The sequence below is a fragment of the Thiohalomonas denitrificans genome (assembly GCF_900102855.1).
Classification (GTDB): domain Bacteria; phylum Pseudomonadota; class Gammaproteobacteria; order Thiohalomonadales; family Thiohalomonadaceae; genus Thiohalomonas; species Thiohalomonas denitrificans.
In genome coordinates this window covers 72,367-130,037 of sequence record NZ_FMWD01000004.1, presented here as the reverse complement: position 1 = coordinate 130,037, position 57,671 = coordinate 72,367, and the positions used below count along the sequence as shown (strand labels likewise).

Genomic DNA, 57,671 nt, shown 5'->3' with positions numbered 1-57,671 from the left:
GCGCCGGGGGAGAGGTGTCCAGCCGGATGGCGGCGGTAGGCGATGCCCACCAGAGCGACCCAGGCCAGCCCCAATGTGAGGCCCCCGAGTACATCGGTGAGCCAGTGCACGCCCAGGTAGAGCCTGGAAAAGGCGATGGGGATGACCAGAAGTGCCGCCACCGCATAAGCCAGCCATCGGCTCCGTTCCGGCAGTTCGCGTCCGATTAATACGGAAAGAAAACCGAGCAGGGCCGTGCTGCTGAGCGCATGGCCGCTTGGAAAGCTGTAACCGAAGACGCCCTGGTAGATTTCGGTCGGTCTTTGCAGCGCCGTAAACGCCTTGAGGCCGTAATTGGCTACCAGCGTAAAGGTTCCGACGGCAGCCCAGTGGGCGGCGGCACTGATCCGGCCTCGCAGCAGCAGCCAAGCCAGAACGACCATGAAAAGTGGCACCAGAACCCGGCCATCGCCCAGCTCGGTCGTCGCCACCATCAGCCGGTCCATCACCGGTGTGCGCAACTCCTGCAGTGAGTGGAAAACATAGGAGTCGAGGTTCGGAAACCATCCCTCCTCGCCGCTGAATGGAAAGAGCGTCACGAACCCCGCCACCGCCCCCAGAAGCAGAAAGGCCAGCAGCGTCAGCGCCTTGCCTTCCGGGTGATGGGGGTCGAGCAGGGCTGTGGGCAGACGTCCGGCGTAGGGATGGCGCTGACTCCAGCCGAGCAGGGCGGCGATCATCGCGTGCGCTTTCGGGTGAAGCCAACGGAAGGTGTGCTTGGCTACCCAGAAGGTGAACAGGAGCAGAGTCAGCAGCAAGACGATCAGGGCCGCGAGGCGCATGGCCACTTCGGCAGCCAGTCCCAGGGTGGCGGCGAACACCACTCCGGGAAGCACATAGGCGGGCGCCCACAGGATTCCGGAGACTACATTAACGGCAAAAAAACGGCCGACGGGCATGTCCATCATGCCTGCCACCGCAGGAATGATGGGTCGGATGGGGCCGATAAAACGGCCCAAGAGGATGCTCTTTCCGCCGTGGCGCTGAAAGAAACCGGTGGCGTTCTCAATGAATTCGGGATGGGTCCGGAATGGCCATTGTGTTTTCAGCCCCTCGTGGAAGTACCGCCCCAGCCAGAAGCTGACACCATCGCCGGCAATGGCGCCCGCCGCCGCCCAGGCAAGGGTTGGCCAGAACTCGAGACTTCCGCTACCGACCAAAGCACCGATCCCGAACATCAGCATCGCACCCGGCAGAAACAGCCCGACGACCGCAAGCGATTCCGAGAAGGCGATCAGAAAGACCAGTACTCCCGCCCAGGTGGAGTGGGTTTCTATCCAGGCCAGCAGTGGCGCGATCAGTTCCATAGCCGAATTCTACCCTGCAGCCGATCCGCGTGCAGGTTGCAGCAACATGCAATGTTCCATTTATGTGACTAGTCTGCAAATAGAATCATGGGCAAACTCAAGGAGGAGCACTCATGGCGAAAATGGCGAAATTCAATACTTGGGACTGGGTCGCACTGGTGCTGTTGATCGTCGGTGGCCTCAACTGGGGTCTTATCGGCATCTTCGGCTTCGACCTGGTGGCGGCTATCTTTGGTGAGATGAGCTTCCTTTCGCGGCTGGTGTATACGCTGGTGGGTCTCTCGGCGGTCTATATCGCTATCGAAGCGATACGCTGGGGAAGGACCAAGGAGGCTGTCGAAGCTTAGCCGGCTGGATCCTCAAATAGATAGACCACCGGGGAATGGTGCTTACGGGGACAGCCGGTGAAAGCCGGCTGCCCTCGTGTTCCCGCACTCCCTGTGGCCAAGCGGCAGTACCGGCCGGGTTTCATGGATATGCCGGATATTCACGTCCACACTTTCTTGACTGGCTGCCGCAAGATGGAAAGACATGCCCCGGACAGAAATCGACCTCCAACAGACCATCTCTTACCTGTCCATCCTCGATGAGGAGGGTAATGCGGATGAAGAGCTGGTCCCCGATCTCGACGACGATACCTTGCACCGGCTTTTCCGGGTGATGCTTCTGTCGCGCCGTTTTGACGAGCGCCTCCTGCAGCTTCAGCGCCAGGGCCGGCTCGGTACGTTTGCGCCGGTCAAAGGGCAGGAGGCGGCGCAGATTGGGGCGATGGCGCCACTGCGAAGAACCGACTGGTTCGTGCCCTCTTTCCGGGAGACCGCCGCGGCCCTCTGGCGTGACACGCCGCTCAGTGGCCTGCTTCTCTACAACGCCGGTTTCAATGAAGGAGGCCTCCCGCCGGAGGGCAACAATGATCTTCCCATTGCGATTCCCGTTGCCACCCAGGTGCCCCATGCCGTAGGGCTGGGTTATGCCGCCCGAGCCCAAGGCAAGGATGATGTCGCGATCGTCTTTTTCGGTGACGGCGCCACCTCCGAGGGTGACTTCCACGAGGCGATCAATTTTTCCGGCGTCTTCAGCACACCGACCATTTTTCTTTGCCAGAACAATCAGTGGGCCATTTCGGTGCCCCGTGAGAAACAGACCCACTCCAGGACACTGGCGCAGAAGGCGATCGCCTACGGCATCCCGGGTATCCAGGTGGACGGTAACGATGTGCTGGCTGTTTACGCAGCCACTGTCGAGGCGGTTGAGCGGGCCCGGGCCGGCGAGGGACCGACATTTATCGAATGCATTACCTACCGCCTCTCCCTGCATACCACCGCCGACGATCCGAGCCGCTACCGATCCGAAGAGGAGGTGCAGACCTGGGAGCGGAAAGAGCCGCTCATCCGTTTTCGCCGTTACCTCGAGAGTCGGGGCCTGCTTTCGGATCAGGAGGTGGAACGCCTCGAACAGGAAATCAAAGAAGAGATCGAACAGGCCTGGCAGGAGGCGCAGGTGCAGATGGAGAACCCCGACCCATCGGTGATGTTCGAGCATATCTATGCCGATCCTCCGGATTACCTGCAGGCGCAGCGGGCGGCATTTCAGAAGGAAATCGGCGGTGGCTAAGCTGACCATGGCCAAGGCACTGAACCTGGCGCTTGCCCAGGAGATGGAGCGTGACGAAAGCGTCTGTGTCATGGGTGAGGACGTGGGACGTGACGGCGGTGTGTTTCGTATCACGGAAGGATTGATTGACCGCTTCGGTGACGTCCGGGTCATGGACACGCCGCTGGCGGAGTCGGCGATCGTCGGGGTCGGTATCGGTATGGCCGTGGCGGGACTGAAACCGATTTGCGAGATTCAGTTTTCCGGTTTCAGCTATATGGGCATCGACCAGCTCGAGTCCCACGCCGCACGCATGCGCTGGCGCTCCCGGGGAAGGTGGAGCGTACCGATGGTGGTACGGGCGCCCTATGGCGGCGGGGTGCGTGCTCTCGAACACCACTCGGAGAGCAAGGAGGTCTATTACGCCCACACCCCCGGCTTGAAAATGGTTATCCCCTCCGGACCACGCAACGCCCGCGCCCTGCTGGTCAGCGCGATCCGCGACCCGGATCCGGTGGTGTTCTTTGAGCCCAAGGCGGTTTACCGCGCTTTCCGCGAAGAGGTACCGGATGAAGAGGAGACGCTGCCCCTGGGCAAGGCCCGAATCGTCCGCGAGGGCGGCGATATCACGCTAGTGGCGTATGGTTCCATGCTACGGCCGACGCTGGAAGCCGCCGAGCAGCTGGCCGGTGAGGGCGTCGAGCCGGAGGTCATCGATCTGCTCACGATCTCCCCCCTGGATGATGAAATGATCGCGGCATCCGTGCGTAAAAACGGACGGGTGGTGGTGGTCCACGAGGCTCAGCGCAGCTTCGGGGCGGGGGCGGAGATTTTTGCGCGATTGATCGAGAAGGCCTTCTGGTACCTGGAGGCGCCGATGGAACGGGTGACCGGATACGACGTCATCGTGCCGTTCTTCGCCCGTGAAAAGGCGTACCTGCCTGATGCCGGGCGCATCGTGCGCGCCGCGCATCGGGCGCTACTGTAGGTCGGGCTCCAGCCCGTCAATTGCGGCATGGTCGTTGTATGGCCGCACCCGTAATTCTTCGTGTTCCCGGTGGTTGAGAAAATATGGCCGAATATCGAATGCAAGATCCCGGCGAGGGGATCCACGAGGCGGAAATCCTCGACCTGAAAGTCTCTCCCGGTGACCGGATACAGGAAGGGGATACCCTTTTTGCGGTGGAGACCGATAAGGCCGTCCAGGATGTACCCTCTCCCTTTACCGGAGAGATCACCGACGTCCGGATCAACGAGGGTGATACGGTCCGGGTTGGCGACGTGTTGCTGACCTATGCGGCCGAGGGTGAAGAGGCGAAAGGCGAAGAGGCCGGAGGCGAGAAGGGCAAGGCCGAAGGCGAAAAAGCGGCGAAACCGCCGCCCGAGAAAGAGGCGAAGGAGCGGCGGCCGTCCCGGCCCGAGCGGGAGCAGCCGGCGCGGGAGGGTGCACCGGTACCCGCTTCACCCGCAACCCGTCGGCGGGCCCGGGAGCTCGGTGTCGATCTGCGACAGGTCGAACCCGGCGGCCCACACGGGCGGGTGACCAATGAGGATGTCCAACGCGCCGCTCAAAAAGCGGAGCGCGAGCCCGCTCTCGGGATGCCTGAAGCACAGCCCGAAGAGCCGTCGGAACCGCGCCCGCTCGAGCTACCCGATTTCAGCCGCTGGGGAGCCGTGGAGACGCAGCCCCTGCGCGGCATCCGGCGCGCCACGGCTCGACAGATGGAGCGCTCCCGCACTGTCCCCCAGGTCACCCATCAGGACCTGGCGGACATCACCGCACTCGAGTCGTTTCGACGCGAACACGCCGATTCGGTCAAGGCGCGCGGCGGCAAGCTGACCATGACCGTTATCGTCATGAAAGCCGCCGCCGCCGTTCTGCGCCGGTTTCCACGTTTCAATGCCACTCTGGATGCGGAAAACGAGACCATTATCCTGAAGCACTACTGCCACATCGGTATGGCCGTCGCCACGAAACAGGGGCTGCTGGTGCCGGTAGTGCGGGATGTCGATCGCAAAAGCCTGACCGAACTGGCCATGGAGACCACCGCCCTGGCGGAAAAGGCCCGTGCCGGAAAGATCGAGCTCGATGAGTTGCAGGGCGCCAGCTTCTCGCTGACCAATCCCGGTGGTATCGGCGGCACCTGGTTTACGCCGCTGATCAACCCGCCGGAGGCGGCCATACTCGGCATGACCCGCGCCGACTGGCGGCCGGTGCTCGAGGGGGATCCCGAGCGGGGACGTTTCAAGGCGAGGCTGATGCTTCCTCTCAGCCTCACTTTCGACCACCGTCTCAACGACGGCGCCGACGCCGCCTACTTTGTGCGAAGCATCACCGAGATGCTGGCCGATCCCGAGTCGCTGCTGTTATCGATTTGAGGGGCTATAACAGACGCAATGGGAGTGCAGCGATGCAGAAAGCCCGTTTGCATACGGACACGGATGAATCCGGAGGGCTACCCGGAAATTCAATTCTCTGCGTACTCTGCGGTGAATCACCCGGTCAGGAGGGCCGTCAATAAAATATGGTAATGGGCGAACTCCCGGTCAAGACCGACCTGCTGGTGATCGGCGGTGGTCCCGGCGGCTATGCGGCGGCCTTTCGTGCAGCCGATTTGGGGCTGGACGTCACCCTGGTGAGCGACGAACCGCCAGGCGGTGTTTGCCTGCTGCGCGGCTGTATCCCCTCCAAGACGCTGCTCTACCTGGCCGAACTGCTGGAGGCCTCACGCGCTGCAGAATCGATGGGGCTGCGGTTCGGTGAGCCGCAGATCGACCTGGAGGGTATCGGCCGCTGGCGCGACAAAGTCATCGGCCAGCTGACCCGGGGTCTCGAGGGGCTTTGCCGTAAGCGTGGCGTGCAACTCATTCGTGGCCGGGCCCATTTTGAAGGCCCTGAGCGGGTGCGGCTGGAACACTCCGATGTTGCAGCCATCGATTTCCGGCACGCCATCATCGCCACCGGCTCCCGGCCCCGGATGCCTCCCGGAGTCGAGGCGGGCGGCCGGATTATGGATTCCACCGCCGCGCTGACGTTGCCGGATATCCCGGAGCGCCTGTTGGCCGTGGGGGGCGGCTATGTGGGTCTGGAAATGGGTACCGTCTACGCCGCTCTGGGCAGTCGGGTCACGGTGGTACAGAGCCAGGATCGGTTGCTGCCTCCCGTCGATGATGATCTCGTAAAGCCACTGGTCCGTAAGCTCGAAAAGCAATTTGAAGCGATTCACTACAATACCAGGGCGACGGGTCTGGAGATTGGTGACGAGACCGTCCAGGTCACGCTCTCCGGGGATGTCGAGAGCACCGAACGGTTCGATCGTGTTCTGGTGGCGATTGGCCGGGTACCGAACATCGAGGGGCTCAATCTGGAGGCGACTGGCGTCGAGACTGACCGGCGTGGTGCTATCCAGACCGATGAGCAGCGGCGGACGGCCGAGCCCAATATTTTTGCCATTGGCGATGTGGCCGGTGGCGCGCTGCTCGCCCACAAGGCGATGCACGAGGGAAAAGTCGCCGCCGAGGCCATTGCCGGACAACCCGCAGCCTTCGATGCGCGCGCCATTCCTGCCGTGGTCTACACGGACCCGCAGATCGCCTGGTGCGGCCTCACCGAGGGAGAAGCCCAATCAGCAGGGACCCGGGTCCGGGTCGACCGCTTTCCGTGGAACGCCTCCGGCCGTGCCCTGTCCATGGGAGCCGGGGAGGGCATGACCAAGGTGATCAGCGATCCCGAAAACGGCCGTGTCCTGGGCGTTGGTATCGTCGGACGGGATGCCGAGGCCCTGATCGCCGAGGGAGTACTTGCCATCGAGATGGGAGCTGTCGCCGAAGACCTCGCCCGCTGCATCCATCCCCACCCCACCCTTTCGGAAACCCTCGGCGAGGCGGCAGAACTGACTCTGGGCGGATCAACCCACTTCAAGTAACTGCGGCTTCTCCGTCGGAACCGGAGTCCGTACAGCTGGTCCCAAATGCAGGCGCAGGTGAATGTGCACTCCGTGTGTGCTCCAGCCAATGGCGCTACAGGCCCTTATAGCGATATCATTAGGGAATCTGATCTTTCCACTCGACCTTCAGTCGTCCAAAATCGACTCGGAGCCCATCTTGAACGACTCGAATGACAGCGGCTGGCACGTCGACCGGTCCAAAAACATCGTTAGCCATATCGACGGGTTTTCGGCCGAAATGGCCCAAGGCCAGGTCCGTAATATCGTCCGACTCCCCCCGGAAACCGCTGCGCGTGATATTTCCCGCTACCTTTCCGGAGCTGAAAAGGCCTGGGCTGACGCCTTGCCCGCCGAAGAGGAAGACACGGGCCCCTCTGCCATTGCCCGGCTCATCGGCAACGGCCCCAAGCTGCGTCCCAATGTGGCGCCCCCTCCGAAAAAACGGACGTGGGAAGAAACCTATCCGCCAGCACCGATTCCGGAAGAGCCCAAACCCAAGTCCAGGCCCGCGCCAATCATAAAGGTGAAACGCCGTAAACGGATGCTGAAACCGGGTAGCGAAGACCAATAACGATAGGGCAGGCACTGTCCCAACGCTGATAACAATAACTTGGGGGAGACCGACGTGAAACTTGAGACGATTGCCATCCATGGTGGCTATGAAGCGGAACCGACCACCAAATCGGCGGCGGTACCTATCTATCAGACCACCTCGTACGTCTTTGATGATACCCAGCACGGAGCGGATCTATTCGACCTCAAGGTGCCGGGCAATATCTATACCCGCATGATGAACCCCACCAATGCCGTGCTGGAGCAGCGGGTGGCGGCAATGGAGGGCGGTATTGGCGCTCTGGCGCTGGCCTCGGGGATGGCGGCCATTACCACTACTATCCAGACGCTGGCGGAGGCGGGTGACAATATCGTCTCCATCAGTCGGCTCTACGGCGGGACCTACAATCTTTTCGCCCATACCCTTCCGCGTCAGGGGATCGAGGTGCGCTTCGCCGCCTACGACGACCTGGAGCAGATTGACAGCCTGATCGATGACCGAACCAAACTGGTGTTTTGTGAGTCCATCGGCAATCCCTCGGTGAACGTGACGGATATCGGGGCGCTGGCAACCATGGCCCATGCCAGGGGCGTACCGGTGGCAGTGGACAACACCGTGGCTTCGCCGGCCCTGTGGCGGCCCATCGAAGATGGTGCCGATATCGTCATTCACTCCCTGACCAAATATATGGGCGGGCATGGCACCACCCTGGGCGGAGTCGTGGTGGATTCCGGCAAGTTCCCGTGGGCTGAACACGCCGATCGATTCCCGATGCTCAATGAGCCGGATCCCTCCTATCATGGGGTGGTCTATACCGAGGCGCTGGGTGAGGCCGCCTTTATCGGCCGCTGCCGGGTGGTACCGCTTCGAAACATGGGCGCGGCGCTATCGCCCTTCAACGCCTTTCAGCTCATGCAGGGCATCGAGACGCTCTCGCTGCGCATGGAGCGCCACTGCCACAATGCGCAGCAGGTAGCTGAATATCTGCAGCAGCATCCGCAGGTGGAATGGGTGAAGTATCCGGGGCTGGCCGATCATCCGGAACATGCCCTCGCGCAGAAGTACATGGGCGGTCTCGGCTCCGGCATCCTCGCGTTCGGCATCAAGGGCGGCCGCGAGGCGGGTGCCAAATTCATTGATGCGCTGAACCTGGTGCTGCGTCTGGTGAATATCGGCGATGCCAAGTCCCTGGCCTGCCATCCGGCCACCACCACCCACCGCCAACTTAACGGTGAAGAGCTGGCAAAGGCGGGTGTTAGCGCGGATATGGTGCGTCTCTCGATCGGCATTGAGCACATCGACGATATTATCGCCGACATCGAACAGGCACTCGCGGGAGCCAGGTAGACCACCGCCCCGGCTCTTCGCCGGGGCACCTCCTTCACCAGTAGGTCGGGCTTCAGCCCGTCGGAACAGATGACAGCCTGAAGGCCGACCTACAGGAGACAGCGGTCCGGTCATCGGCACTGTAGGTCGGGCTTTAGCCCGTCGGAACTGGTGACGGCCTGAACCTACAGGAGATGGTGGTCCGGTCATTTGGTAATGTAGGTCGGGCTTTTGGCCCGTCGCTGTTTGGGATGCAACGCCCGAATCAGCCTTTCTGATAGGCGGCGATGGGGCTGCCTTGCACCGGTCCCACCGCGATATCGGCGGGCTCGATGGCGTGTCGCATAGCCGATGTGTAGATACGCAGGAGATCTTCCTCGCTTACATCAATGAACGAGTCCAACTCCGACAGCGCGTACACCAGATCACTATGGGCGATCATGCATTTCTCCCCCGAGCAGACGGGCAGCGGCAGCAGGGACCGGCGACCGCGATTCAGGATCGCGGGGTAGCGACGCCAGGCAAACGGATAATTCACCAGCACAGCGACTGTCAATATGACGACGACATTGACCAGTACCGGCTCCAGCAGGTAACCATACCCCAGGGCATGGACCTGCGGACCACCTACCACCGCCACCAGTGCCGTTGCCCCGCCCGGGGGATGAATGCAGCGCAGGTAGTACATCACCACAATGGCGATGGCCACCGCCAGCGGGCCGGCGAGTAGCGGGTTTGCTATCCAGGCGGCGCAGGTGACTCCCACTGCTGCCGACAGCAGATTCCCGCCAATCAGCGGCCAGGGCTGCGAAAGGGTGCCGTGGGGCACAGCAAATAACAGCACTGCCGAAGCACCCATGGATGCCACCATCAGTGCGGCACCGTGTAGATCCAGGATGCGGCTGCTCACCCAGAACACCATCAGAATACCAACAAAACCACCTACTGCCGATATCGCCTTTTCACGATGAGTGGTGGGATGCGTGTCGGTGCTGTTGAGGCAGTCCCGGAGGACGGCGTAGGCTCGCTGTACTACTGACATTCAGCCAGTGCTCCAGGCGCGCGGACGTTTCATCCCGGCCAGTTTGCAGGCCTGCTTGACATACCCGTAGGGGAATAGCTTGAACAGGTAATTGCGTGCCTTGCGGCCGTAACCGAGCTCTTCCGCGAGAAATTTGATGGTGAAGCGGGCATCGGGAGCGATTTGATGTTCGTCGTAATAGCTCCGCATGAACCGAAGCACCTCCCAGTGTTCCTCGGTGAGGTTCAGTCTCTCCTGGGCGGCGAGTTGCTCGGCCACGGCTTGATCCCAATAGCCCGGTTCGATGAGATAGCCTTCTTCGTCGGTGGCGACACGATTTCCTGAACTGTCGGCAATCATCGGTCACTCTCTCCTCATTTACTAACCAATCGCTGAATCGGTGTTCCTCTGCTGTTGCTAAGAGTAGAGATGGCATCTAAATCGGACAAACGATATTTTCTGCATCATAATATCGGGATATTCGATAGTAAAAGGGAGAGGAACCGTGGAGATCGAGTTTGCCCGCACCTTCCTTGCCGTGGCCGCGGCCGGCAATTTCGTAGGCGCCGCAGCCCGGCTACATGTGACTCAATCCACCGTGAGTTCGCGTATTCAGTCGCTGGAACGGGAATTGGGCGCACAACTGTTTCGTCGCGGCCGTGGCGGTGCCGACCTGACGGCTGCAGGGGCACGCTTTCTGCGCCATGCCAAAATGCTCGTACTGACCGTGGAGCAGGCACGGCATGAGGTCGGCCTGCCCGTCGGCTTCAGCGGCAGTATCACCCTGGGTGCCCGCATCGCCCTGTGGGATGGGTATTTGCCGCGCTGGGTCGATTGGATGAGAGATGCGGCGCCGGACATCTCGTTGCGCATGGAGGTGGGCCTCGAAGATGAAATGATCCAGCAGCTGGTGCAGGGCATCATCGATATCGGCGTGATGTATACACCGGAGCGTCGCCCCGGCCTCGGTATCGAACGTCTGTTCGATGAATCTCTGCTGCTGGTGACCACCAATCCGGACCGCGACTGGTCGGACAAGAACTATGTGCATATCGACTGGGGTCAGGAATTCCAGGCACAGTTCAGCACTATGTATGCAGAAGCCCCACCGCCGGCCCTGAATACGAACATTGGTTGGCTCGCCATGCAGTATCTGCTGCGTAACGGCGGCTCTGCCCACTTTCCCGCCCGCACGGTGCGATCCCTGATCGCCCGGGAATGGCTCTGGGTAGTGGAAGACAGCCCGGTGTTTACCATGCCCGCCTATATGGTTTATCCCCTCGATCGCAAGGAGGAGTGCCTCACACTGGCGCTGGAGGGATTGCGCGAGCTGGCAGAAAAGGAGCAGAGCGCAGCCTTGCGCTGAGAAGCCATTGCCGGCGCGGGATCTCGCCCAAAAGTCCGGCCAGCTCCTCCCCTCGATAGATTCCCTGCAAATCCGACCGAGTACCGATGGGTAATCGCCTGTTGAAAAAATGGGTGTATCACGTGTTGATATGTATCAATGTTTCATGTCAATGTATTCGGGCAGGTGACGCTCGCAAGCGAATGCCACGCCACTTGCGTGTATATAAAAACGAGGGGAGAGGTCATGTTGAAAATAAGATCCATCGCGCTCGCCGCTTCGGTGTGCGCGCTTGTTGCCACACCGGTCTGGGCCCAGGCCGGTAACCAGCCCCAGTCCAATGCCAAAGGTCCGGCCGCGCCGCCGATGACCGAGGCGGAGTTCGATCAGGCACGTCAAATCTATTTTGAGCGCTGCGCCGGCTGTCATGGCGTGTTGCGAAAAGGTGCGACGGGTAAACCGCTGACGCCGGATATTACCCGGCCGAAAGGAGAGGCCTATCTGAAGGCCTTTATCAACTTCGGCTCTCCGGGGGGCATGCCCAACTGGGGCACATCCGGGCAGTTGAGCGAAAAACAGGTCGATCTGATGGCCAACTTTCTACTGCATGAGCCGCCCACTCCGCCCGAGTACGGTATGCCGGAGATGAAGGCTAGCTGGAAGGTGTTGGTGCCGCCGGAGAAGCGGCCGAAAAAGAAGCAGAATGACCTGGACCTGGAAAACCTTTTTTCCGTCACCCTGCGTGATGATGGCAAGATTGCCCTGATAGAAGGGGACACCAAGGAAATCGCCCACGTTATCCCCACCGGCTATGCGGTACACATTTCCCGCATGTCCGCCTCCGGTCGTTACCTGTATGTGATTGGACGGGATGCAAAGATCAATCTCATCGACCTGTGGATGAAGAATCCGGAAACTGTGGCCGAGATCAAGGTGGGACTGGAGGCCCGTTCGGTAGAGACTTCGAAGTTCAAGGGTTGGGAGGACAAATACGCCATTGCAGGTACGTACTGGCCGCCGCAGTTCGTGATCATGGACGGTGACACCCTGGAGCCGAAGACGATTGTTGGCACCCGCGGCATGACCGTCGACACGCAGGAGTATCATCCTGAGCCGCGTGTCGCCGCTATTGTCGCCTCGCAGCAGCATCCGGAATTCATCGTTAACGTGAAAGAGACCGGCAAGGTAATGATCGTCAACTACGAGGATATCGATAACCTCGAGTTGAACATCGTCGGAGCCTCCCGTTTCCTACACGATGGCGGTTGGGATTCCACCGAGCGTTACTTCATGGCCGCGGCCAATCAGTCGAATCAGATCGCCGTTATCGACTCCCGGGAGAACCGCCTCGTCAAACTGGTGGATGTCGGCAAGATCCCGCATCCGGGTCGTGGTGCGAACATGGACGATCCCGAGTTCGGGCCTGTGTGGGCGACCGGCCATCTGGGTGATGAGACGATCTCCCTGATCGGCACCGACCCGGAAAAGCACCCGGAAAATGCCTGGAAAGTGGTGCGCACTCTCAAGGGCCAAGGCGGGGGATCGCTCTTCCTCAAGACCCACCCGAACTCCAGCAATCTTTGGGTCGATACCACGCTCAATCCCGATGAAAACATCAGTCAGAGCGTAGCCGTATTCGATGTCGACCATCTGGAGGAGGGCTATCAGGCCGTGCTGCCCATCGGCGAATGGGCCGACCTCGGAGAGGGACCGAAGCGGGTTGTTCAGCCCGAATACAACAAGGCAGGCGATGAAGTCTGGTTTTCGGTCTGGAATGGCCAGGACGAAACCTCTGCCATTGTTGTCGTCGATGACAAGACCCGCACGCTAAAGAAGGTTATCAAAGACGAGCGTCTGATAACGCCCACGGGCAAATTCAACCTCTACAACACCCTGCACGATGTCTACTAAGGCGGGCAACCCGTAACCGCAGGGATGCCGCTATCCAAGGGCCGGCCGGGGCGGGTTTTCCCGTCCCGGCCTTTTGCCTTTCTCAAACGCATCAGCAAACCGTTCGAACAGCTTTTTCCCCTGAATGGCGGAGAACTCGGTTCATCCGCGTATTCCCTGACTCTGCAGACTCAGCGTATAAAAGGATTCGACCGCCGTTCGGCGCCGAAAGTGGACATCGGGCCGTGGCCGGGGACGAATTCGATGTCGTCCCCAAGGGGCAGGAGACGGTCGTGAATGGCTGCAAGCAGTGCGGCATGATCGCTGCGCGGGAAGTCGGTGCGGCCGATGGAACCCTGAAATAGCACATCGCCGACAAAGGCCAGCCGGGTTTGCGGATGATAGAAGACGATATGCCCCGGCGTATGCCCCGGGCAGTGAATCACTTCCAGCTGCTCTTCGCCAACGCTCACCTTATCACCATGCTCCAGCCACTGATCCGGTTCGAACGACTCGATGTGCGGGAATCCGAACATCTCTGCCTGCTGCGGCAGTATCTGCAACCAGAAGGCATCTTCCCGCTGCGGGCCGATCACCGGCACACCGGCGGCATCGGCCAGTGAACGGGCCACTCCCACGTGGTCCATATGACCGTGGGTCAGCAGCACCTTCTCAAGCGTCAGCCCTTCCTGCCGAATCGCCGACATCAGCCGTTCCTGTTCACCACCCGGATCAATGAGTGCCGCACGCTTCGTGCGCTCGCACCAGATGAGCGAACAGTTCTGCTGGAAAGAGGTAACGGGAATGATGCGGTATTTCATAGGCAGGTTTGAGCCACAGAGAACACGGAGTAAAAACTAGTCGTGGGAGCGGCATCCTGCCGCGATGACTGGCTCAAAAAGGCATGGCGCCGATTCAGGCCAAACTTGCTCCTCTGTGTCCTCTGTGTCCTCTGTGTCCTCTGTGTCCTCTGTGGTTCTCCGTTGTTCACAGCGTGGAAAGGACTCGCCCGGCGGCCTCGATGGTGGCGTCGATATCCGCCTCGCTATGCGCGGCGGAGACAAAGCCGGCCTCGAAGGCCGACGGAGCCAGATAGACGCCTTCGTTCAGCATGCCGTGGAAGAATAGCCTGAAGCGATCCACGTTGCATTCCGTCGCCTGGGCGAAGTTGGTGACGTTCGGTTCGTCGGTGAAGAAGAGCCCGAACATGCCGCCCACGGCGTTGGCACTCATGGGGATTTCGTGGGTTTTGGCCTTCTCCAGAACACCCTTGACCAGTCGGTCGGTCTTCTTGCCGATGTCATGATGGAAACCCGGCTGCATGGCCAGCTTCAGGGTCGCCAGGCCGGCGGCCATCGCTACCGGATTTCCGGAGAGCGTGCCCGCCTGGTAGACCGGACCCAGCGGCGAGATGTGCTCCATGATCTTCCGTTTGCCACCGAAGGCGCCCACTGGCATGCCGCCACCGACCACCTTGCCGAGCGTGGTGAGATCGGGGGTGACCCCGTAGTGGGCCTGGGCGCCGCCGAGAGCCACACGGAAGCCGGTCATTACCTCGTCGAAGATGAGTACGGAGCCGTAGTCATCGCAGATCTCACGCAGCCCCTCCAGGAAACCGGCAACCGGCGGGATGCAGTTCATATTGCCGGCAATCGGCTCAACGATAACGCCCGCCACCTGGCCACCGATGTGACTGAAGGCCTCCTTGACGGCCTCGATATCGTTGAAGGGCAGGGTGATGGTGTGTTCTGCCAGCGCCGCCGGCACTCCCGGCGAGTTGGGTACGCCGAGCGTGAGGGCGCCGGAGCCGGCCTTGACCAGCAGGGAGTCGGAATGGCCGTGATAGCAGCCCTCGAACTTGACGATCTTGTCCCGTCCGGTCACCCCGCGTGCGAGGCGAATGGCGGTCATGGTCGCCTCGGTGCCGGAGTTGACCATGCGCACCATATCCATGGAAGGCACCAGCTCGCAGAGCAGGTCTGCCATTTCAGTCTCGATCGCCGTTGGTGCGCCGAAAGAGAGGCCGTTGGCCGCGCTCTCCTGGACGGCCCTGATGACATCGGGATGAGCATGGCCGGCCACCATCGGCCCCCAGGAAGCGACATAATCGATGTACTTTTTGTCACTCTCGGACCAGAGGTACGGCCCCTCGCCACGCTTGAAGAAAATCGGCTCGCCGCCCACGCCGCGGAAGGCGCGCACCGGGGAATTCACGCCACCGGGGATGTGTTTCTGCGCAGCGGTAAAGAGTTCGTGTGAATGCGGCATCTGTCGTTCCTTTTATTTGGTTTCTTAACCACGGGGATCACGGGGGAAATACTCGAAAAAACCACAGAGCACACAGAGAAAGATCACGCTCTGTAAACTCTGTGTGCTCTGTGGTTAATAGCCGTTCCCCGTGTTCCCCGTGGTTAATCATACAATTTTGAAATCGCTCGGGCGGCGGCGCGGATATCGTCGACGCCGAAAATGGCGCTGACCACGGCGAGCATGTCGGCGCCGGCCGCCACCAGGGTGCCGCCATTGTCGGCGGTGATGCCGCCGATGGCAACCACAGGCACGGTCAGGCGCGTCTTGGCATCGCGCAGCAGATCGGGGGTGGCGCGCACCGCGTCGGGTTTGACGGAAGAGGGGAAGAAGCTGCCGAAGGCGACGTAGTCGGCACCGGCATTTTCGGCCTCCAGAGCCAGTTCCAGACGGTCATAGCAGGAGACGCCGATGATGGCCTCCTGGCCCAGGACCTCCCGGGCCGCCGCGATATCGCTGTCGTTTTTGCCGAGATGGACGCCTGCAGCACGCGCCTGGAGAGCGATTTCCACATCGTCATTGACGATAAGCGGGATGCCGAGGGGGCGACAGAGTGTGACCAGGTCCTGCGCCTCCCAAAGGCGACGCGCCCGATCCGGATGCTTGCTTCGGTACTGGATCATACGCGCCCCGCCATCGATCGCCAGCGCGGTCGCCGGGACCAGCCGCTCGTCGGAAATGAGGCTTTCGTCGGTAATCGCGTAAAGTCCGCGAAGTATGTCGAATGTATTCATAGAGCGCTCATATAGTTCACCACAGAGGGCACCGAGGGGGGGCCGCATTGCGAACCGTACCCCCTGCTGCATAGGCTCGAATCAATGAAGAACGTTTAGCTGTCATTGCGAGGAGCCTCGGCGACGCGGCAATCCGGGGGTTGGCGTAGAGATTACTTCGTCGCTTAGGGCTCGGCTTTGGCATCCTGCGTCGCTCTACCACCTACATCCATGTAGGCGTCCTCGTAATGACAGCGGGGGCAAGTAGTTCAGGAGAGCACCACTTGCCGCTGTTCTCGGTGACCTCTGTGGTTAAACAGGATTCAGGCCTCTTCCTCACCGCGGGCCCAGAACAGGCGGTTCGGGTGGTGCTGTCCCATTCCCAGTCGGTAGCCGTGCTTGAGGCTCTCCCAGGTGTACTCCTGGGCCTCGTGTACGGCGACGAACGGCTCGACCCCTTGTGCGAGCAGGCCGGCGATCGAGGAGGCGAGGGTGCAGCCGCTGCCATGATAGCTGTGCGGCAGGCGCTCCCAAGTGAAGGTCTCCAGGTGGCGCATGCTGCCGTAGAAGCGGTTTTCGACATGGGGGCTGTTTTCGTGGGCTCCGGTGATGAGCACAAAATCACAACCCATGGAGAGTAGCTCCTGACCACAGGCATCCAGGGTGTCGGCTTCGCTGGCGAAACGGCGCGCCTCCTGGCTGTTGGGGGTAAGGATGGTGGTGAGCGGAAACAGCAACGAGACCATGGCCTCGCGCATGGCGGTATCCGACAGGCCGGTTCCGCCGCCTGCGGCGATAATCGGATCGAGGACCACCGGCACCTGCGGATAGTCGGTCAGCAGCGTATGAATCGCCTCGATATTCTCGATGCTGCCGAGCATCCCCAGCTTGAAGGCGGCCACGGGCATGTCTTCGAGTACCGCCCGGGCCTGCTCGATGACCAGGGTGGCGGCGACTTCGTCGAAGCTGATGACGTTGCGGGTATCCTGTACCGTCAGCGCGGTGACGACCGGAGCCGCATGACAGCCCATGCTGGCAATGGTTTCGATGTCCGCCTGAATGCCGGCACCGCCGGTGGGGTCGTTGCCGGCGAAGGTCATGACGACGGGAATTCTCTGTTGAGCCATGGTTTTCCTCCGGTTACAGCGTGCCTGCCTGCCCAGCAATAAAGGCGGTCTTCGCCGAAAGCTCCAGGGAACAGGTCCACTTGTAGGCCAAGTTCATGGTCTCCGCCTGAGCATAGACCCCATGCCCGCGAACCACCGCAATACGGTGTTCGGCAAGAGACTCGGCCACTCTGCCGGGCGCTTCCTCCAGGTAGTTTTCGTACGGGATGGTGATGACCGGGACGCTGCCGAAGTAGTAGTTCCCTTCGAAGTCGGGCGGCACGAAATCGTTGCCGTTCATGGTGAGCGCCACCGTATAGGCGCCGTGGCTGTGCAGCAGTGCTCCTGTCGATGAGTTGGCCTGATACACCAGTTGATGGAGTCTGGCGTCCAGAGAGGCGCCCTCTCCGAGAGGCCCCTGCCTTGCACAGCGAATCAGCTCCTGCGACTCCAGCGTATCGGCACACGCTCCGGTCGGCGTGACCCAGAAGTGTTCACCATCGGCAATGGAGGCATTGCCGCTGTGGGAATCGTTATAACCGTACTGGCGCAGCCACTGGTAATAACGGATCAGCTCATCACGTGGATCCAAGGCGTCCTCTCCGGTTGGCATTCGTGACGATTATACGGGATGAGGCTTCCGGCTGGACACGGTCGGTTGAAGATCACCACCGGGAAGCCCCCGGTGGTGATCGGCCCATGCTACTGGATCAGAAGTCGAACTTTACGCCGGCCATCACGCTGAAGGGCTTGTTGGGGCGTGCCCCGTCGGGAGCGCGGGAGACGATCTTCTGTTCGTCGAATACGTTCTCCACCTTCAGGAACAGCTCGGTGTTTTTCTGGAGCTGGTAGCGGCTGATGTAGTCGACCACGAACAGTGACTCGGTCTCCTGGCGCGGCGCACTGCTGTTGTTGCAGCCGACCTCGACACAGGTTTCGTCGATGTACTTGGCCACCGCGTAGTTGTTCCAGCCGTTCGGATGCTCGAGACCGACCCTGGCGCTGAAGATATTCTCGGGGACATCCTTCAGCCGATCTCCTTTTTGCTGGCCGCTGACGCTGTTGTCGGCACTGATCTCGGCCTTGGTGTGGGTGTAGGCCAGATTGACCGGAACGGTGAAGCTCCCTGCATTGAACTCGGTGCCCAACTGAGCCTCGAGGCCGGCAATCACCGCCTCGCCGTTCACGAAGCTGCCGGAGGTGGAGCCATCGCTGCAGGGTGTGCCCACCGAGCAGTTTTCGGTTTTGTTGGAGAAGTCGCTATAGAACCCGATGGTCTCGAAAAAGAGTTTTCCGGTGTTGTAGCGTCCGCCCAACTCCCAGTTGGTGCTGGTCTCCGGCTCCTGATTCTCCTTTGCACCACCGCCCAGTGGCGAGAAGCCCTTGTGGACCCCGGCCAGCAGCTGCCAGGAGGGAGTGACGTCGTAGGTCAGCGAGGCGCCCGGGAGCCACTCGTCGCTGCTATTGGAGACGGTCTTGTCGACGGTGGTACGGGCGACGTCGGCATACTGCACCCTTTTGCTCTCTACATCCTCGTAGCGCAAGGCAAGATTGACGTTGAGCGCCTCGTTCACCTGCCAGTCATCCGTGATCCAGAGGGAGGTGGCATCGGCCTCTTCGAGACGGTTATTGCTGCCGGTCGGGGCCTTGGTCGACTGGAAGACCAGCGAGCCGTTGACCTGGTCATAGGTGTCGACCGGCTGGAAACGGTCCATTTCGTCTTCGTGGAGCCGCCCGCCGACGGCGAGCCGGTGGAGTCCCATATCGATGTCAAAATTCAGTTCGACCCCCCGGGATTCGTACTCACGATTGTTATTTTTGTAATCGAGCCCGGCGACATCGACACTGCCGTCGAGAATTCCCTGTGCATTGGCATCGCCGGTATTCGCATCATCGACGAAACTGCCGCCTCCGAAGAGCTTGAACCAGTTGCGCGCAAATTCATTGTGATAGAGGGTCGCGCTGGCGGTTGTGCTGTCGCTCAGGGCGCGGCTGTAGGAGAGGCTGACGCCCGTGTGGTCATTGACCATCTGGTCGATGCTCGACAGACCATAGCGGCGGTTCGGATCGGCGTCGAAATCATCGTCGGTGAGGCCGAGATAGCTCTTGTTGGAGGTCTCCTCGGAGCGCTGCAGCTTCAGTAGAGCGCTCTGCTTCGGCCCGGTGGCCGACTCCCAGCCCAGTTTGGCCACGTAATCGGAGATGTGGTGTCCGCTGTCGCGGTTGCTGCGGTCGATGGACTTGAATCCGCCGCTGTTGCGCTCCGCCGTCTCGACCAGCCAGCCCCACTGCCCCGAACGGCCGCCGTAGTGGAGGTGTACGTCACTGGTGTCGTGGGAGCCCACACCGATACTCGCCGAGCCGCCATTCTCTTCACGGATCGGGGTCGAAATCATGTTCACCACGCCGCCCGTGGTCTGCGGGCCGTAGCGCAGCAGCGGCGCGCCCTTGAGCACCTCGATGGAAGACATGCGCATCGTGGTGGGGAAGTAGTAGGCGGCGGGGTTCGCATAGGGCCCGGGAGCGATCAGCACGCCATCCTCCATCAGCGTGATCTTTCCGCTGCGTGCGCCGGTGGCGCCGCGGATGCCGATGTTGGGGCGCAGGCCGTCGCCTTCCTCTTCGCGGATGTAGACACCGGGAACAGTCTTCATTACCTGGTTGATGTCGGTGGTGACCTCGGTCTTGAGCTGTTCACTATCGACCACGGCGCCCGAGCCGGGCAGACGCTTGGCCTCTTCGCTGGTACCGATGATGACCATTTGCTCAAGAGTGGTCTCAGCGGCCATCAGCCCGCCCGAAGTGAGGGCCAGGGTAACGGCGGTCGCGATCAGGCTGCGGCGCAGTGGCTGACGCCCGGTACTCGTGGTCAATGGATGCAGGGTGCTTTTCATGCCAGTCTCCCATGGAGTGGTTTAGGGATTTACGAGGCTGGCTGGCTGCACGTGCAGATTCGTGTGGCTGGCTGGCGCAACACAGGTTTTGGATAACCTGGTTAAAATTTATTTGGTCAGGATGAGCTTGTTATTGCTGGTGCGGCGCAGGATGTAGAGTTCTCCTTCGTGCTCGATGTGTAGTGGTTGACCGCGCGGCAGGAGATCGTTGCTGCTGACACGCAGAGGTGCCGATCGTGTTGCTGCGGTTACCCCCTCTCCGGTCTTCGGTCGAGGTTTGCTTCCAATATCTTTCATGGTCCATACACTGTCGGTTGGGTGACGAAGCCCATGCGCACGACACCGGCACGCCGCGCGGCGGCCATCACCTGTGCGATCACGTCGTAGGTCGCGGCGCGGTCGGTGTGCAGGTGCAGTTCCCGTTGCGGATCCTGTCGTATCGCCTCGGCAAGTGTCGCCTCGACCCGATCAAGCGCCAGGGGCTCGTCGCTGTTGAGAATGCGACCCTCGGCATCGATGGCAAGGACAATGGTGCGTTCGTCCGGTTCGGCGGCTTCGCTCGACGCCTTGGGAAGCTCCACCTTGACGGCATGGGTGATCACCGGTGCGGTGATGATGAAGATCACCAGCAGCACCAGCATAATGTCCACCAAGGGGATGACGTTCATTTCCGCCATGGGTTCGTCCCGTGACGTTCCAAAGCCACCGAAAGCCATCAAGCGACCTCCTTCTGCTTGCTGGCGGCGGTTGCATTGCTGCTATCGGTGTCGACAGCTGCGCCGGTGGTAAGAAAGGCGTGCAGGTCGTGGGCAAAACCATCCAGCTCTTCGGTCAGGGTGCGGTTGGCCCGCTGAAAGGCGTTGTAGGCCAGGACCGCGGGAATGGCCGCCGCAAGGCCCGCGGCGGTGGCCACCAGAGCCTCGCCCAGCGGTCCGGCGACCATCTCCATGCTGGCGTTGCCGGCGCGCGATATCTCGATGAGGGCGTTATAGATGCCCCACACGGTGCCAAACAGGCCGACGAAAGGTGCGGTGCTGCCGACCGATGCCAGCAGGGTCATCCCCGACGCCGTCTGGCCGGTTTCACGATTGATACCGTTGCGCAGCGTGCGTACCAGAAACTCGTCCAGCCCGCAGGCATCGCCCAGGCGTGGACGGGCCGGATGGGTAAAGTGGTCCAGGGCGACAAAGGCACTTTGCGAGAGACGAGCCAATGGCGACTTGGCCATATTGGTGGCTCGCTGGCGGGCCACCGGCAGCGTTTCGGCATCCCAGAATGCCTGCAGGAACTGGCGGTTGGCGCGGCGCACCAGGTGGAGCCATGCCGATTTGGCCAGGATGAGATACCAGGTCAAGGCCGACATGGTTATCAAGGTGACGAACACACCTATCAGTATCCAGTCACCCTGGTGAAATACGACTGCCAGATCCATTTAACCTCCCAAATGAAATGCGATTGGTACGATGACCCAGGCCGTTACGGCCCGGCTGCCGCGCTTTGCGGGAACAAACTGCCATTTCTCGACCACGTTCAGTGCCGCTTTATCCAGTCGCTCGTGACCGCTGGAGCGGTGCAGCTCGATCTGAACCGGCTCCCCCCCGGCATTTACCCGCACCCTGAGTTCTACCTCACCCTGCTCGCTCAGCCGTCGCGACATCCGCGGATAGCGCGGCGGCGGGTTGCGCAGGTAGTCGGCGTCATAGGCGGGTTCGCTCAGTGACTCCGTCTCCCCGGCAGGGGCTTGCGTGTCCGCCTGTGCCTGGGAAGTAGCTCTCTCACTCGTGTCCGGTTTCGGCTCCGGCTCCGGCTTGGGCTCCGGTTTCGGTTCGGGGTCCGGTACAGGCTCCGGTTTGGGCTTGGGCTCCGGTTTCGGTTCAGGCTCGGGTTCAGGTTCAGGTTCAGGTTCAGGTTCAGGTTCAGGTTCAGGTTCAGGTTCAGGTTCAGGTTCAGGTTCGGGCTCCGGTTCCGGAGGAGAAGCCGTTTCCGGGCTGCTGGTCTTTGCGTCGACACGGGTCGGTGCCTGTTGCAGCGAAATACTCACCATTCGCGATGAGGGTGCCGAGACCGGTTCAGGAGTCGATGCCATCGAGACTCCCACCACTACAGCAGCGTGCACAAACAAGCTCGATAGCCCCGCAGCTACGTGGATCCGGTTACTCCATGTGCGTTGTACTGCTGCTCGGCTCATGGAGTAAAATGCTAAAAGAGAACGATAATGATTGTCAATTACTTGACGAGGCACGAGTGAAACCTTATGGTTCGGCCGTGTTTACAGAGAGCTTTTATCAGGAAGGTAACGCAGAGGTTAGGGGTGGATTTTTCTTTTATTGGCATGTCAGTCTAACGGCATCCACGGGCAGTCCGCTTCTGCGAACCGGTCCCCGGCGGTATTCACGCCTGAATCCGAGGGAACATAATCCTGTCGTTTTCGTTGAAACCTAACAGGCAATCAAGGTTAATTAAGATGAGTCGGCATGTTTTTGAAAAGGTCGCGCTGGTCGCGGCGGTAAGTGCCACATGGGGTATGGCACAGGCACAGGAGTCGGAACTTCGGGACACAGTGCGCTACCTGGAGGGGCGCGTTCAGGTCCTGGAAGAGGAGAAGGTGGTTCGCGAAGAGGCCGTCAAGGCGGCCAGCCCGATAAACTTCGGCGCCCTGATCGAGGTGGAAGGCGCCGGCGGCGAGGATCACGAAGGCGCGGACAGTAGCGATGTGGTTTTGGCCACCGTCGAGCTGGTCGCGGAAGCTCAAATCAACGACTGGACCCACGCCCAGGTGGCCTACCTCTTTGAGGAGGATGACACCGAGCCCGGCGAGATCGACCAGGCCATACTGACTTTCGGTAATCCCGAACGTTCGCCATTCTATCTCTCCGGCGGGCGTATGTACGTGCCGTTCGGCGTCTTCGAGAGCGGGATGGTCTCCGATCCCCTGACACTGGAACTCGGTGAGACCCGGGAGTCGGCGCTGCAGGTCGGCTTTGAAACCGGCGGTCTCTACGGTGCGGCTTATGCCTTCAACGGCGATTCGCAAGAGGTCGGTGATGATACCGATTCCATCGATCAGTTCGGCGCTAACCTGGGTTGGGCTATGGAGCGCGACGGCTACATCCTCGATGTCGGCCTGGGCTACATCAGCTCAGTCGCCGACTCGGATGGCGTGAGCGGTGCCATGGGTGAGATCGATCGTGACGAGGATGGCGTAGCCGATGTCGATATAGACAGCCTGCAGGATGCGGTGCCCGGTATCAGTGCTCATGCCATCGTGAACACCGGTTCCTGGACTTTTATCGGCGAATACACGGGGGCCAGTGACGACTTCCAGGCGGCCGATATGGGGTTCAGGGGTAACGGCGCGCAGCCGACCGCCTGGAACCTGGAGGCGAATTACGGCTTCATGGTGATGGGTCGGGACGTGAGCGTCGGCGTCGCTCGCCAGGAGAGTGCCGAGGCGGTGGAACTCGGTCTGCCGGAGAGCAAGACACTGGCGGCGCTTTCGATGGGGATAATGGATAACACTGCACTGAGTCTTGAGTATGCGCTCGCCGAGGACTACAGCATGGCCGATGGCGGCTCCGGAGAGGATGGCGGAATCTTCACCCTCCAGATGGCGGCGGAATTCTAGCGGGGATTGATTGGCACCGCAGAGACGCGGAGCGCGCAAAACACTGAGGACACGGAGAGAGGAATTCCATCAAGAAGCGTGCTGTGTTCTCAGTGGGCATCGATTTGTTTCCCCGTGTTCCTCCCGTGATCAAACGGTCAGTCGCGACTGTCGTCGCTCCTGCATCGCGTCGGAACACGCCTCAGGCGTTATTCGTTCGGCTGTACGGGGTCTCGTTGTCAGGAAGTGGTGTGCGGGAAAAGTACTCATGCTTGATGCGGGCAGCCACGCCGGCGAGCAGGATCAGCGCCAGCAGGTTGGGCAGCGCCATCAGGATGTTCATGATGTCGGCCACATTCCATACCAGTTGCAGCGGGACGGCCGCGCCGATCACCACCAGCAGGGTGAAAATGACCCTGTAGGGCATCACTGCGCGTTCGCCGAACAGGAAGTGTGCCGACCGGTCGCCATAGTAGGACCAGGCGATCATGGTCGAGAAGGCGAACAGCGCCAGGCCGAAGCCGACCACCATGGCACCGCTGTCACCCAGGGTTTCGCTGAAGGCGTGCGCGGTCAGGGCGGCGCCCACCAGCGCCTCGTTGTCGGTTTGCCAGGCACCGGTAACGATGATCACCAGACCGGTCATGGTGCAGATCACCAGTGTGTCGATGAACGGTTCCATCATTGCCACCAGTCCCTCCCGCGCCGGTTCATTGGTCCTGGCCGCGGCATGGGCCATGGGGGAGGAGCCGAGGCCCGCCTCATTCGAGAAGAGCCCGCGGGCCACACCCCAGCGGATGGCCTCGCCCACGGCGGCGCCGCCCACCGCCCAGGGATTGAGGGCGTAGTTGAGGACCAGGGCGATGGCCGCCGGGATCTGGTCGAGATGATTGAACAGCACCAGCAGGGCGGCAGCGACATAGAGCAGCGCCATGAACGGTACAATTGTGCTGGCTACCCTGGCGATGCGTTTGACCCCTCCGAGGATGACCAATCCCACCAGCACCGCAAGCAGGACGCCGACCATCCAGGCGGCCTCGCTCACCTCCGGCCAGATATAGGTGAGGCCGTCCACCACCGAATTCGCCTGTACCATGTTGCCGATGCCGAAAGAGGCAATCAGTGCAAATGTGGCGAAGGCTGCGGCGGTCCGCTTCATTTTGAGACCGTGCATCAGCGTGTACATGGGTCCGCCGGCCACCTTGCCGTCCGGATCAACCTCCCGGAACTTCAAGGCCAGCGAACACTCGGCAAACTTCGTTGCCATGCCGAAAAAGGCCGTCACCCACATCCAGAACAGGGCGCCCGGGCCACCCAGGGAGATGGCGGTGGCCACCCCGGCGATATTGCCGGTACCGATCGTCGCCGATAGAGCTGTCGAGAGCGCCTGAAAGTGAGAGACCTCGCCCACGTGTTTCGGGTCGGAGTACTTGCCGGTGATCAATGCGGCGCCGTGCCGAAAACCGCGGAGTTGAACCAGTCGCAGCCGGATGGTCAGGTAAATGCCGGTGCCCACCAGTGCGATCAGCGTCAGGTAGCTTCCCCAGAGCAGGCCCGAAAGCTGTCCGGTCCACTCTGTCAGCGTCTCTAACCACTCCTGCATGTCGTGTCTCCTGTTTGTTAGTCGGGCGCGGCCGCGGGATATTGTAACCTTGCGCAGCAAAATCACTAGCGAACAGGATCAGCAAAGGGGATGCGGCAATGCGCGTGGGTAACTCGACGACTGGCATTACCGACCGCGGTGGCTATCGTGTAATGTGGTTCGAAAAACCAAGCCTCAGGACGAAGATTCCGTGAAGCAGTATCTGACTGCGCTGCTACGCCCGCTGTTGGACAGCCTGCGCGATCTGGCCCCCATCGTTCTGGTGATCGCCTTCTTTCAGCTGGTGGTATTGCGGCAGCCTATTCCCGAACTCGAGACGCTGCTCGCCGGTACCCTGATGGTCGCGGTCGGACTGGCTCTGTTCGTGCGCGGCCTCGAAATGAGTCTGTTCCCCATCGGGGAATCGATGGCCTATGCCTTTGCCCGCAAGGGCAGCGTGGCCTGGCTCCTTGCTTTCGCCTTTGCCCTCGGGTTTGGGACCACCATCGCCGAGCCTGCACTCATTGCCGTGGCCAACGAGGCCGCTGCCGCGGCCGCTAGCGGCGGAATGATCGAGGATACGGCGGAGGCGCGGGCCGGCTACTCGAACGGGCTGCGATTCACGGTGGCGGTATCGGTCGGGTTTGCCATTCTTGTTGGCGTTCTGCGTATCCTCAGGGGATGGCCGATTCAGTATCTGATAATCGGTGGTTATCTCGGTGTGGTCGGGATGACTTTTTTTGCGCCGCGCGAGATTATCGGTATTGCCTACGACTCCGGCGGTGTGACGACCTCCACCATCACGGTACCGTTGGTTACGGCGCTGGGGGTGGGGCTCGCCTCCTCGATCAAGGGGCGTAGCCCGATGGTGGACGGGTTCGGTCTGATCGCCTTCGCTTCACTGACACCGATCATCTTCGTCATGGGATACGGGATGGTGGTGGTATGAACGAAACCCTGCAGCTGATCGTCGATACCGCGTTGAGCACGATAGGGGATGTATTCCCGATCGCGGCCATTATCTTCGGTTTTCAGTTGCTGGTGATCCGGCGTCCGGTGCCGAACCTCAAAAAGGTGCTCATCGGTTTCGCCCATGTACTACTGGGACTCTCGCTGTTCCTGATCGGACTGGAACAGGCGTTATTCCCCATCGGCAAGCTGATGGCCGAGCAGCTGACCGATCCGGCCTTTATCGCTCAGGGTGCCGGGCAGCCGGGAGTAATCCGCTGGTACGACTACATGTGGATCTACCTGTTCGCCTTTGCGATCGGGTTTTCCACCACGCTGGCCGAACCTTCACTGATTGCGGTCGCCATCAAGGCCGGCAAAGTCTCTGGCGGCACCATCAGTGGCTGGGGACTGCGTGTGGCAGTAGCCATTGGCGTGGCCTTCGGCATTGCGCTTGGTTCCTATCGGATTATTACCGGAACACCGCTGCACTACTACATCATTGCCGGCTATGTGATGGTGATTGTGCAGACGATCTATGCGCCGAAGCTGATCGTGGCTCTGGCCTACGATTCGGGGGGTGTGACGACTTCCACCGTCACTGTACCGCTGGTGACGGCCCTGGGATTGGGCCTGGCCTCGACGGTGCCCGGTCGCAGTACCATGCTGGATGGCTTCGGTTTGATTGCTTTTGCCAGCCTGTTTCCGATTATAACAGTGATGGGCTATGCCCAATTGAGTGAATGGCGCGCCCGGCGCGGACGAAATGCCACAGAGGAGGTTTAGCCGTGCACTTCAAGTTGATCGTCACTCTCATCGAGGATGAGAAGTCCGACCAGGTGCTCCAGGCGGCGCGCGAGGCGGGCGCCACCGGGGCCACGGTACTCAACCAGGCCCGGGGAGAGGGAGTGCAGCAGGCCAGGACTTTCTTCGGTCTCTCGCTGGAAAGCCAGCGCGATATGGTCTTGCTGCTGGTCGAGGAGCACCTGTCGCGCAAGATCCTCGAAAAGATTGCCGCGGTGGGTGAGTTCGACGAAAAACCCGGTACCGGCATCGCCTTTCAGATCGATGTGGAGGATGCCGTTGGCGTCGCGCATCAGGTCGAGGAACTCACGCCGGTCATCGAGGAAGAGATCTAGTGCACTGTTGCATGCTTGGCGGTGCTTTCAGCGAGTCGCTGGCCGGCCAGATGCAAGGCGCGGTTCGCAGGGAATGGCGCGCCCTTTGCAAGAAACGCAACGCCGCAGATGGCCGGCCAGCGGCTCGCCCGAAGGGAGCCCCCCAAAAACGCCATGACGGCGTTGCGGACTCCATCCCTGGAGTCCACCCTTCGGGCCAGCCTGCGGCTGTCCGAATCCGCTCCCGGCGGATTCGTGCAGCGCTTGGCAAGGGAATAACCATTGCCTGTGCGCTGCGCCTTGTCCTGACGTTTTTGGGGGGCTCTGAAAGTATCGCCAAGCATGCAACAGTGCACTAGCCCCTCCCACCTATCCTTTTCCCCAAGGCGCTGTTCTCGACTGCGGGGGTGAAGGGTGTTCGAAGACGTTTTCTACCAGGTCGGAATCGTGCTGGCGGTGGCCGCCGCCGGTGGCGCATTGGCGCTCGCCCTGCGGCAGCCGCTCATCGTCGCCTTTATCGCCGTGGGCATCCTGCTGGGGCCGACCGGGACCGGCTGGGTCACCGCCGCCGACGAGCTGGACCTGTTCGCCCGGCTGGGGATCTCCGTGCTCCTGTTCGTGGTCGGCCTCAAGCTCGATCTTCACATCATTCGAACCATGGGGGCGGTCGCGCTGGCGACCGGCCTTGGGCAGGTGCTTTTTACCTCGGTGGTGGGTTATCTGCTGGCCCTCGCAATGGGAATCACCCCGGTGGCAGCACTCTACGTTGCCATTGCACTGACCTTCTCCAGCACCATCATCATCGTCAAGCTGCTCTCCGACAAGCGTGAGGTGGATTCCCTGCACGGGCGCATTGCCATCGGTTTCCTGATCGTCCAGGACATCGTGGTGGTGCTGGTGATGATCGGAATTACCGCGATGGGCCAGGCCGGCGAGGCGACCAGCCTGGGCAGGGAGGCATTGCTGGTGCTTGGCAAAGGCGCGTTGTTGCTGGGGGTGATCGGCTTGCTGATGCGCTTCGTCCTTGGCGATCTCCTGCATCGGCTGGCGCATTCCCAGGAGCTGCTGGTGCTTTTTGCCATCGCCTGGGCGGTACTGTGGGCGTCGGTGGGTGAACGGCTCGGATTCAGCAAGGAGGTCGGGGCGTTCCTGGCGGGGATCTCCATCGCCTCCACGCCCTACCGTGAGCTGATCGGTGCACGGCTGGTCAGTCTTCGCGATTTTCTGCTGCTGTTCTTCTTTGTCGATTTGGGAGCCGGACTGGACCTGGATGCGCTCGGCGCCAACCTCCTGCCGGCTGCGGCGCTGTCGCTATTCGTGCTGGTCGGCAATCCGCTGATCGTCATGGTCATCATGGGAGCGATGGGTTATCGCAAGCGCACCGGATTTCTGGCGGGGCTGACGGTGGCGCAAATCAGCGAGTTTTCGCTAATACTCGCTGCTTTGGGGTTGAGCATCGGGCATATCGATGAGGATACGGTTGGTTTGATCACGCTGGTCGGCCTAGTCACGATCAGTATTTCGACGTACATGATTCTCTATTCGCACTGGCTTTATGACCGGCTTTCGCCTTGGCTCGGCGCTTTCGAACGTCGTGTCGCCTACAGGGAGGAAGATGGCGATCAGGATGAAGGTGGCTATGATGTGGTGCTGGTAGGGCTTGGCCGTTTCGGCGCCGGCATCGGGCGGGCACTGCGCGGTCGGGCCTGTCGCCTGCTGGCGGTCGATTTCGACCCGGAACTGGTGCGGCGGCACGCGCAGGAAGGGTATGCCACCCATTACGGTGATGCGGAAGACCCCGAGTTCATCAATACACTGCCCCTGGAGCAGGTACGCTGGGTTGTCAGTACGATACGTCAGCGGGACATCAATCGTGCACTGTTGCAGACCCTGCGTCAGCGGGGCTACCAGGGGAAGGTGGCCCTTTCCGGGGAAACCGGCGAGGAAGCGGAGGTGCTTCTCGGCTTCGGTGCTGATATGGTTCTGATCCCTTATGCCGATGCGGCGCGGGAAGCCGCGGACCGGCTAATGGCGGTGGATCCCGCTGTCTGCGATTTGCACCCGGATGGTCCCGACCAGAAATAGAGCGCCGTGTAACTGCGCGGCATAGGAGATTCGTCATCCCCGCGTAGGCGGGGATCCATTTTGAGCCATGCCCGCTGCTCTCTGGATTCCAGCCTACGCAGGAATGATGGGGGAGTGAGCAGTTACAGCGCCGTTCAGGCCTCACTCAAGAATCATGACAGAAGCTGGTGATACCCAAATTGTGATCCCCTATCTTCAGGAAACCGTCGCGTTTCTCCTTACCGTCGTTGTCGTCGTGCCGCTGTGTCGTGCAGTGAAGGTGAGCCCCATTCTCGGCTTTCTGGCGGTCGGTGCGGCCATCGGCCCCTTCGGACTGGCCATAGTCGGGGATGTGGAAGGGGTCCGCCATTTTGCCGAACTCGGGGTTGTCTTCCTGCTGTTCATGATCGGACTCGAGTTGTCGTTCGAGCGCCTCAAAGCCTTCAGCGGGCTGATTTTCGGGCTCGGTGCGGCACAGGTGTTGGTCACTGCTGCTCTGATTAGCCTGATCGCCTTCGGCTGGGGCAACAGCATTGAGGCCTCGATCATTATCGGGCTTTGCCTGGCGCTCTCCTCCACCGCGATGGTGATGCAACTGCTGAACGAGCGGGGCGAGATGAGCGCTACCCACGGTCGGGCAAGCTTTGCCGTGCTGCTTTTCCAGGACCTCGCAGTGGTGCCCATCCTCATTTTGGTGGCTGCGCTCGGTGCCGATGGCGGCAACGTCTGGGGCGAGGTGGTGATGGCGCTTCTGCGCGCGGCAGTCGCCGTGGTGGCCATCGTGGTCATCGGCCGTTATGTGCTGCGTTATCTTTTTCGAACCGTAGCCCGCACGCGCAGCGTCGATGTCTTTACCGCCATGACCCTGCTCGCCATCCTCGCGACCTCGCTGGTGACTGGCTACGCCGGCCTGTCGATGGCGCTCGGTGCGTTTCTCGCTGGACTGTTGCTGGCTGAAACCGAGTTCCGGCACCAGGTAGAGAGTGAAATCGAGCCGTTCAAGGGGATTTTGCTGGGCCTCTTCTTCATGAGTGTGGGAATGAGTATCGATTTCCTGCTGGTGGCCGACCAGGCGTTTTGGGTGGCGTTGGCAGTGATCGGACTCATTCTACTGAAGAGCGCGGTGATCTACCTGCTCGGCATGGCCTTCGGACTGCCCAGGCACGATGCGGCCCGGAGCGGGCTGCTTCTGGGTGAAGCCGGCGAGTTTGCCTTCGTGGTGATCGGGGCGGCACTCGTCTCCCAACTGATGCCGGAAAAGACCGGACAGTTCATGCTTATCGTCGCTGCCCTCTCCATGGCCCTGACGCCGCTGCTTGCGGTGGTGGCCGCCCGGGTAGGGCGCGCGCTGCAGCCGGTGGAAGGGGGGATTGACGCCAATGAAGCCGAAGTGGCGGATCTGAAAGAGCACGTGGTGCTGGCCGGCTACGGCCGCATCGGCCAGACCGTTGCTGCTGTCTTGCGCAGGCAAGCCATCCCGTACGTAGCCCTGGACCTGAACTCCGGTCGGGTCCGTCGTTGCCGGGATGCCAGCGAGCCGGTCTACTACGGGGACGCCACCCGCACCGAGGTCCTGCGCCGGGCCGGCGCGGACCGTGCCAAGGTGATGCTGGTGACGATGGATGACGCCTCCGCCGCGGCGCGTACTGTGCAGGCGGCCCGCCAGCTCTGGCCGGACCTGAAGATCCTGGTGCGGGCCCGGGACAACGAGCACTCCGGAAACCTTTGCGCCATCGGTGCCGATGCCGTAGTGCCCGAGACCCTGGAGGCCAGCCTCCAGCTGGCCGGCCATGTGCTGCGAAGCCTCGGCAACACGCCCGACATGGTCAACGACTGCATCGAGAAGATCCGCGAACACGAATACGCCCCCGTCTGCCAGCTGGTGCCCAAGGAACCCGACCCAAACGAAGCGTAGGAGCGGCGGAAGCCGTGATTCGACAGCGGTGAACCATCGGAGGCACGGGGCACCCCGGGGAAACCATTGATTACCACGGAGAACACAGAGCTGGTTCCCAGGGATCCCGACCCAAACGTAGGAGCGGCGGAAGCCGCGATTCGAGCGTGAACCACGGGGCACGGGCGCCCGGGGAAAACCAATTCGATGACCCACTGAGAACACAGAGCGTTTTATCGAGTCCCAACTCCGTGCCCTCTGTGACCTCTGTGGTTCGCGTCGATCAAAACCCCGTGTTCCCCGTGGTTAACCCGCTAACAGAAATCCCGCGAGCGGGTAGTGAGGTTGCCGAGCAGGTGGCTGTGGTCTTCCAGCCTGCCGGCCACTATGTGGATCACTCCACTCTCGCTCTGCAGCTTTCCCGTCACGCACAGCAGCCGGCCGCCGGCGATGATCTTTCGATAACGCTCACCGAGCGCCTCCCAGACGATGACATTGGTGATACCGCTCTCATCCTCCAGGGTGAGGAAGGTGGTGCGCCCGTCGCCGGGACGCTGACGGGTGATCACCAGTCCGGCGATGCGCACGAAGGCGCCATCGGAACGGCCGGTGGCCACGGCAATGGGTACACAGCGAAGCTTCCCGAGCCGCTCGCGCAGCAGGGCCAGAGGATGCCGACCCAGAGAGAGGCCGACGTGGGCATGATCGGCCACTAGATCCTCCCCCTCACTCGGTCGCGGCAGAGAGGGCACCTCTTCACTGAAGTCCGGATCATCGAACAGCGGCAGCGTGGTTTCCGTCCCCAGTACCTCCCAACGCGCCCGATGCCGGTCTCCGGCCAGCCCCTCCAGCGCCCCCGCCGCCGCCAGCCGCTCCAGATCGGCCTTCGACAAACCTGCCCGCCGCGCCAAATCCGCCACCGAACGAAACACCCCCTCCGCCCGCGCCGCCGCCAGCCGCTCCGCCGCCGCCTTCTTCAGCCCCTTCACCATCCGCAGACCCAGGCGCAAGCTCAGTGGCGAGTAGCGAGTGGCTAGTGGCGAGGAGGATAAGTCGCCAGTGGCTGGCAATCGGTGGCCACGAACCTCGTTCCCCCTTTTCGGGGGAGCACAAAATTGACCTTGCCTGGCAACTCGCCACTCGCCACTCGCCACTTCCAGCGTGCAATCCCACTCACTCGCCCCCACATCCAACGGAAGCACCTCCACCCCATGCTCCCGCGCATCCCGTACCAGTTGCGCCGGGGCATAGAACCCCATCGGCTGACTGTTCAGCAGCGCGCAGGTAAACGCCGCCGGCTCATGGCACTTGAGCCAGGAGGAGACATAGGCGAGCAGGGCGAAGCTGGCGGCGTGGGACTCGGGAAAGCCGTATTCGCCGAAGCCCTTGATCTGCTCGATCACCTGGTCGGCAAACTCGAGCGGATAGCCGCGCCCGGCCATCCCCGAACGCAGCTTCTCCTCAAAGGCGGCCAGCCCCCGCCCTTTTTTCCAGGCGGCGATCGCCCGGCGCAGCCGATCCGCCTCGCCGGCAGTGAAGCCCGCCGCCACCATCGCCAGCTTGATCACCTGCTCCTGGAAGATGGGAACCCCCAGGGTGCGCGCCAGCACCGCCTCGGCCTCCGGGCCGGGATAGGTGATCGGTTCCAGCCCCTGCCGGCGCTTCAGATAGGGATGAACCATGTTGCCCTGGATGGGACCGGGACGGATGATCGCCACCTCGATCACCAGGTCGTAAAAGGTCCTGGGGCGCAGGCGCGGCAGCATCGCCATCTGCGCCCGCGACTCGATCTGGAATACGCCGACAGTGTCCGCCCGGCAGAGCATGACGTAGACCTCCGGGTCCTCGGCGGGCACCGCAGCCAGCGTCAGCCGCCGGCCGCGGTGTTTCTCGACCAGGTCGAAGGCCTTGTGGATGGCCGAGAGCATCCCCAGCGCCAGGCAGTCGATCTTCAACAGCCCCAGGGTATCGAGATCATCCTTGTCCCATTGAATGACCGTGCGCCCCTCCATGGCGGCATTCTCGATGGGCACCAGGCGCGGCAGCGGGTCGCGGGTGATCACCATGCCGCCCACGTGCTGGGAGAGGTGGCGAGGAAAGTCGAGCAGCTCCCACACCAGCACCAGCAGGCGTTTGATGATGGGGCTCTCCGGGTCGAAACCGGCGTCCTCTAATCGTTCCGCCATCTCCGGGCTGCCCTTGCCCCCCAAATCACCCTTCAGAGCCATTGGGGCGTGGCAGGACAAGGCGTGGTGCGCAGGGGAAGGGTTGTTCTCCTTTCCAAGCACCACAACGCCGTCATGGCGCGCCCCAGTGGCTCCCTCCGGGCGAGCCGCTGGCCGGCCATCTGCGGCGTTGCGCCCCCTTGAAAGGGGTACGGCCATTCCTGCGGGTGCGCGCCTTGCATCTGGCCGGCCAGCGACTCGCTGAAGGGGGATTTGGGGGGTAAGGGCAGCCCTCTGCCCCCAGCGTGTGAAGGCCCCGGCCAGCCGATCCACTTCATTGACGGAGAGCCCCAGGGCCTTGCCCACATCGCGCAGGGCGCTTCGCGTGCGGTAGGTGATCACTGTGGCGGTGAGGGCGGCCCGCTCCCGGCCATAGCGCTCATAGAGGTACTGCAGCACCTCCTCGCGCCGGGTGTGCTCAAAATCCACATCGATATCGGGCGGTTCATCCCGCTCTTTGGAGATGAATCGCTCGAACAGCATCTCGGAGCGACTGGGGTCCACCGCTGTGATCCCCAGGCAGTAACAGACCGCCGAGTTGGCCGCCGAGCCGCGCCCCTGGCAGAGAATGCCGCGCCCGCGGGCGAAGCGGACCAGGTCATAAACGGTGAGAAAGTAGGGCTCGTACCCCAACTCGCCGATGATGGTCAGTTCATGCTCCACCAGCCGGCGCACCTTCTCCGGCTCCCCCTGCGGCCAGAACTGCTTCAGCCCCGCCTCGGTCAGCCGCCGCAGATAGCCGCCCGGGGTCTCGTCCGGTGGAGTGATCTCATCCGGGTAGTTGTATTTCAGCTCCTCCAGAGTGAAGCGGCAGCGCGCAGCGATCGCCGTGGTCTCCGCCAACCATTCGGCGGGATAGATCTCCGCCAGGCGCTCTCTGGGCCGCAAGTGACGCTCGCCATTGGCATAGAGCGCCGCGCCCGCCTCGGCCACCGTGGTGCATAGCCGGATGGCGGTCAGCAGATCCTGAAGTGCTCGACGCCCGCGGCGGTGCATATGTACATTCCCCGCCGCCACCAGCGGCAGCCCCGATGCCTCCCCCAGCGCCCTGAGCCGCGCTACCTTGCCGGCATCGTCCGCCCCGCAGTGCAACTCCACCGCAATCCAGGCCCGCCCCGGAAACGTCCCCGCCACCCACTCAGCAGCCAGCGCCTCCCCCTCCCTCGCATCTCGCCCCTCATCCCTCGTATCTGCGTTCTCTGGCGGTACCCAGAGAACGACGCACCCAGGCACGCCATCCGCCAGATCCTCCCGACCCAGCCGATACGCCCCCTTCTCCGAACGCCGCCGCCCCAGTGTGATCAACTCCGAAAGATTGCCGTACCCCTCCCGATCGGTAGCCAGCAGCACCAGCTTGAGCCCATCCTCCAACCGCATCTCGCTGCCGACAATAAGGTGCAGCTTATGCTCCTTCGTCGCCCGATAGGCACGCACCACCCCCGCCAGAGAACACTCATCCGTCACCGCCAGCGCGGAATAACCCAACTCGGCCGCACGCATCACCAACTCCTCCGCATGGGAAGCCCCCCGCAGAAAGGTGAAGTTGGACAGACAGTGGAGTTCGGCGTAGTCGCACATGACCGGGAAAAGCGCAGCAGGAGAAGTGTGTATGTATATACACTATACACCCTGTCGCCATCAGCCACCTCCAAAAACCTCAAAGCACCCGGCTGGCGACCATAGGGCGGGCTGTGCCTGCCGCTCTGCGGCCCCGAATCAGTGACGAGCTTTTAGCTGTTATTGCGAGCCGTACCCGCCGCTGTGCGGCCCCCGAATCAACGACAAACTCTTAGCCGTCATTGCGAGGAGCCCCAGCGATGCGGCAATCTGGGATTTTGGGAGCAGAAGATTATTTCGTCGCTGGAGCTCGGCTTTGGCATCCTCGATAAAATCCGTTTTAGGCATCTCAGCGCCCCGACTTGCCATGCCCCACCTAACCGAGTCATCCACGACACAGACGCCAGGCGTCATCATCGAGCAATCCCTCTCAAAATGAATACGTGTATAGATATGCACTATACGAAGAGGTCGCCGCAACCCCTCGGCCGGATAACACCCATGCCTGGGTATAATTCCCCGAATTTCCTAAGAAATTTTATGGGCGAACCTGCTTCTATGCGGCTGCTACGGCATACTATGCGGTCGCCAAACGCGTATTTGCAAACCGCCGTCTACCGGCAGTGATCGAGGCGACCGTCAGCAAAGGAAAAATTCAGACCTTCGTTAACAACGAAGGACCTTATGCGGCAATCAGCCGCCGCCATTTCGTTAGGCTTACCAAAAAGGAGTGGTAATGAGAAAATTCTTAAAATATTGGCTTGGGCTATATAAATATGCACGTTCGAGAGTTGGTTCGTCGAAATTGCCAACTGGTAGCACGGTTCTGATTCATATCGGAAAGTGCGGTGGACGTACGGTGAGAGACGGAATCGAAAATGCAGTACATAACTTCGTTACCCACGAAGTTCACATAAAGAAACCCGTTTACAGAAAAGACCTGAAATACATAATAGTAGCTCGTGGTCCCATATCGAGGCTGGTTTCAGCTTTTCAGTGGAGATACAAGCTTGTCGTATCTGATGGCGATCAGAGAAGTAGGTTTAAAGGCGAATATAATGTTCTCATAAAGTATGAAACGCTGAATGACCTGGCTGAAGCTCTTTATCATGAGAATGGAGAAGCAAACTCTATCGCCCACCAGGAAATACGTAAAATTCACCATATTCGAGAAGACATATCATTCTACCTTCGTGATTTGCTTAGTAGATGCCACCCAAATCAAATTGTTGCTGTTCTAATGCAAGAAAACCTCAATGAAGATATTTTTCGTGTATTTGGTTATAGAAATAAAATAAACAGGCATCGCAGTCCAGCCTCAAAAGAAGACAAGACGTTGTCTGAGACTGGCTTGAAAAACCTCATGAGATTTTTTGAAGAAGACTACGAGGCATTGATCAAGCTATATTCCTGGGGAAAAATCGATCGAGAAGTGATCGTGAAAGCATTATAAAGCAAGCCCAACCGGGTCATTATGCCGCAGAGCATATATAGCCACCTGCTAACGGTGTTCTCGAATATCATTCGTGGGCCAAATAGTTTTATTGTTTCTTATGGAAAGCGGCATTTTGAGCAAGTGCAGTCTTTCGGGCTCTTTATGGCTGTTGACCGAATCGGTCTGATCTATCCGCTGGCAGGTTTCGTTTTGGCTAATTTTTTTAAAAAGTTCGGGGTAAAGACGAGCAAGGCACTGTACGAGCGATATACAGGCTTTGTGCCGGTCATCGCTTTCGTTTCTCATCTGGTCACGAGGTCTTGGGGGTAAAATTTGCATATCAATTGGTTGCAGGCAAACCGCATGCGTATTCTGGCAAACGTGAACACTGATTCCGGTTGAAGGTGAACATCGGATTTCTTAATGCATCACCCACCGTAGTTTTTACGGGTGAACTTCCATATTTCTGAAAGCCCGCGGGCCATGCCGGAGCTGTACTGGTACTACGGTTACCCGGTGGTGTTGCTGATCATGCTCTTCGTTGCGGGAGGGATGCTGCTCTATTTTTGGCGCAGGATTGGCTCACCCGGGAATAGCGGGGGGCACAAGGGGCAGGTTTTGCATTCGGCGGCGATTGACGTCCAGGGGCAGGGGATAAATGAGGTCACCCATTAGCCGCCTCCGTGCAAAAAAACAACATGAAGATACTGATGGCCTTGGCAATGCTCTCCGTCTCTTGCTGTTATGCAGCAGCCGAGACTTACACCCAATACGAGGACAATTCTCGGGGAGTCAGTTTTGAGTATCCGTCTTGGGCAAAAGTCGAAGATGTCAGCAGTGACGGAAAAACCAAAATTTGGTTTCACGTAGGGGAATGGCCCAAGGGGCTAGAATACGAAGGCGAACAGCGTCCCCAATCGCCTGCTTCGGGTGTCTCGTTCAGTGTAAAGTCGGAGGGAGATTTCGAAGAGTTTCTCGAAAGAGAGCGCGCGGGGCAGATTAAAGGGGGTTACAGGAACGAGATTACTGAGAAGGAGTATTCCATTGGGAGCGGGGTTGTTGGTGTGGAGTTCGTGCGTAATGCCAAGCAGATAAAGGAAGTGATGTATTACTTTGTATGTCCCTCGCTTAAAGAGAACGTTGTTCTGAATTTCTGGCATCTGAAGGACGCGGACACCGGATTCATGGGATACCCAGAAGCGGAAGATAAAGCGGTTGCAGAGTATCGTCGCATGATAAAGACGCTTCGGGTATTCAGGTAGTATAACGAGGTCGCCTAACACCCATATCGAGTCCGACGGCTTCCCCTTTTTTGCCGCTGCAGGGCAAGCCACGGCTTATGTGAGGAGGCAAGCCGATTATGGCTTTTTCTTGCTCGATGAGTGGCTTTGCTTAAGAACGTGCGGGGTGTGGCGTAGCGGGTGGAGAATAGGACAGCCATATTCTTCATCAGGAAGCGGTGCAGCCCCAAGGAGGACCTATGAGTAAGAATGTTCTGGTTCTAATAGGATTTATATCAATACTATTAGCTGGTTGTGCTGCTCAACCAAAGAATGGAGACATTATATTTGCCAAGGTTACACATATTTTCAAAGAGGCAGAATATCGTAAAGCAATTGAAGATAAAGAATCCTTCAAAGGATTTTTTTACGAAAGAAAACTATCAATGCTTGAGTCCGCGATTAACGAAGGCGTCACAATTGAAGATGTAAAAAATCAGCGTCTTGTCGCCTGTGAATGCAGCTGTGGTGCTGAATGCTATGCGAGCTATCCACTTTTATTGCCAGATGGTGTAGCGATCACCCTTTATGGCTTGGTAGAGCTGGAAGCGGGTGCCGCGAAGTGGCAAGGAGATGCGCAGCGTTATAAATACACACTAGGAAAATACTTGAGAAATATTGATATTCTATTTGAGGATTGGGCTAGAATCGAAGGTAATCATAATTTATTACCTGTTTGCGATCCAATGAAGTGGAGAAAGTAGGTCGCCGGGGGGGGTGATTTACATGGACACCCATTGTAAGAAACGAAGAAGAAAGCTCCCGCGATTACTCGGCATTGCCGTGTTAGATCACCTTAGAACGTTGCGATTCGGCATGGGGTTACCTGACCACCCAGTTCGAGGGTCGCGAAATGGTCGCCAGGGGCATCGTCGAATTGGTGGACTCAGCGTTGCGATGCCACCAAGGGTCCCCAACGAGCCGGCCTCCGGGCCGGCTCGTGAGTCTGAGCGGAACTGTCCCGTTCGGGACGGACCCGCATCACAGCGCGTTCAACGCTGATGCTTACCCAGCGCTGAGATCGAACTCTTCCTCAGAGGCCGTCTGGTTGCCGCTTTCCTCGATCGAAATGATCTCGACCTTGAACTCGGTGACACCGTCCTCAAAGTAGGCTTGCATGAAGGCTTGTGGGACTGTAACGGTCCGGACATTGGCCGGCAGCTCCACGCTGAAGATCCGCAACGGGTCGACTGCCTCGTCATCCGCCGGTTCGACCACTACCTGCCAACCCACGATGTCCACGGTGGCGGGGTCCTCGATGATGCCCTCGGTAACCAGCGTGTCGTCCTGACACAGCCCAAGAGCATCCCCCGGCGCCCAAATGATCGTCGAGCCGTCGAAAGAGAGGATTTCGGTCGCTGCGGGCAATGCGTAGGTCAGCTGCGCTGTGCCCAGCATCGCCTCACCCTCGAGGGTTTTGGCTGTGAAGGTGTACTCGCCGGCCTCGAAGCGCTCCAGGAACTGGCCTAAGGGGACCACGCGCGCATCGGGTTCCTCGGGATCGGCTTGGCAGAGAGGCTCGGCGCTCTCGAAGAAGCTCTCCGTGAGCCCCTGATCGGCCAATTCCTGCTTGGCCTTCTCCTGGAAGATCTCATGCCCGCGTGGATCCCGGATCCTGGCTATGCGCCAAGCATCCCCATCGAGCAGGGCGTGGAAGCCGACATCGCCGTCTGTCGCGTTGATCTCGATGAGCACCTTCGTCTCGTCGAACTCGACGTAGTCGCTCTTGCCAGGCGCAGGCTTGGCGGCGTTGCCTTGGGCAAAGCCTGCCGCCGGCGCGAACGCCAATGAGGCGGCGAGCATGATATGTGGAAAGGACACAGGGTGAGTTACAGTCTTATGCATCAGAGCTTCCTCCATGAAGCTGCAGGCGAGGGGAACGGTCCGTCACAGGCGGCTTGAGGCCCAGGGCTCACCTCGAGGTCAGCGCCGGCCTTCCTGTGCCGGCGCTGCGGCCTCGGAAGGCGCTATGCCTAGCCTCTCACCCGTGAAATGACCGCACCGAGTGCGGCGCGGCTTCCACAGGCGACCGCCACAAACAATCGTAGCCTGAGCTCCTGGCTCGTCAACGGTATCGACGCGGGTACGGACGGAGCCTTACCTACATATCGGGCGTGGGGGTATCTCGGGTCGACCTCAGTGAGCGATGGTTATGCCTGCTCAGATTCAGCCGGTCTGCTCGTAAGCTGAATACGTGGTCCGAAATGGTGTCTATCACTCCCCCTCTTCCTGAGGGAGACAGGACAACGCGGTGATACCATTTCGGAATATGTATTTAGCCGATACGCTTGCAGCCGTGCCAGATTGCAATCCGGCAGAGGCGCCGCTTCAATGGAACTATCCCCTATTTGACCGGCACCCCCATGAACCCAATTGGCAAACGCTATCACCCGCCCGGCACGCCGCCCGGGACCCTTATGCCCGCCGAGCCGGCTGCGAGCCTTCGCATCACCCTGGTCGACTATTCCGAAAGCACGTTTGAAGAGCGCGAGTTGAGTGATCCGGCCGAGGCCGACGCCTATCTGAGTAGCCCTACGACTACCTGGATCCATATTCAGGGCAACCCCGGCACAGAGCGCCTGCAGGCGTTCGGCGATCTCTTCGGGCTGCATCCGCTGGCGTTGGAGGACGTGATGAATGTGGGCCAGCGGCCGAAGGTGGACCGTTATGACGGGCAATTGTTTGCGGTGCTGGCCCGGCCATGGTTCGATGGCGATGATGTCGCGATCGAACAGGTTAGTATTTTCTACGGCAGAGGCTTCATCGTTTCGTTTGATACCGGCGACAACGACCCCTTCAAGCCGGTCAGGAGGCGATTGCAGCACAGTCGCGGCCGGATACGCACCCGGAGCGCCGACTACTTGCTCTACACGCTTTTCGACTTCGTCATTGATACCGGCTTTCCGCTACTTGACGACCTGGGTGATCGGGTTGATGAGTTGGAGAGTGATGTGCTGGAGCAGCCGAGAGCGGCGGCGGCGAGAGAGATCCATCGCCTGAGGCGACACTTGCTGCTGCTGCGCCGGATGCTCTGGCCCCAGAGAGAGGCGGTCAACAACCTGCTTCGTGATGGCGATGACATCATCCATGAAGAGACGCGCCCTTACATTCGCGATTGCTATGACCACACCATACAGATAATGGAGTTGATCGAGGTATATCGGGACATGGCCAGTTCGATATTGGAAGTGCATCTGTCGGCGGTTAACAACCGGCTCTCCGAGGTCATGCGGGTGCTCACGGTCATTGCCACCATCTTTATTCCCCTGACATTCATCGCCGGGGTTTATGGGATGAACTTTCATCATCCCGGAAGCCCGTGGGCTATGCCGGAGCTGTACTGGTACTACGGCTACCCGGTGGTGTTGCTGACCATGCTCTTCGTCGCGGGAGGGCTGCTGCTCTATTTTTGGCGCAAGGGCTGGCTCTCCCGGGTTCAGTGACTGTCGCAATTCCCTTGGTCGGAAATTCGACGCTGCACTACATCCTTCGGCCAGGTAAAGCGGAACGTGGCACCCCGGCCTGGCGCCGATTCCAAATGCAGGCTGCCGCCCTCGGTCTCAATGGTCTTCTTGACCACGGCCAGCCCGATGCCGGTACCCTGGACCCCGCTTTTGTCGGAGATCCGCTGAAACATTTCGAAGATACGCTCTTGGTCCTCGGGCGCTATGCCCGGCCCGTCGTCCGCTACGGCGAATTCATGAAAGTCGCCGATATCGCTGGACGATACCCGGACATGGCCATCGGGGCGGTCGTGGTACTTGATGGCGTTATCGATCAGGTTGGCGAACACCTGCTGCAAGGGGGCCCGTTCGGTGCGCAGGCATGGCATGTCCGGGGCAACCGACACGCGGAAGCCCTCGGGCACGTCCCGGGACTGAAGCACCTCCTGCACCAGGAGCGCGGTATCGACGTCGACGACGTCGCTATCGGCACGGCCGGCGCGGGCATAATCGAGCAGCCCGCTGACCAGCTCATTCATGCGCTGCACCCGCGTGCGCAATAGCTGCAACTGGCCGAGCCCCTCGGACGACAGCCGCGCCCCCTCATCCTCCTCAATGGCACTTGACAGCACATCGACTGCGCGTAGCGGCGCCTTGAGGTCGTGCGCCACCAGCGAGGCGAATTGCTGGAGCTTGTCGTTCTGTCGCCGCAGCTCCTTTTCGCGGCGGCGGGTCGCCTCCAGGAGCTTTCGCTCGGTCACCTCTTCGGATACCGCGATCACGCCTACGGCCCGTCCGCTCTCGTCGGTCATCGGGCTCCAATGCTCCACCCAGTGGCGCCGCACCCCGGGCTGTGCCGGCGTCTCGCTGCTGAGCTCCACGCCCAGCAGCGGCTTGCCGGTCGCCAACACCCGGCGCAGGCCGGGCGCCGCCTGCTTCGCCAGAGCCGGAACGACCTCGGCCAACCGCTTGCCCACGTGTTCGGCGACGGAAAGTCCGGTCATATCGGCCAGACACTCGTTGACCCGCAGGTAGCGCAGATCCTGATCGAGGACGGCGATGCCCACCGGCGCGCTGCGATAGATGGCGGCCAGCTCGGCGGCCTCGCGCCGGTAGCGCGCCTCGCTCTCGCGCAGGGCCGTACGCGACCGTGTCAGTTGCGAGACGTCGGTCAGGGCGCTGCGGCAGACGCACTCGGCGTCCGGCGAGTGCGCTGCGGCAACGCTCTCCAGGTGTACGTCGATGGGTTCGCCTCGGCGACCTTTGAGGGTGAATTCCAGGACGTGTCCCTGCCCGGAATCGCATACCGCCTGCAGATGGGTGACGAACGCCGTGCTCTGGCCCGGTGCCAGATAGCTGACAAACGCCTGGCCGATCACCCGCCGCCGCTCCTGGCCGAGCAGTTCAGCGGCCGTGAGGTTGAGGTTCAGCACCTGCCCGCGCGCGTTGAAGCTCAGATAGCCGACCGGGGCGAAGTCGTAGAGGTCGGCATAGCGGTCGCGGGAGGCCTCCAGTTCGTCATGGGCCTCGCGCAGCTCGCGATTCTGCATCTCCAGCTCGATCTGGTGGACCCGGAGGTTGTGGACCAGTTGCTGTACCTCGTCGGACTCATCCTGCAGGGTGGTCTGTAACGACGCCAGCCGCTCGGCCAACTGCTCGGCGCTCAAGCGGTCTATTGATTCCACGGGTGTCTTCCTCTTTGGTTAAATGGCCGCGTCCGCGCGCTGCATCAGCCCGCCACCGTGCGTTCGGTGGTGGTGATGGCCTGGGGTCGCCCTTCGTCATCCCGCAACAGCGATGCGGTCAATTCGACGGTGATGGTGCCGCCATTCCGCGTCCTCCGTTGGGTCGTGAATCGCTCGTTGGGTTCCCCGCGGCGCAGGCGCGTCAGTAACGCCTCGTCCTGCTCCCGTGCGGCCGGCGACAGCAGCCGGTCGATCCCCAGCCCCAACATCTCCTCTTCACGGTAACCGTACAGCCTTTCGGCCGCCCGGTTCCAGACGCGGATGCGGCCGTCGAGATCGCGCACGGTGATGGCGTCGTTGGCGTCGTGCACCACCGTCGCCAGCCGCTGGGCGCGCTCGAGATTGTGTTTGAGGTGAGTGATGTCCTGCTCGATGGAGACGATGGCGATGGGTGCCCCGTCGGGTCCGGGCAGGGGCGATGCGGTGATGCTGACCTCCAGCTCGTGGCCGTCGCGGGTCACCCGCCGGGCCCCGACCGAACGCAGAGTCTCGCCGGCGCGCAGCCGCGCCAGTAGCTCCTGCACCTGCCGCTGCTCCGGATGCGGCGCGAGGGCGCTCACGTTCATCCGCTGGGCCTCGGCCTGGGGATAGCCGTACAGCGCCTCGGCGCCCCGGTTCCACTCCAGGATGCGGCCGTCCAGGTCCAGCAGGCTGATGGCGTCGGCCGACTCGCGCACCATGGCGGCCAGCCGCAGGTCCTGGGCGTGCTCGGCGGAGAACTCGGCCAGATCGAGGAACACCAGCACGGCGCCTTCGATGGCACCTTCCTGGGACTTGTACGGCCGCATCCGCAGGGAGTACCAGCGCTCGCCGCGACCGCGGACCTCAATCGTGCGGCTGTCGCCGCTGTCGACCACGGCTTGCAGGTCGCGGTCCAGCTCCTTGATGTCGAGATTGGTGCGCAGGTGGCGCAGCGGCCGTCCCACGTCCGCATCGATGAGGTTGAGCAGCGGTCGGGCCATGGGTGTGAAGTGGCGCACCCGCAACTCCCCATCCAGCATGACCATGGGCAGTTCGACGCTGGCCAGGAGGTTGAGCAGGTCATCATTGGCGTGTTCGAGCTGGCCGTTGCGCACCAGCAACTCCTCGTTGACCGTGGCCAGCTCCTCGTTGGTGGATTGCAGCTCCTCCTTGGCGCTTTCCAGTTCTTCGTTGGTGCTCTGCAACTCCTCGTTGCTCGACAGCAGCTCCTCGTAGGCCGATTGCAGCGTCTCGCCCGTGTTGACCTGCTCGCTGATGATCGACTGCAGTTGCCCGCGGGTGGTTGACAGTTCCTGCTCCAGCGCGCGAACCAGGCTGCCGGCGGACTCCGGAGGCGGGCTTGCCGGCGCCATGCCCGCCTCCTGGAACACCACCAGGACATAGCCCGGCACGGCCGGTAGCGGGCGTACCGTGAGGTCGACATAGCGCTCCGCCTCCTGCGCGCGATAGCGGATGGCCTCCCGGGCGACCGGCTCGTTCGTATCCAGGACCTGGTGCACCGCCAGGTGCAGGGCCCCGGTCAGCTCCTGGCGGACCACCTTGAATAGCTGAGCGCTGGCGGCACCGTGGGCCGGCTCGATGTAGGGGCTGGTGCGCCCGCTGTAGCCGACCACCTCCATGTGGTCGTTGACAATCAGCGCAGGCGGACTGAATTCCGCGAGGATGTACTGCTCGGCCTCACGCACCACGTCCCGCGCCGGTGCGCCGATCGGGGCGGCCGTGCGGGTGATGGCTTCACCCGCACGGGTCTCCGGCCAGGAGGTGCCCGGGCGGGCGACCGGTCGCTGTGAGGACTTCCTTTCGTAGATCTTGGCCTTCTTGTCCATCAGGGTGAACAGGTCCGCCGCCTTGCCGATGCTCTCCGAGCTGCCCAGCAGCAGGAAACCGGCCGGCTTGAGCGCGTAGTGCAACGTCCCCAGCACCTTTTCCTGTAGCGCCGGTCCCAGGTAGATCAGCAGGTTGCGGCAGGAGACCAGGTCCATGCGCGAGAATGGCGGGTCGCGGTTGATGTCCTGCACGGCGAATACACACATGTCGCGGATCGGCTGGGCCACTTGGTAACCGTTGGTCGTCTTGACGAAGAAACGCTGCAACCGCTCCGCCGAGACGTCGGCCATGATGCTGTCGGGATAGAGGCCGGCGCGCGCACGCAGGATCGCCCGCTCGTCGATGTCGCTGCCGAAGACCTGCACCGTCTGCGCCGGCACCGGCGTGGAGGCGAGGTATTCGCTCAGGGCGATGGCGATGGAATAGGCCTCTTCACCCCCGGCGCAGCCCGGCACCCAGACCCGGATGGGGTCTTGGGCCGGCCGCCCCTCGATCAGACGCGGGAAGACCTGCCGCTGGAGCGCGTCGAACACCTCCGGGTCACGAAAAAAGGCGGTGACGCTGATCAGCAGCTCCTCGAACAGCGCCTGGAGTTCGCCCGGCGACTGTTGCAGATAGCGGATGTACTCCTCGACCGTCCTCAGCTTGTGCAGCAACATGCGCCGGGTGATGCGTCGCTCGATGGTATTGGGTTTGTAGCCGGTGAAGTCGTGGCCGCTCTGGTTGCGCAGCAGAAACAGCACCGTGCCCAGGTGGTCGCCCAGCCCCGGCCGATCCGCCGAGTCGACGCGCAACGGCTCGCCGGCGATGCGAGCTAGCTCCCGGGCGATGTCGGCGGGGGATAACACCTTGTCCGCCCCGGCCTCGGCGGCGCTTTGGGGCATGCTGGGGTGCTGGGCGCTCTCCTTGTTCTGGGCGAAGGTGATGCCGCTCTCGGCCTTGATCGCCGCGATCCCGCGCGCCCCGTCCGAGGCGCTGCCCGAGAGGATAACGCCGATGGCGCGCGGCCCCTGGTCCCGGGCGAGGGCGCACAGGAAATAGTCGATCGTCAGAAGCGCCCCGTGGTGGTCGAGCGCCGGGAGCACCTGCAACACGCCGTGGAGGATGCCAAGACTGGCGTTCGGCGGTATGACGTAGATGTGATTAGGCGCGGCCGGCACCGCGTTTTGTGCCTCCTCGACGGGCATGTCGGTGTGCCGGGCCAGCAGGTCCACCAGCATGCTCGGGTGGTCGGGCGCCAAGTGCTGGATCAGGACGAAGGCGAGTCCGGTATCGGGCGGTAGGGCGTCGAGCAGCGCCGTGGCCGCTTCCAGACCGCCCGCTGAGGCGCCGATGCCGACGATGGCTACGGCGTGCTCCTCGCTCGGCGATCCGTTTTCGCGCTCGCGGGCGGGGTGGTGGGCGTGCCTTTTGTCGGCGGGCATGGTGGTACGCTGCTCCTGGTAATCGTGTTGTTTGTCGGCGGCGAGCCCCGGGGATCGGTACGGCCCGTGGCACAGTGATACGACGCCGTGCCCCGCCACCGCTTCGACTGCGGGGCCGAATTCGAAACAGCGTGCCCTGGCGGATGCGGCGGGCGTCGTGACTACATTCGGTGGTTAGTCCCACCGATGTGGCGCGCGGGAAAACGTATAGTACCCACAGTTCGACCGTTGATCGAAAGTTTAGTGCTGTTAGAGGAAAAACTTGCGCGAGAATAATCGCACCAAAACAATACCGATTCACGGCTATTGCATCGATCAAGAGCATCTCCCTTCGGCCACTCCGTCTCCGCGCTCACTGCATTAACTCATATAAACAAGGAGTTGGAAATGTAAGACATCTCTGGCACGGATTCTGCTGTTCGCAACTACGTAGATACGAATCCGGAACCATTCCGAATGAGACTCTCGATCAACCGAACAGGGGAACTTCCATGGCTTATCTGATGCCTTCTGAATTCGTCACGAAAATGGTGGATGTTGGAGAATCCAAGGTCTTCATGTCCACCAGGGATACGCTGATCAGGGCGTATATGGCTGGTGCCATCCTCGCCCTGGCCGCTGCCTTCGCAGTCACGATTGCTGTCCAGACCGGTTCCCCGCTGGTGGGTGCGATTCTGTTCCCTGTCGGGTTTTGCATGTTGTATCTGATGGGCTTTGACCTGCTGACCGGGGTGTTCGTGTTGACTCCCCTAGCGTTACTGGATAAGCGGCCCGGGGTGACAGTGAATCGAATTTTGAGGAACTGGGGCCTCGTGTTCGTGGGAAATTTCGCGGGTGCAATAACAGTGGCGTTCATGATGGCAGCGGTTTTCACCTACGGTTTCGCCACTGATCCGGGAGCGGTAGGTCAAAAGATCGCGAATATCGGCGAAAGCCGGACCCTGGGCTACGAGCAATACGGGATGGCTGGGTGGCTGACGATTTTCCTGCGGGGCATGTTGTGCAACTGGATGGTATCCCTGGGTGTGGTCGGCGCAATGATCTCGACGACGGTCAGCGGCAAAGTCATTGCAATGTGGATGCCGATAATGCTCTTTTTCTTTATGGGGTTTGAACACTCGGTTGTGAACATGTTTCTGTTTCCATCTGCGATCATCATGGGCGGCGGGTTTTCCGTGGGGGACTACTTTCTCTGGAACGAGATTCCCACCGTGCTGGGTAACCTGGTCGGCGGGTTGGCGTTTACGGGGCTAACGTTGTACAGCACGCACGTACGGACCGCTCCTATGCGCTCTGCTGCCTGAGACTGGCTAAGCGAGCCCGGCCAGCTGGGCTCGCGTCCTTTCCCGAAGCTCGTCAATCAGAGGTTCGTGAAATTCGCACCAGCTCGCCGGACCGCCCGGGCCGTAAATCGGCTTTTTCTGGGTCTCACGACCGTAGCTCCCGCCTTTTCATTCTTCGGAGCAGGGCACGGGTCGCGTCTTTAACAAATAACTGCCCCTGGAAGCCTCGGAATCTGTCCTTGCTAGTCTTCTACTGGAGCCGTCTCGTGCAGTTCGCCGGGCGGCGAGCGGGATGACCCGTTCGGATCGAGTGCTTTGAACTCGCATCGAAAGGAGGGGGCGATGAGCCGTTCGGTGAAGCTGGTAATTATCGGTGCCGGAACTGCCGGTCTGACAGCGCTAAGTGAAGCACGGCGACATACCGATGATGTGGTCCTGATCAACGACGGCCCGTACGGTACGACCTGTGCGCGGGTTGGATGCATGCCTTCGAAAGCATTGCTGGAAGTGGCACATACCTACGCATCTCGTAAATTCCTGTCAGGCGCGGGGGTAGCGGGCACGGATCAGATGCAGGTCGACATACCCGCCGTGATGGAACATGTGCGCAGTCTGCGCGACCGCTTCACGGCAGGCCCCATCAAGCTCGCAGAATCGCTGGGGAAAGGAAGCATTCAGGGCCGCCCGCGGTTCCTTGAACCGACTATCCTGGAGGTCAACGGCGAGCGCATACGAACCGAAAAGACGATCATCGCCACGGGCACGCGGCCGATTGTGCCTGCCAAGTGGCAGGCCTTCGGTAACCGGGTTCTGACGTCCGATAGCATTTTCGAGAAGAAGACACTGGGTGGCAGAGGTGCGGTGGTCGGTCTCGGCCCGATCGGTGCCGAGCTGGGACAGGCATTCGCGCAGCTGGGTGTGACGATTTACGGGTTTGACAAGACGGAGCGAGTTGCTGCCATCACGGACCCGGCCGTCAACCAGGCCATGCTCCAGGCGCTACGCAAGGACATGGACATCGTTATTGGTGAGGTCGACCTCGAGAAGACAACCAACGGTGCCATACGGGTACTGGCTGACGGTGAAGCGATAGATGTGGACTGGGTTCTGGCTGCCATCGGCCGACGGCCAAACCTCGAAGGTCTGGATCTCGACGCGATCGGCGTCGCGCTGGACGAGCGTGGCGTGCCCGAGTATGACCCCTGCTCGCTACAGATCGGTAACCTGCCGATCTACATCGCAGGCGACGTCAGCGGTATGCGCCCGCTCATGCACGAGGCTGTAGACGAAGGCCGGATAGCGGCCTATCACGCGTTGACGGGGCACAAGGAACTGATCGGCAGGCGAACCCCTTTGGAAATCGTCTTCACTGAACCGAACGTGGCGAGCGCCGGCCTTCGCTACGCCGAGCTGGACTTGCAGCGGCACATCGTAGCGACAGCGGACTTTGGGCAGCAACCGCGGGCGCTCATGACCGCTCGTAATGAGGGAATCCTGCAGTTATACGTGGATAGCGAAGAGGGCTGTATCGTCGGTTCCGAAATGGCCACCCCGGACGCCGAGCATCTCGGCCATCTGCTCGCCTGGGCCATCCAGCAGCGCAGTACGGTCGATAAACTCCTGCAGATGCCGTTCTATCACCCGACGGTGGAGGAAGGTTTGCGACCGGCTCTGCAGGCCGCACGCAGACAACTGGGAGAGCGGCGTCGACAGCCGGATATCCCGCTCTGTCACGAGGCCGCCGACTGGGCCTTGGGAGGCGACTAAGACTAAAATAGCTTTCCGAAATGGTGTCATCACTCCCCCTCATTCCGACCTTCTCTCTGAAGGGAGAAGGGATCAAGTGGTGACCATCTCGGAACAGCTATTTAGGTGTTGATTTCGGGGGCCTGTTTCGGCCAAGGGCCGCCCAGATATTCAAAATGGGCTGCACCTCAGCTGCGGCGGCGCACGGCTCAACCGGAACGTTGCTTATTGCCCTTTTTACCTCCACGCCGAGAGCATTTCGCCTCTGAAACTCTGCAGTATTTTTATATAGTTGGCCCGCTCGAAAGCGCTGGGGTTCGCTACTTTGCCGTGGCTCATGTTTCCACGGAGCTGAGCCACGGAGGAGAACTCCCGGGCCTCCATCCAGTCCTTGAGTCCATCGACCATGGTTGCGGCGTAGGCCGGACCATGGCGTAGCAGAGCCGACGTGCTCATTACGACATCGGCACCCGCCAACAGATATTTGATCACTTCCTCCGCCCCCTCCACGCCGGTCGTGGTTCCCAGCGAGGCGTTCACCTTCCCGCACAGCAAAGCGGTCCAGAGCAGAGGCAGTCGTATCTCGCTGGCGGTGCTGAGATCCAGTATTGACGCGACCTCCAGATCCGTGATGTCGATATCCGGCTGGTAGAAGCGATTGAAAAGCACCAGCGCGTCGGCGCCCGCCTGATCCAGACGCAGAGCCAGATTACCCGTGGCACTGAAAAAGGGGCTTAGTTTGAGCGCGACCGGAATGCTCACGGCCGATTTAACCATGGCCAGAATGTCCAGGTAGTGCTGCTCGACCTCCAGGCTGCCGATGCCGAAATCGGCTTCGACTCGATAGATATTCAGCTCCAGCCCGTGGGCCCCGGCCTGTTCCATCTGTTTGGCGTACTCGATCCAGCCCTCGGTGGTGGCGCAGTTCATACTCGCGATCACCGGGACGTCGACCTGTTCGGTCGCACGCCGGATAAGCTCCAGGTACCGATCGGGGCCGACCTCATAGGTGCTTACTTCGGGGAAATAGTTCAAGGATTCGGGGTAGCTCTCGCTGCCCGCTTCCATTAACCGGGAAAAGGCTTCATTCTCCTCCCTGACCTGTTCTTCGAATATCGAGAACATGACCACGGCCGCCACGCCTCCGTCCTCCATCCGTCTGAATCCGTCCAGTGTTGCCGACAGCGGCGATGCCGAGGCGACGACGGGGTGCTTTAGCTGGAGTCCCATGTAGGTCGTGCTGAGGTCCATGGTCTTTCTCCTGATCAGTTATCGATTGACGCTGGCGTCCGGAATGAAGCGGCTGCCACTGCGGCTGGCCATCTCTTCGTAGGTTTCCCATTTCTGATTTACCGCCTCCTGGGCCAGTCTCATCAGGTGTTCGCTTTCCGCGGGATGGGTCCGGGCCAGCATGCTGTAACGCAGTTCGTTGAACGCATAATCCTTGAGGGGAATGCGGGGACGCGGCGAATCGAGCACCAGCGGATTATGATCCGACTGGCGCAGGGCGGGGTTGTAACGCATCAGTGGCCAGTAGCCGCTGGCCACGGCCAGTTCCTGCTGCTTCATGCCGTCTCGCAGGTTGAAGCCGTGTGCAATGCAGTGACTGTAAGCAAGCACCAGCGACGGTCCGGGATACGCTTCCGCCTCTCTCAGGGCCAGCAGCGTTTGCTGGGGGTTGGCACCCATTGCAATCCGGGCCACATAGACGTTGCCATAGGAGATCATCTGCAACGCGAGGCCCTTTTTCGCTACCGTCTTTCCCGATGCGGCGAATTTGGCGACCGCTCCCAACGGGGTCGCCTTGGACATCTGACCGCCAGTGTTGGAGTAGACCTCGGTGTCCAGCAGCAGCACGTTGACGTCTCTCCCGCTGGCCAGTACATGGTCAAGACCGCTTGATCCGATATCGTAACCCCAGCCGTCGCCCCCTACGAACCAGATGCTACGCCGTACCAGGTGATCGATTACCGAGAGCAGATCGCGGGCTTTTTCGCTGTCGATGGGTTCGAGCGCCACTCTCAATTCCGCCACCCGCATGCGCTGTTGGCGGATCTGCAACTCGGTACGCTGCTCGGCGGCGAGGATTTCATCGATCAGTTCGGATTGGATCTCCTCTTTGAACTCCTGCGCCAGCTGGGTTGCCAGCGCCAGGTGCTTGTCGGCGGTCAGGCGGAAGCCGAAGCCGAACTCGGCATTGTCTTCAAACAGTGAATTTGACCACGCCGGCCCGCGCCCCTCCGCATTCGTGGTCCACGGCGTGGTGGGAAGATTGCCCCCGTAAATGGATGAACAACCGGTGGCATTGGCGACCATCAGGCGATCGCCGAACAGCTGCGAGAGAAGACGAACATAGGGGGTTTCTCCGCAGCCGGTACAGGCGCCGGAAAACTCGAACAGCGGTTCCAGAAACTGCACTCCGCGCACGGTAGAGAACTCCACCCGCGATCGTTCGTTGACCGGTATGCGTTCAAAGAACTGGATGTTCTGCCGTTCCCGTTCGAGGATGGGCGCCTTGGGCCCCATATTGATCGCTTTGACCCCGCTTTGCTGCAGGCTCTTGGCGGGGCATGACTCCACGCAGATACCGCAACCGGTGCAATCCTCGACGTAGATCTGCAGTGTGAATCGCGTCTCGGGAAATCCACGGGCGTTGATCGGAGCCGATGGAAAGCCATCGGGTCCCCCTTCGAGCTGATCCTCGTTGTAGAACTTCGCGCGGATGACGCTATGGGGACAGACAAAACTGCAATTGCCGCACTGAATGCAGATTTCGGGCTCCCATACGGGGACGAAATCGGTGATGTTGCGTTTCTCCCAGCGAGTGGTACCGGAGGGATAGGTGCCGTCGATGGGCAGCATGGAAACCGGCAACCGATCCCCTTTTCCGGCCATCATCATTGCGGTTACCTTCTGCACGAATTCCGGCGCTTGTGGCGGTACCACGGGTGGCATCTCGATAGCGCTGGGGGGGTGGTCGGGAACCGTCACGTGGTAGAGCTGTTCAAGTGTGCGGTCCACCGCCAGGAAATTCTTCTCGACAATCTCTTCGCCTTTCTTGCCGTAGGTCTTTCGGACAGTGTCCTTTATCCGCGCGATAGCCTCATCCTGCGGCAATACACCGGAGATGGCGAAAAAGCAGGTTTGCATAATCGTATTGGTGCGACTGCCCATACCCGTCTCGCGGGCCACCCTCGACGCGTCGATGACGTAGAACGAAATGCCTTTGTCGATGATCTGCTGCTGGGCGTGACGCGGCAAATGGTCCCAGACCTCGTCGGGGCCGTAGGGACTGTTGAGCAGCAGTGTGGCGCCGGGCTGTGCGCCCTCCAGGACATCCATCTTCTCGATGAAGTTGAACTGGTGACAACCGATGAAGCTGGCAGATTGGATGAGATAGGGTGAATTGATCGGATTCGGTCCGAAGCGCAGGTGGGATACTGTGCGTGAGCCGGATTTTTTCGAGTCGTAGACGAAGTAGCCCTGGGCGAAAAGCGGCGTTGATTCACCGATGATCTTGATGCTGTTCTTGTTGGCACCGACGGTGCCGTCGGCGCCAAGCCCGAGGAAAATCGCGCGCACCACCTCGTCCGACTCGATGTTGAAAGCAGGGTCGTACTCGAGGCTGGTGTGGGTTACATCGTCCTGAATGCCGACGGTGAAAGGGTTCTTCTTTTGTGGCTTCTTGAGTTCATCCAGCACGGCCTTGGCCATGGCGGGAGTGAATTCCTTGGACGACAGACCGTAACGGCCGCCGATGACATCGGGCAGACTATCCATGGGAAGTCTGTTTTCGGCCCGAGCCTCCGCCAGGATCGTTACCACATCACTATACAGCGGCTCTCCGGTGGCGCCCGGGCTCTTGGTACGGTCGAGCACGGCAATGGCCTTGACTGTGGGCGGTAGCGCAGCGAGGAAGTGTTCGGCGGAGAACGGCAGACAGAGACGCACATGAATCACGCCGCACTTCTCTCCCGAGCGGCCCAGCACGGCGACGGTCTCGCGAATGGTGTGCGCTCCCGATCCCATGATGATCGCCACCCGCTCCGCTTCGGGATCCCCGTAATACTCGAACAGGCGGTAGGCCCTTCCGGTCAACTCGTGGAAGGCATCCATCTTCTCCTGGAGAATGGTGGGCAACCGGGCATAAAAGCGATTGACCGTTTCCCGTCCCTGAAAATAGACGTCGGGGTTCTGCGAGGTGCCACGTATGAATGGATGGTCCGGATTCAGCGCCCGGCTACGGTGGGCACGTACTGCGTTGTCGTCCATCATTGCGCGAATCTGTTCTTCGCTGATCAAGGTCAGCTTATTCACTTCGTGGGAGGTACGGAAACCATCAAAGAAGTGGACGAAAGGAATCCGCGATTCCAGCGTTGCCGCCTGGGCAATCAGCGCTGTATCGTGCGCCTCCTGTACCGAACCCGAGGCGAGCTGCGCGAAGCCGGTGCTGCGCACCGCGGCGACATCGGAGTGGTCGCCGAATATCGACAAGCCCTGAGCGGCCAGGGATCTTGCCGCCACATGAAATACGGTGGGGGTCAGCTCGCCGGCGATCTTGTACATATTCGGGATCATCAGGAGCAGACCCTGCGATGCGGTGAAGGTGGTGGTCAACGCACCGGTCTGCAGGGCCCCGTGTAGCGCCCCGGCGGCTCCACCCTCGCTCTGCATCTCGCTGACCAGGGGAATGTTGCCCCAGATATTGGTTTTGCCTTCGGATGCCCACTGATCGGCAAGTTCCGCCATGGTCGAGGAGGGCGTAATGGGATAGATGGCGCACACTTCATTGATGCGATAGGCGGTGTACGCAACCGCCTCGTTGCCCTCAAGCGTGGTGATCTTTTCCGGTTGCATCGGCAACTCCTGGTTCCGGGATCATTTCGATGGCGTGACAGGGGCAGTACTCGAAGCAGACGGCGCAGCCTGTGCAGCGATTGAAGTCGAACCGGTAGCGCTTGCCCGGGCCCAGTTTGATGATGGCGTCTTCGGGACATGCACCGTAACAACCGTCGCATTCGAAGCAGTTGCCACAGGAGAAGCAGCGCCTGGATTCATAGGCAGCTTCCGTTTCACTCAAGCCCTTGGCGATCTCCTCGAAGCCATAGGCGCGGCGCTCCGGATCGACAGAGGGCTGCTTCCGCTGTTCCGCATCCGTCAGGAAACCGAGATGCAGTCCGTCGAAACCGATGATGTCGTGTTTGAGTGGCTTGACGTACTGTTCACCCCGCAGGTACGCATCGATGTGCCGGGCAGCCTTTTTTCCATGACCGACCGCAGCCGTCACGGTGCGTTCGCTCGGTACCATATCGCCTCCGGCGAACAGGCCCGGATACCCGGTCATGAAGTTCGATCCGACCGCCACCGCGCCATCCGATCGGAACTCGATACCCGGAACACTCTGCAGGAACGCCGAGTCGGTTTTCTGGCCCAGTGCCAGGATCAGGGAATCGGCTTCGAGTGTTTCAATTTCCCCGGTAGGTTGGGGACGGCCCTCCTGATCCAGGGCCATGACCTCGACCTGGAGTCTGGTCTGGTCGATAGCCTTGATGGTTCGCAGCCAGTTGATCTTGACGCCCTCTTTTATCGCCTCCTCGACTTCAAAGGCGTGGGCGGGCATCTGCTCCGGGTTTCGGCGATAGACGATCAACGCCTCCTCGGCGCCGAGCCGTTTGGCAGTTCGCGCCGAATCCATTGCGGTGTTGCCGCCGCCGTAGATCGCAACACGTCGGCCCAGTTCGGGCGGCTGGCCGGTGGCGGTATCACGAAGAAAACTGACCGCATCGAGGATCTTGCCCGCATCTCTGGCGGGGATCTCCGTGCGCTTGCCGAGATGAGAGCCGATGGCAAGAAAAACCGCGTCGAACCCGCCGGTCTCCTTTTCTGCCAATACATCCTGCACTCTGCGGTTCAGCACCATCTTGACTCCCATGGCCTCGATGCGCTCAACCTCCTGCTCCAGCTCCTCCCGGGGCATACGATAAGCGGGGATTCCGAAGTGCATCATGCCGCCCGGCAGTGGTCCGGCCTCGTGGATCTCAACGGCGTGCCCGAGGCGGCTTAGGTGAAAGGCGGCGGAAAGGCCGCTGGGTCCGGCTCCCACCACCAGCACCCGTCGGCCCGTTGGAGGCGCGACCTTCTTAACTTGCCAGCCTTCGCGCAACGCGAGATCGCCGAGAAACCGTTCCACTGCGTGGATGTTGACGGTACTGTCCACCTCGTTCCGGTTGCAGTTGTCCTCGCAGGGGTGATAGCAGACACGGCCGTGGACGGAGGGCATCGGGTTGTCCTCCATCAGCACCTGCCACGCTTTCTCGTACGATCCCGCCTGGGCCAATGCCAGCCATCCCTGAATATTCTCACCGGCCGGACAGGCATTGTTGCAGGGCGGCAGCAGGTCCACATAAAGCGGGCGCTGCGTGCGAATGGGACCGGTCCCCCTGGCGTGTTGCGTCAGGTCCGGTGGGTGCATCAATTCATCGCGCTTTCTATCATTCATGGCGACCGCCGAAGAGTGGCAAGGTAGCTATGCTGGCTCGGCCATCCGTCAGTGGCCTCCAAGGAGTGCTGCTCCGGCATGGTGATATGCCTCCCGTCCTTGAGATTGGGGAAAATCGGCCCCCGCACCTTGAGGCGGGTGACTCAACGTCGAGAACTCTGCTGGAAAGATAGCAGCCGACGGGAAAAATCCTGCAGAGCGCACGGACGTTGGGCAGAACGAGGTGTTTCGTGGTTGAAGAATTCGGGCCGGTCACGGGGACGGCGGTGGAGGAGGGGTACAGCCAATGATCCGGTCAGGGACCTGTCGGCGAGGGCTGCCGCCTTGAGCGGACCGGGTGGGCCGGTCCGCTCGCGGTGGCTGCGAAATTACTGGCGTATGCCTTCGACGGAGAGTTCCAGGTAGACCGTCTGTGAGGCGGGTCCCAGGTCGTAATCGATGCCGTAGTCGGCCATCTTGAATTCGGTGGTACCGTGGAAGCCGCGGCGATTTCCACCCCACGGGTCGGGACCGGCACCGATGTGTTCGACGTCGATAGTCAGCGGTTTGGTGACACCGTGCAAGGTGAAGTCGCCGGTGAGTTTCGCGGTGCCGTCACCGTTCTCTTCAAACGCGGTGCTGACGAACTTCGCCTCCGGATACTTCTTCACGTCGAGGAAATCATCGCCCCGCAGGTGCTTGTCGCGCTCGGCGTGATTGGAGTCGATACTGGCCGGGTCGATGTTGACGACGATGGAGGCCGCCGATGGATCGCTCTCGTCGTAACTGAACTCACCGCCGAAATCGTTGAAACGTCCCCCCAGCCAGCTGTAGCCGAGGTGCTGAACCTTGAAGTGGATGTAGGCGTGGGCGCCCTTGGTGTCGATGACATAATCGGCGGCATGGACCGGCGCGGTGCCGACGAGGCCGAGCAGGGCGGCGGACAACAATAGTTTGCGCATGGTAGGTACTCCCTTGGGTTGCAGTCAGCCATCAGGTCAGGCTGGGATAATCGGTGTAGCCTCCGGCGTCTCCGCCGTAGAAACTGGCCGGGTCCGGCTCGTTCAGCGGTGCGTCATGGGCGAGGCGTTCCGGCAGATCGGGATTGGCGATGTAGGCGCGGCCGAAGCCGATGAGGTCGGCCAGGCCATCCTCCAGATAGCGTTCGGCCTTGACCCTGTCCATCTCTCCGCAGGCGATAACCGGTCCGCCGAATCGCTCGCGGGCCTGCTTGAGGAGGGACTCGCCCGCCGCGTAACCGTTGAACACCGGGTCGACGAAGTGCAGGTAGGCAATGCCGAGGCGCTTTGCTGCGTCGGCGAGATGCTGGGTCATGCGGTCCGCATCCGGGTCCTCCCCCATGTCGTTAAAGGTGCCGTGGGGCGAGAGCCGCAGGCCGACGCGATCGGGGCCGGCGACCTCGGCGGCGGCCTCGACCACCGCGAGAGCGAATCGGGCACGATTCTCCAGGGAGCCGCCCCAGCGATCGTCGCGCTGGTTGACCGTGCTGTTGAGAAACTGGTCGAGCAGATAGCCGTTGGCACCGTGGATCTCCACGCCGTCGAAGCCGGCAGCGAGGGCGTTCTCCGTGGCCTGCCGGAAGTCGGCGATGGTCGCCTCGATCTCCCCTTCAGTCATTGCCCGGGCCGGGGAGGGTGTGAGCATGGCAGGCTGACCGTTATCATCCAGGGCGAAGAGCTGGGTCGCCGCCTGCCCGGCCGACGGGGCGAGGGGCGCTTCGCTGTTCGGCTGCAGGCTTTGGTGGGAGACCCGTCCGCAGTGCCAGAGCTGGGCGAAGATACGGCCGCCTGCCTCACGGACGGCGGCGGTCACCTGTCGCCAGCCTTCCACCTGTCCTTCGGTGTAAATCCCCGGGGTCCAGAGGTAGCCGGGCGCCTGCGGCGAGACCGGCGTGCCCTCGCTGATGATTAGTCCGGCGCCGGACCGCTGGCGGTAGTACTCGGCCATCAGGGCATTGGGCCGATTGTCGTCGTG

General features: G+C 61.0%; 45 protein-coding genes and 1 pseudogene (2 of these 46 only partly in view). 22 read left to right on the top strand and 24 right to left on the bottom strand.

Annotated features, from left to right (window positions below):
- Positions 1–1,346, bottom strand: the 5' portion of a protein-coding gene (locus BLP65_RS07285; RefSeq protein ID WP_092994725.1) for a bifunctional DedA family/phosphatase PAP2 family protein. Its footprint begins 658 nt before the window's first position; only the first 1,346 of its 2,004 coding nucleotides appear in the window; it begins with the start codon at positions 1,344–1,346; its stop codon lies off the left edge, out of view.
- A 122-nt stretch (positions 1,347–1,468) separates the two neighbouring features.
- On the opposite strand from BLP65_RS07285, the gene BLP65_RS07280 reads away from it, so the two are divergent.
- The 7 genes from BLP65_RS07280 (at position 1,469) to BLP65_RS07250 (ending at position 8,786) form a co-directional block, all read left to right on the top strand.
- Positions 1,469–1,693 (top strand): DUF378 domain-containing protein, encoded by a 225-nt coding sequence (locus BLP65_RS07280; protein WP_092995440.1) that lies wholly within the window; start codon positions 1,469–1,471, stop codon positions 1,691–1,693.
- 184 nt (positions 1,694–1,877) lie between these two features.
- Positions 1,878–2,960, top strand: coding sequence for a pyruvate dehydrogenase (acetyl-transferring) E1 component subunit alpha (pdhA, locus tag BLP65_RS07275; RefSeq protein WP_092994722.1), 1,083 nt, complete (start codon positions 1,878–1,880; stop codon positions 2,958–2,960).
- Positions 2,953–3,927, top strand: coding sequence for an alpha-ketoacid dehydrogenase subunit beta (locus BLP65_RS07270; RefSeq protein ID WP_175452481.1), 975 nt, complete (start codon positions 2,953–2,955; stop codon positions 3,925–3,927). The genes pdhA and BLP65_RS07270 overlap by 8 nt, the downstream gene beginning before the upstream one ends.
- Before the next feature lie 83 nt (positions 3,928–4,010).
- A complete protein-coding gene (locus BLP65_RS07265) occupies positions 4,011–5,318 on the top strand; it encodes a 2-oxo acid dehydrogenase subunit E2 (protein WP_092994716.1) in 1,308 nt (435 codons plus the stop codon).
- A gap of 152 nt (positions 5,319–5,470) precedes the next feature.
- Positions 5,471–6,865, top strand: a complete 1,395-nt coding sequence (lpdA, locus tag BLP65_RS07260; protein ID WP_217631926.1) for a dihydrolipoyl dehydrogenase — start codon at positions 5,471–5,473, stop codon at positions 6,863–6,865.
- Positions 6,866–7,043: 178 nt separating this feature from the next.
- Positions 7,044–7,457, top strand: a complete 414-nt coding sequence (locus BLP65_RS07255; protein ID WP_139181449.1) for a hypothetical protein — start codon at positions 7,044–7,046, stop codon at positions 7,455–7,457.
- Positions 7,458–7,511: 54 nt separating this feature from the next.
- Positions 7,512–8,786 (top strand): bifunctional O-acetylhomoserine aminocarboxypropyltransferase/cysteine synthase, encoded by a 1,275-nt coding sequence (locus tag BLP65_RS07250; RefSeq protein WP_092994707.1) that lies wholly within the window; start codon positions 7,512–7,514, stop codon positions 8,784–8,786.
- Positions 8,787–9,030: 244 nt separating this feature from the next.
- On the opposite strand, the gene BLP65_RS07245 is transcribed toward BLP65_RS07250, so the two are convergent.
- Both BLP65_RS07245 and BLP65_RS07240 read right to left on the bottom strand, forming a co-directional pair.
- Positions 9,031–9,807, bottom strand: a complete 777-nt coding sequence (locus tag BLP65_RS07245; RefSeq protein WP_092994704.1) for an HPP family protein — start codon at positions 9,805–9,807, stop codon at positions 9,031–9,033.
- Complete coding sequence (locus tag BLP65_RS07240) at positions 9,808–10,146, bottom strand: TusE/DsrC/DsvC family sulfur relay protein (protein ID WP_092994701.1); 339 nt, start codon at positions 10,144–10,146, stop codon at positions 9,808–9,810.
- Positions 10,147–10,291: 145 nt separating this feature from the next.
- On the opposite strand from BLP65_RS07240, the gene BLP65_RS07235 reads away from it, so the two are divergent.
- Complete coding sequence (locus BLP65_RS07235) at positions 10,292–11,152, top strand: LysR family transcriptional regulator (protein ID WP_092994698.1); 861 nt, start codon at positions 10,292–10,294, stop codon at positions 11,150–11,152.
- Positions 11,153–11,488: 336 nt separating this feature from the next.
- Positions 11,489–13,042, top strand: a pseudogene (locus BLP65_RS07230) (cytochrome D1 domain-containing protein); the annotation flags it as partial.
- A 170-nt stretch (positions 13,043–13,212) separates the two neighbouring features.
- On the opposite strand, the gene BLP65_RS07225 reads toward BLP65_RS07230, so the two are convergent.
- The 10 genes from BLP65_RS07225 to BLP65_RS07180 form a co-directional block, all read right to left on the bottom strand.
- The gene (locus BLP65_RS07225; RefSeq protein ID WP_092994692.1) at positions 13,213–13,842 is read right to left on the bottom strand and encodes an MBL fold metallo-hydrolase; all 630 of its coding nucleotides are present in this window, start codon (positions 13,840–13,842) and stop codon (positions 13,213–13,215) included.
- A 166-nt stretch (positions 13,843–14,008) separates the two neighbouring features.
- Positions 14,009–15,289, bottom strand: a complete 1,281-nt coding sequence (hemL, locus tag BLP65_RS07220) for a glutamate-1-semialdehyde 2,1-aminomutase (RefSeq protein WP_092994689.1) — start codon at positions 15,287–15,289, stop codon at positions 14,009–14,011.
- 143 nt (positions 15,290–15,432) lie between these two features.
- The gene (thiE, locus tag BLP65_RS07215; protein ID WP_092995437.1) at positions 15,433–16,062 is read right to left on the bottom strand and encodes a thiamine phosphate synthase; all 630 of its coding nucleotides are present in this window, start codon (positions 16,060–16,062) and stop codon (positions 15,433–15,435) included.
- 302 nt (positions 16,063–16,364) lie between these two features.
- Positions 16,365–17,168, bottom strand: coding sequence for a bifunctional hydroxymethylpyrimidine kinase/phosphomethylpyrimidine kinase (gene thiD / locus BLP65_RS07210; protein WP_092994686.1), 804 nt, complete (start codon positions 17,166–17,168; stop codon positions 16,365–16,367).
- Positions 17,169–17,181: 13 nt separating this feature from the next.
- Positions 17,182–17,739: a class II aldolase/adducin family protein gene (locus tag BLP65_RS07205; RefSeq protein ID WP_217631925.1), complete on the bottom strand. Its 558-nt coding sequence runs from the start codon at positions 17,737–17,739 to the stop codon at positions 17,182–17,184.
- Between the two features lie 118 nt (positions 17,740–17,857).
- Positions 17,858–19,936, bottom strand: coding sequence for a TonB-dependent receptor family protein (locus BLP65_RS07200; protein ID WP_092995434.1), 2,079 nt, complete (start codon positions 19,934–19,936; stop codon positions 17,858–17,860).
- A gap of 213 nt (positions 19,937–20,149) precedes the next feature.
- Complete coding sequence (hemP, locus tag BLP65_RS07195) at positions 20,150–20,338, bottom strand: hemin uptake protein HemP (protein ID WP_092994680.1); 189 nt, start codon at positions 20,336–20,338, stop codon at positions 20,150–20,152.
- Complete coding sequence (locus BLP65_RS07190; protein ID WP_092994677.1) at positions 20,335–20,757, bottom strand: ExbD/TolR family protein; 423 nt, start codon at positions 20,755–20,757, stop codon at positions 20,335–20,337. The genes hemP and BLP65_RS07190 overlap by 4 nt, the downstream gene beginning before the upstream one ends.
- The gene (locus BLP65_RS07185; RefSeq protein ID WP_092994674.1) at positions 20,757–21,473 is read right to left on the bottom strand and encodes a MotA/TolQ/ExbB proton channel family protein; all 717 of its coding nucleotides are present in this window, start codon (positions 21,471–21,473) and stop codon (positions 20,757–20,759) included. Before BLP65_RS07185 ends, BLP65_RS07190 begins: the two co-directional genes overlap by 1 nt.
- On the bottom strand, positions 21,474–22,127 hold the full coding sequence (locus BLP65_RS07180) for an energy transducer TonB (RefSeq protein WP_245688261.1): 654 nt from the start codon (positions 22,125–22,127) through the stop codon (positions 21,474–21,476). It abuts the gene before it with no gap.
- A gap of 378 nt (positions 22,128–22,505) precedes the next feature.
- Between BLP65_RS07180 and BLP65_RS07175 the strand changes: the two genes are divergently transcribed.
- The gene (locus tag BLP65_RS07175) at positions 22,506–23,666 is read left to right on the top strand and encodes an LbtU family siderophore porin (protein WP_092994667.1); all 1,161 of its coding nucleotides are present in this window, start codon (positions 22,506–22,508) and stop codon (positions 23,664–23,666) included.
- A gap of 181 nt (positions 23,667–23,847) precedes the next feature.
- Here the strand turns inward: BLP65_RS07175 and BLP65_RS07170 are convergent, their stop codons facing one another.
- Complete coding sequence (locus BLP65_RS07170) at positions 23,848–25,248, bottom strand: alanine/glycine:cation symporter family protein (protein ID WP_092994664.1); 1,401 nt, start codon at positions 25,246–25,248, stop codon at positions 23,848–23,850.
- A 190-nt stretch (positions 25,249–25,438) separates the two neighbouring features.
- On the opposite strand from BLP65_RS07170, the gene BLP65_RS17330 reads away from it, so the two are divergent.
- Genes BLP65_RS17330 through BLP65_RS07155 form a run of 3 tightly spaced genes read left to right on the top strand, consistent with a single transcriptional unit; the run spans position 25,439 to position 27,314 of the window.
- On the top strand, positions 25,439–26,176 hold the full coding sequence (locus BLP65_RS17330; RefSeq protein WP_092995431.1) for a DUF1538 domain-containing protein: 738 nt from the start codon (positions 25,439–25,441) through the stop codon (positions 26,174–26,176).
- Positions 26,173–26,961, top strand: coding sequence for a DUF1538 domain-containing protein (locus tag BLP65_RS17325; protein ID WP_092994661.1), 789 nt, complete (start codon positions 26,173–26,175; stop codon positions 26,959–26,961). The genes BLP65_RS17330 and BLP65_RS17325 overlap by 4 nt, the downstream gene beginning before the upstream one ends.
- Positions 26,962–26,963: 2 nt before the next feature.
- Positions 26,964–27,314, top strand: a complete 351-nt coding sequence (locus BLP65_RS07155; RefSeq protein ID WP_092994658.1) for a P-II family nitrogen regulator — start codon at positions 26,964–26,966, stop codon at positions 27,312–27,314.
- Here the strand turns inward: BLP65_RS07155 and BLP65_RS07150 are convergent.
- Positions 27,311–27,637 carry a hypothetical protein gene (locus BLP65_RS07150; protein WP_092994655.1) on the bottom strand — a complete coding sequence of 109 codons (327 nt, stop codon included), beginning with the start codon at positions 27,635–27,637 and terminating at the stop codon, positions 27,311–27,313. The genes BLP65_RS07155 and BLP65_RS07150 overlap by 4 nt on opposite strands.
- 70 nt (positions 27,638–27,707) lie before the next feature.
- Between BLP65_RS07150 and BLP65_RS07145 the strand changes: the two genes are divergently transcribed.
- Positions 27,708–29,378 (top strand): cation:proton antiporter, encoded by a 1,671-nt coding sequence (locus BLP65_RS07145; protein WP_092994652.1) that lies wholly within the window; start codon positions 27,708–27,710, stop codon positions 29,376–29,378.
- Between the two features lie 154 nt (positions 29,379–29,532).
- Positions 29,533–31,272: a monovalent cation:proton antiporter-2 (CPA2) family protein gene (locus BLP65_RS07140; protein WP_092994648.1), complete on the top strand. Its 1,740-nt coding sequence runs from the start codon at positions 29,533–29,535 to the stop codon at positions 31,270–31,272.
- 293 nt (positions 31,273–31,565) lie between these two features.
- Here the strand turns inward: BLP65_RS07140 and BLP65_RS17180 are convergent, their stop codons facing one another.
- Positions 31,566–35,054 (bottom strand): error-prone DNA polymerase, encoded by a 3,489-nt coding sequence (locus BLP65_RS17180; RefSeq protein ID WP_245688260.1) that lies wholly within the window; start codon positions 35,052–35,054, stop codon positions 31,566–31,568.
- Between the two features lie 715 nt (positions 35,055–35,769).
- Here BLP65_RS17180 and BLP65_RS16665 point away from each other — a divergent pair.
- The 4 genes from BLP65_RS16665 (at position 35,770) to BLP65_RS07105 (ending at position 38,452) form a co-directional block, all read left to right on the top strand.
- Positions 35,770–36,486 carry a hypothetical protein gene (locus BLP65_RS16665; RefSeq protein ID WP_139181448.1) on the top strand — a complete coding sequence of 239 codons (717 nt, stop codon included), beginning with the start codon at positions 35,770–35,772 and terminating at the stop codon, positions 36,484–36,486.
- Between the two features lie 432 nt (positions 36,487–36,918).
- Positions 36,919–37,143 carry a hypothetical protein gene (locus BLP65_RS17175; RefSeq protein WP_245688259.1) on the top strand — a complete coding sequence of 75 codons (225 nt, stop codon included), beginning with the start codon at positions 36,919–36,921 and terminating at the stop codon, positions 37,141–37,143.
- 23 nt (positions 37,144–37,166) lie between these two features.
- The gene (locus BLP65_RS07110) at positions 37,167–37,730 is read left to right on the top strand and encodes a hypothetical protein (RefSeq protein ID WP_139181447.1); all 564 of its coding nucleotides are present in this window, start codon (positions 37,167–37,169) and stop codon (positions 37,728–37,730) included.
- A 218-nt stretch (positions 37,731–37,948) separates the two neighbouring features.
- A complete protein-coding gene (locus BLP65_RS07105; RefSeq protein ID WP_092994633.1) occupies positions 37,949–38,452 on the top strand; it encodes a hypothetical protein in 504 nt (167 codons plus the stop codon).
- A 301-nt stretch (positions 38,453–38,753) separates the two neighbouring features.
- Here the strand turns inward: BLP65_RS07105 and BLP65_RS07100 are convergent, their stop codons facing one another.
- Complete coding sequence (locus BLP65_RS07100; protein WP_139181446.1) at positions 38,754–39,593, bottom strand: hypothetical protein; 840 nt, start codon at positions 39,591–39,593, stop codon at positions 38,754–38,756.
- A gap of 518 nt (positions 39,594–40,111) precedes the next feature.
- On the opposite strand from BLP65_RS07100, the gene corA reads away from it, so the two are divergent.
- On the top strand, positions 40,112–41,191 hold the full coding sequence (corA, locus tag BLP65_RS07095; RefSeq protein ID WP_092994627.1) for a magnesium/cobalt transporter CorA: 1,080 nt from the start codon (positions 40,112–40,114) through the stop codon (positions 41,189–41,191).
- Here corA and BLP65_RS07090 read toward each other — a convergent pair.
- Positions 41,185–42,876, bottom strand: coding sequence for a PAS domain-containing sensor histidine kinase (locus BLP65_RS07090; RefSeq protein ID WP_092994624.1), 1,692 nt, complete (start codon positions 42,874–42,876; stop codon positions 41,185–41,187). The genes corA and BLP65_RS07090 overlap by 7 nt on opposite strands.
- Before the next feature lie 44 nt (positions 42,877–42,920).
- Positions 42,921–46,169 carry a chemotaxis protein CheB gene (locus BLP65_RS07085; RefSeq protein WP_175452480.1) on the bottom strand — a complete coding sequence of 1,083 codons (3,249 nt, stop codon included), beginning with the start codon at positions 46,167–46,169 and terminating at the stop codon, positions 42,921–42,923.
- A gap of 491 nt (positions 46,170–46,660) precedes the next feature.
- Here BLP65_RS07085 and BLP65_RS07080 point away from each other — a divergent pair, with 491 nt between their 5' ends.
- Together BLP65_RS07080 and BLP65_RS07075 are read left to right on the top strand one after the other, a co-directional pair.
- Positions 46,661–47,473, top strand: a complete 813-nt coding sequence (locus tag BLP65_RS07080; RefSeq protein ID WP_092994621.1) for a formate/nitrite transporter family protein — start codon at positions 46,661–46,663, stop codon at positions 47,471–47,473.
- A 321-nt stretch (positions 47,474–47,794) separates the two neighbouring features.
- Complete coding sequence (locus BLP65_RS07075; protein ID WP_092994618.1) at positions 47,795–49,219, top strand: dihydrolipoyl dehydrogenase; 1,425 nt, start codon at positions 47,795–47,797, stop codon at positions 49,217–49,219.
- A 216-nt stretch (positions 49,220–49,435) separates the two neighbouring features.
- Here BLP65_RS07075 and BLP65_RS07070 read toward each other — a convergent pair whose 3' ends face one another.
- The 5 genes from BLP65_RS07070 to BLP65_RS07050 all read right to left on the bottom strand — a co-directional run.
- Positions 49,436–50,449 (bottom strand): dihydroorotate dehydrogenase-like protein, encoded by a 1,014-nt coding sequence (locus BLP65_RS07070; RefSeq protein WP_092994615.1) that lies wholly within the window; start codon positions 50,447–50,449, stop codon positions 49,436–49,438.
- Between the two features lie 18 nt (positions 50,450–50,467).
- Positions 50,468–54,055 carry a pyruvate:ferredoxin (flavodoxin) oxidoreductase gene (nifJ, locus tag BLP65_RS07065; protein WP_092994612.1) on the bottom strand — a complete coding sequence of 1,196 codons (3,588 nt, stop codon included), beginning with the start codon at positions 54,053–54,055 and terminating at the stop codon, positions 50,468–50,470.
- Positions 54,027–55,697 (bottom strand): NAD(P)-binding protein, encoded by a 1,671-nt coding sequence (locus BLP65_RS07060; protein ID WP_092994609.1) that lies wholly within the window; start codon positions 55,695–55,697, stop codon positions 54,027–54,029. Before BLP65_RS07060 ends, nifJ begins: the two co-directional genes overlap by 29 nt.
- Before the next feature lie 368 nt (positions 55,698–56,065).
- Entirely contained in the window at positions 56,066–56,638 is a 573-nt protein-coding gene (locus tag BLP65_RS07055; RefSeq protein ID WP_092994606.1) for a YceI family protein, read from the bottom strand.
- Between the two features lie 31 nt (positions 56,639–56,669).
- Positions 56,670–57,671, bottom strand: partial view of an alkene reductase gene (locus BLP65_RS07050; RefSeq protein ID WP_092994603.1) — the 3' portion only. Its footprint extends 84 nt past the window's final position; the window shows 1,002 of its 1,086 coding nt (coding positions 85–1,086); the start codon falls outside the window, past its right edge; its stop codon occupies positions 56,670–56,672.

Excerpts from the sequence above, each read along its gene's own strand:
- BLP65_RS07280 (WP_092995440.1), top strand. The coding sequence starts at position 1,469 with ATGGCGAAATTCAATACTTGGGACTGGGTCGCACTGGTGCTGTTGATC.
- pdhA (WP_092994722.1), top strand. The coding sequence starts at position 1,878 with ATGCCCCGGACAGAAATCGACCTCCAACAGACCATCTCTTACCTGTCC.
- BLP65_RS07265 (WP_092994716.1), top strand. The coding sequence starts at position 4,011 with ATGGCCGAATATCGAATGCAAGATCCCGGCGAGGGGATCCACGAGGCG.
- lpdA (WP_217631926.1), top strand. The coding sequence starts at position 5,471 with ATGGGCGAACTCCCGGTCAAGACCGACCTGCTGGTGATCGGCGGTGGT.
- BLP65_RS07245 (WP_092994704.1), bottom strand. The coding sequence starts at position 9,807 with ATGTCAGTAGTACAGCGAGCCTACGCCGTCCTCCGGGACTGCCTCAAC.
- BLP65_RS07240 (WP_092994701.1), bottom strand. The coding sequence starts at position 10,146 with ATGATTGCCGACAGTTCAGGAAATCGTGTCGCCACCGACGAAGAAGGC.
- BLP65_RS07225 (WP_092994692.1), bottom strand. The coding sequence starts at position 13,842 with ATGAAATACCGCATCATTCCCGTTACCTCTTTCCAGCAGAACTGTTCG.
- hemL (WP_092994689.1), bottom strand. The coding sequence starts at position 15,289 with ATGCCGCATTCACACGAACTCTTTACCGCTGCGCAGAAACACATCCCC.
- thiE (WP_092995437.1), bottom strand. The coding sequence starts at position 16,062 with ATGAATACATTCGACATACTTCGCGGACTTTACGCGATTACCGACGAA.
- thiD (WP_092994686.1), bottom strand. The coding sequence starts at position 17,168 with ATGGCTCAACAGAGAATTCCCGTCGTCATGACCTTCGCCGGCAACGAC.
- BLP65_RS07200 (WP_092995434.1), bottom strand. The coding sequence starts at position 19,936 with ATGGCCGCTGAGACCACTCTTGAGCAAATGGTCATCATCGGTACCAGC.
- hemP (WP_092994680.1), bottom strand. The coding sequence starts at position 20,338 with ATGAAAGATATTGGAAGCAAACCTCGACCGAAGACCGGAGAGGGGGTA.
- BLP65_RS07190 (WP_092994677.1), bottom strand. The coding sequence starts at position 20,757 with ATGGCTTTCGGTGGCTTTGGAACGTCACGGGACGAACCCATGGCGGAA.
- BLP65_RS07185 (WP_092994674.1), bottom strand. The coding sequence starts at position 21,473 with ATGGATCTGGCAGTCGTATTTCACCAGGGTGACTGGATACTGATAGGT.
- BLP65_RS07180 (WP_245688261.1), bottom strand. The coding sequence starts at position 22,127 with ATGGCATCGACTCCTGAACCGGTCTCGGCACCCTCATCGCGAATGGTG.
- BLP65_RS07175 (WP_092994667.1), top strand. The coding sequence starts at position 22,506 with ATGAGTCGGCATGTTTTTGAAAAGGTCGCGCTGGTCGCGGCGGTAAGT.
- BLP65_RS07170 (WP_092994664.1), bottom strand. The coding sequence starts at position 25,248 with ATGCAGGAGTGGTTAGAGACGCTGACAGAGTGGACCGGACAGCTTTCG.
- BLP65_RS17325 (WP_092994661.1), top strand. The coding sequence starts at position 26,173 with ATGAACGAAACCCTGCAGCTGATCGTCGATACCGCGTTGAGCACGATA.
- BLP65_RS07150 (WP_092994655.1), bottom strand. The coding sequence starts at position 27,637 with ATGCTTGGCGATACTTTCAGAGCCCCCCAAAAACGTCAGGACAAGGCG.
- BLP65_RS07140 (WP_092994648.1), top strand. The coding sequence starts at position 29,533 with ATGACAGAAGCTGGTGATACCCAAATTGTGATCCCCTATCTTCAGGAA.
- BLP65_RS17180 (WP_245688260.1), bottom strand. The coding sequence starts at position 35,054 with ATGTGCGACTACGCCGAACTCCACTGTCTGTCCAACTTCACCTTTCTG.
- BLP65_RS16665 (WP_139181448.1), top strand. The coding sequence starts at position 35,770 with ATGAGAAAATTCTTAAAATATTGGCTTGGGCTATATAAATATGCACGT.
- BLP65_RS07110 (WP_139181447.1), top strand. The coding sequence starts at position 37,167 with ATGAAGATACTGATGGCCTTGGCAATGCTCTCCGTCTCTTGCTGTTAT.
- BLP65_RS07105 (WP_092994633.1), top strand. The coding sequence starts at position 37,949 with ATGAGTAAGAATGTTCTGGTTCTAATAGGATTTATATCAATACTATTA.
- BLP65_RS07100 (WP_139181446.1), bottom strand. The coding sequence starts at position 39,593 with ATGCATAAGACTGTAACTCACCCTGTGTCCTTTCCACATATCATGCTC.
- corA (WP_092994627.1), top strand. The coding sequence starts at position 40,112 with ATGAACCCAATTGGCAAACGCTATCACCCGCCCGGCACGCCGCCCGGG.
- BLP65_RS07085 (WP_175452480.1), bottom strand. The coding sequence starts at position 46,169 with ATGCCCGCCGACAAAAGGCACGCCCACCACCCCGCCCGCGAGCGCGAA.
- BLP65_RS07080 (WP_092994621.1), top strand. The coding sequence starts at position 46,661 with ATGGCTTATCTGATGCCTTCTGAATTCGTCACGAAAATGGTGGATGTT.
- BLP65_RS07075 (WP_092994618.1), top strand. The coding sequence starts at position 47,795 with ATGAGCCGTTCGGTGAAGCTGGTAATTATCGGTGCCGGAACTGCCGGT.
- BLP65_RS07070 (WP_092994615.1), bottom strand. The coding sequence starts at position 50,449 with ATGGACCTCAGCACGACCTACATGGGACTCCAGCTAAAGCACCCCGTC.
- nifJ (WP_092994612.1), bottom strand. The coding sequence starts at position 54,055 with ATGCAACCGGAAAAGATCACCACGCTTGAGGGCAACGAGGCGGTTGCG.
- BLP65_RS07060 (WP_092994609.1), bottom strand. The coding sequence starts at position 55,697 with ATGAATGATAGAAAGCGCGATGAATTGATGCACCCACCGGACCTGACG.
- BLP65_RS07055 (WP_092994606.1), bottom strand. The coding sequence starts at position 56,638 with ATGCGCAAACTATTGTTGTCCGCCGCCCTGCTCGGCCTCGTCGGCACC.